Raw genomic sequence first — 57,671 nt, forward strand, 5'->3', positions numbered from 1 at the left:
CAACTGGCGGATACATTCAACCAGCTGGCTGAAAGAATCGAAGAAGCTCAAGACACGATGGAAGCGGAAAGGAATCGGTTAGATAGCGTCCTGTCACATATGACAGATGGTGTCATTGCGACCGATCGAAGAGGTAAAGTCATTACGATCAACGATATGGCTGTTTCTTTATTGGATGTCAAAAATGAAGATGCAATCGGTCAGTCGATTTTGACTTTGTTAGATATTGAAGAAGAATATACATTACGTAAACTGCTAGAAGATCCAAATGAAATGGTACTTGATCGTTCAACTGGATTAATGGAAAGCGACCAAATGATTTTACGAGTAGATTTCTCCATGATCCGCAGAGAATCAGGTTTTATTAGTGGATTGGTAGCCGTATTGCATGATGTAACAGAACAAGAAAAAACAGAAAGAGAACGTCGTGAATTTGTCTCGAACGTGTCTCATGAACTTCGCACACCGTTGACAAGTATGCGTAGTTATATTGAAGCTTTAAGTGAGGGAGCTTGGAAAGATGAAGAAGTTGCTCCTAATTTCCTAAAAGTAACGTTAGATGAAACAGATCGAATGATCCGCATGATCAATGACCTGTTGAATCTTTCGCGAATGGATACAGGAAATACACAATTACAGTTAGAGTACGTCAATTTTAATGAATTAGTCAATTTTGTTCTTGACCGCTTTGATATGATGGTGGGTAACCAAGAAAAGAACTATACGATTAAACGGGAATTTACTCAAAGAGATCTTTGGGTAGAGATTGATACCGATAAAGTAATCCAAGTGATTGATAATATTATGAATAATGCGATCAAATATTCTCCAGACGGTGGAATGATCACATGTCGTTTGTTGGAAACACACAATAATGTGATTTTAAGTATTACTGACCAAGGACTTGGGATTCCTAAAAAAGATTTGAATCGGGTATTTGAACGATTTTACCGCGTGGATAAAGCGCGTGCGAGAGCCCAAGGTGGAACAGGGTTAGGATTGGCTATCTCTAGAGAAGTAGTCAAAGCCCACCGTGGCGCAATCTGGGCAGAGAGTAAAGAAGGAAAAGGATCAACCTTCTATATCTCGTTGCCATATGAACCATATGAGGAGGAATGGTGGGAATGAAAATTTCTGAAAAAGTTATTCGAATAGGATTACTCCTAATGATTGCTTTAAGTATCTACCTCTCATATGCCATTTGGCTAAGTCCAGCAGGTAAAACCTCGGTTAATTTTGACGAATCCAATTCACAGATGATCGATTCACAAAACTACCGAAAAGCATCTGAAGTTTTTCTTCCATTACATGTGACTTGGTTGCATTCAGGACAAATAAAGGAAACAAATAGTGAAAATCTTGTTTCTCGCCTCCAAACAGTCATCGAGGGCGCTCGATTTGGCAGAGTAACAGAAATCGTCAATGGCGATAAAGAGAAATTTGACAAGCTAAAAACTATTCAAGAAGGCATTGAGCTTACTTATAATGCGCCGCTGCTACTTAGTGAGTATAAAGAAGCCTTTCATCTAAGTTTGGATTTTTCAGCGCTTCCTAATCGGACAGATTCTATTTACTTTATGCGTATCCAGTTTGATAAAAATGAGAACAAAGTGCGATTCCTTGATTTTGAGACGGATTCCATTTACGAATCGAATCTTTCAGTTGATTGGAAAGAGTTGGAAAAAGAATTAAAGGCAACCGATAGTACGTGGACAGAGATGGAAAAAACGCCTTCGATTGTTGAGACACAATATGAAACGAAAGATAAAATCAAATTAAAAAAATATAGTTATATCCTGTCACAACAACCATATACTTTGTTTAGAAATGCCTTTTTCCAAAAACCAGATGAGGTCAAAACAAATAATGAGAGCAATGAACTGCTTTTTTATGATGGAAATGAGACGATGAGGATCCATTCAGAAACACAAATCGTTGATTTTCGGGGAGAAATCGGACAAGACAACGTCACAGCGAATATTTTCTCACAAAGTTTTCCATATATTAGTAAATTAGGCAATTCATTAGGAAATATGCGTTATTTTGATCGAGAGAACAATCAGATCGATTATCGAATATTTGTAGAAGGATTTCCTGTATTTGGTTCAGACAGTAAAGGGAAAGTTGAGATTGAAATTGGAGCGGATCAAGTAGATTCACAAGTGAAGATCCAAACCAGCTTGAATACGATCCAAGTACCGATTCCATCTGATGAAGAAGTTGAATTGCCACAAACAGAAAAAGTCATCCAGAGTCTTTTGGATAAAGGGGCAGACAAAGAAAAAATCGAGTCGTTGATTGTTGGCTACACGTGGCAAAATATCAAGGAAACGAATCGAGTCGTCGATTTATTACCTGAGTGGTATGTAAAATACCAAGGTCAATGGTACGCTGTCAATGATTTGCTTGGACGATTACCTGAAACGGAGGCGAATTAAATGGATTTCAAAAAAATTGAATGGATTTTTTTCGTTGCTTTTTTAGGGTTAAATGTTTTTTTATTTAGAAGTTATCAAGAAACGATCAGCCAAGAAAATAATGTGATCCGATCAGGACAAACCGAATCCATTCAACAACGACTTTCTAGTGATGACATTTCTTATACTGGTAAAATCTCTTCAGAAAGTAGACAAGGGTATTATTTAAGTGCGGAGGAAACGGACCTTAGTAAGGAACTGGACAGTCAACGTCATGGGACAAGTAAAAAAGGACTGTTGAGTAGTGGGATTGTTTTCAATGACAATGTTTTAACAAAAACTTTATCTGAGACAGAATCAGAAAATAGTATTTTTGATCCTGATAAAATGGGAAGTTCAGTGAATAGCTTTTTAAACAAAAAAAACAATGTACTCTTTGGTAGCGATTATGTTTATATGAAGAATTTTTCTGATCTAGACAGCGCAACGCCGGAAGTACAAGCGAGTCAGAAATATGATGGTCTACCTTTTTATGATGATACAGCAAAAATTGTGTTTTCACTGAATAAGCAAGATAAAAGTTATGCTGTCACGAAGTACACGCAGACACATTTATCCGATATTGAACAATTACGGGAAAAAACAGAATTACACACAGAAGAAGATGCAATCAAAACATTGTATGTAAATAATAAGATTTCTCGAGGTTCAAAAATCCTTTGGAGGCAGCTTGCTTACTCTTGTATTTTGAAAGTGCGAGAAAAGAATGTGTATGTTCCAGTCTGGTATGTGGCGATAGAAACGCCTGATAAATCGATCCAAGTAGAGTCGGTCAATGCATTTAGTAATACGATTGTAACAAATAATACGATTCCAAAGGTGGAAGATCATTAAAAAAGTAGTATAATGAAAAAAGTTTACAAAGTAAGAAGGGAAGTAGTCAAATGGCTGAAGAAAAACCAGCTTTTAAAATCAGTATCCTAGCCAGTGGAAGCTCTGGAAATTCACTTTATATCGAAAGTGATAAAAAAAGGCTCTTGGTAGATGCTGGTCTCAGCGGGAAAAAAATTACTTCTTTGTTGGCACAAATTGATCGGACACCTGACCAATTAGACGGGATTTTAGTCACTCACGAACATCGTGATCATATTCATGGAGTAGGGGTACTTGCAAGGAAATATCATTTAGATGTGTTTGCCAATGAAAAAACATGGGAAGCAATGTCTCCATTAATTGGGAATGTTCCTATTGAACAAAAGCATTTGTTTGAAATGGGGAAGGTGCAAACATTTGGGGATCTAGATATTGAAAGCTTTGGCGTTTCTCACGATGCTGCAGCTCCGCAATTTTATCGTTTCCATAAAGAAAACCGTTCATTTGTGATGTTAACTGATACAGGTTATTGCAGTGATCATATGCGAGGAATCATCAAAAATGCAGATGGCTATTTGATGGAAAGTAACCATGATTTAGAGATGTTGCGGATGGGCCCTTATCCTTGGAATTTAAAGCAACGGATCTTAGGTGATCGGGGGCACTTATCCAATGAAGATGGCGCCTTAGTCATGACAGATGTTATTGGTGATCGTACCAAACGTATCTACCTTGGTCACTTGAGTAAAGAAAACAATCTAAAAGAACTAGCTCACTTGACGATGGAGAATGTCCTAAAAGAAAAAGATCTAGGTGTCGGTTATGAATTTGATATTTATGATACCGATCCCTCAGAAGCAACGGAGTTATTTTCGATTTAGCCGTAGTCAACTATATAACCCCAAAAACGCTCAAACAACTTGTTTTGAGTGTTTTTTTTTGTTCATTTAAAGCAGAGAGGATTTTTGTCTCATTCAGTTACGTTTTATTAACAACGGGGTGTACTTTCAATAAGGCTATAATAGTTTAAATTTTAGATAAGATATATTGTTCATTGGTTATTGATAGTGATTTTTTATTATATTTAATTAAATATAAATGTTTGTTTAATAGAGGTGTGTTTATGAAAAATAGTTATTTTATTATTTTAGGGTTGTTATTGTTGGCGGGGTGTTCAAACTCAGGAGTTGATCGTACCTCTTCCAGCACGGATCAGACTTCCACGCAGATCACCAAGACTTCTACAGAAAATTCACAAAATAGTACCACCAAGGAAAAAGAGAATCAACCTATTAGTAATGTAGAATCGACGGGAAATAATCCTGCAGAGGATTCAAATGTGCAAGAAATAAAGGATTCTTCAACTACTACTGAAACGATTGCTAATGAAAGCGAGAAAACAGATGAATACTATCGTTTAATCAAGCAGGCGTGGCAAGAACAATCTGAATATATCAACTCGTTAACAGATCCCAAGGTGAAACAATCTGTTCAAACACCGTCTGCTGCCGCAAACACCAAAGCTAGCCAATTGGAATTGGACAATCCAGCAGATACTCAGTTGATCCAAACTAGTTTAAAACAAGTGCTGAATGGTCAATAATAAATAAGGAAAAATAGTTGTGGTTAACAGGATCCTTTCCGAAAAAATTAGCCGAAGGAGATTGAGACAAGTTTTGTCCCAGTCCCTTCGGCATTTTTTGACAAATGCTAAAACAGCTATTCAAAGAACAAGTATAGTTAGACCGTAAATGAAAAATACAATAGAGAAGACTAGGCAAGAGGGACATTGCTCAAAACAGACAGATACAAAGTGAAACTAGCTTCCCATTATTATTGTATTAGTGAAAAGATTGAAAATTTTTATTACGCCTAATAGGTGTATCACTTACTTTTACATAATCAAAAAGTTGAAACCAGCTAAAAATTTTTAGAAAAATGATTAGAACATATCAAATGTTTCGCTGTTTTGCACTCTCCATTTGGGATAACGATAACACTCAAAGTAGGAAACATAGTCAGATGTGATCCACATTGACGATAGACATACCATTGAAATGCTTTGCTATTTTTCAAAGTAGATGAATAGGGAAAGAAAAACAAAGTGATTAGGCAATATATTTCAAGAATGATTCTTTGATTCGTTGACATTTTTTTCTGGTTTTTGCATCGTAAGTCTTACTGATTCCTAAAAGGAGACAAATTTCTTTACAAGAATAACCGTGATAAAGCAGTTCGATGAAGGTACCTCTAAAAAAGTCCTGTTTTTTAAAATTTTCTATTAGAAGTTTTTCCTCGATCGAACGTTCTGCACTTTTAACTGTGCAATTTTTAGAATGATGTAGCGATTCGATGTTTTCCCATCTTGTCACGTCATAAGTAATCCCATCTTTATTGAAGACCTTGCTTCCGGATTTTTTATATTGTTTCCAAGTCTTCTTTTCAGCAATATAAATCCTTCGCAACGTAACATTTTTAAACGTGGAGCCTGAGATACTCTTGAAATCTTCAATGCCTTCCCAAATTGCTAAACAAAGGTTACTGTAGAAGTCTTCAAAAGGAATAAATACTCCGTTAGATTGTGCTTTAAATACAAAATGATGCGCACAAGATTTTATATAAGGGTCTAAATCTAAAATGATTAAATCTAAGATATCTTTATCATTCGTCAGATAATATTTCTTCAATAAGTCATCAATCATTTGCCAGATATTCATTTCGCAACACACTACCTTTATTTTTTTGAAAGATACGTTCCTGAAAATGTTATTTTGTGACACATAAAATAACTTTTTTTGTAAAAGTTAAATAAATGATAGTCTGATAGATATATAATAAAAACTGCAGTTTTTTAATAAAAAATTTTATTTTTGTTTTATTCTTTATAAAATCGTGAATGACGGCAGTCAGTCTGATATAAAGGATATGTCTTTTTTTAAATGATTTTTCTAAGAGATGGTGCATTCGTAAGTAGTAATGATTGATAAAATTAATTAAAGTATGTAATGAATTAGCAAGTTCCTCATTTAATAACAAAAACAAAACAATATTAATTGTTTTAAAATCACTTTTGTATTTATCTTTTTATAAATAAAGTGTTTTTTTATCGCATTTTTGTAAAACGAAAGCAAAGACACTTTAGTTGGAGGAGAAGGGGAACGAGTTGGTTTAGTGCAAAGTTGATAACTCTTGTGGGCGCCCATAAGACGATGTCGATGTGTTTAAATTATTTCCATGAACCAATCTAACTCAATGTTTATAGTTAGATCTAGATGAACATGATTTTAATAGGATCTGAAAATAATCCAAATGGCAATGACTGCTGTTTTCTGTCGTATTTAAAATAAGAGTGCTATTAGAGAAGACCATCAAAGTGTTTTGAGAAGGTTAACAGAGGAAATGGCGAGTGTCACGATAAATGGAAAATGCTAGTAGCTAGCGGATAAAACATAATGAATAGCTCTAAATAAATCTATCTTTTTCATGACTATGAAGGGAAAATTTGTTAAGAGAATGAGCCGGGATTGGAAAGAACACAAAAAAAGACCAGCGACTAAGAGTTGCTGGTCAGTAGATAGTATAAGGCGAGTCTTTAGATTGGTGTTAGTTGGCAGCTCATGAAGCAGCGATCCAGCCCTTTTGAACGGCGATTTGTACAACTACCACTAATGTATTCATTCCTACATGTGTGATCATCGAGGTCCAGATTCTTCCTGTTACTTTGTATTGTAGGCTAAAGAAAAAACCTAAGAAAAAGTAGATCAGCAGGTGACCGTCATTATGGGCGAAAGCAAATAATAAAGAACTAACAATTGCCCCTACCCAAAAGTTTGTATATTTGCCAACGATACCTAAGATGCTGCGACGAAAGACGAATTCTTCCATGACTGGACCAGCAACTGTGGTAGCTATTAAAAAGGCTGGAGCTTCAAGAATCATTTGAATAATATTTTGCGTATTCTCAGAAGGAGCGCTATTTCCAAATAAAAGAGTTTCCAACGTCACTGCAAGCGCCTGTAAAATCAAAGCAATGAAAATCCCAACAAACCCATATAAGATGATTTTTGGTGTCGAAGCCTTAGGAATGGCTGCTTCTAGTGGTAATGGCTCGTTTTGTTTGAAATAAAAGAAAGCTAAAACAACTGCTCCTATGATATAGGCAATCGTCGTTGCTGTAATCACACCAGTAACAGTATGGATGATTCCGATAGATGAAAGGATCAATGGGGAAAGAAAAATTAGTCCATAGCAAAAGATACTAGCGAAACTATATTTTTTTAATGACATAAAATACCTCCTTAAAGATAGGCAGAAGTAGACTGCAAGAATAGAAATTAATTATAACATAGATCAATTTAGAGGCTATTACTAAGGGACTTCTAACGGTTACGGATAAAATTAGTGTACTTTCATTTAAAAAGCTTGCAAAAAAATCAAAGTATGAGTATTATTAAAAATGTAGGTTAGCACTCGATGTGTAAGAGTGCTAACGAATCCAAAAAAAGAGTTATCGGAGGGATTTATCGTGTTAAAACCATTAGGTGATCGCGTCATTATCGAAGTCGCAAAAGAAGAAGAAACAACTGTTGGAGGAATTGTTTTAGCTTCATCCGCTAAAGAAAAACCACAAACAGGAACAGTTGTTGCAGTCGGTGAAGGCCGTTTATTGGAAAACGGAGAAAAAGTTCCTGCTGCTGTAAAAGCGGGCGACCAAGTGATGTTTGAAAAATATGCCGGTACAGAAGTAAAATTTGAAGGAAAAGAATATTTGATCGTTGCAGGAAAAGATATCATGGCGATCGTTGAATAAATAAAAAAGTACGAAAAAAATTTGATGAGGTGAATAGACATGGCAAAAGAATTGAAATTTGCAGAAGATGCACGCGCAGCAATGCTACGTGGAGTTGATAAATTAGCTGATACAGTAAAAGTAACATTAGGTCCAAAAGGTCGTAATGTTGTATTAGAAAAATCATACGGTTCACCATTGATTACTAATGATGGCGTAACAATTGCAAAAGAAATCGAATTGGAAGATCACTTTGAAAACATGGGTGCAAAATTAGTTTCTGAAGTGGCTTCAAAAACCAATGATATCGCAGGTGACGGAACAACAACCGCTACTGTGTTAACCCAAGCAATTGTTCGTGAAGGATTAAAAAACGTAACAGCTGGGGCAAATCCTTTAGGTATTCGTCGTGGGATCGAATTGGCAACAAAAGCAGCAGTTGAAGAATTACACAACATTTCAACAGTCGTAGATTCTAAAGAAGCAATTGCTCAAGTTGCAGCTGTTTCTTCTGGTTCAGAAAAAGTGGGACATTTGATTGCTGATGCAATGGAAAAAGTCGGCAATGATGGTGTTATTACTATTGAAGAATCAAAAGGAATCGAAACCGAATTAGATGTTGTTGAAGGTATGCAATTTGATCGTGGTTACTTGTCACAATACATGGTGACTGACAATGACAAAATGGAAGCTGTTTTAGAAAATCCATACATTTTGATCACAGATAAGAAGATTTCTAATATCCAAGACATCTTGCCTTTATTAGAACAAATCTTACAACAATCTCGTCCGCTATTGATCATCGCTGACGATGTGGATGGAGAAGCTTTACCAACATTAGTCTTGAACAAAATCCGTGGGACATTTAACGTTGTTGCAGTGAAAGCACCTGGTTTCGGTGATCGTCGTAAAGCAATGCTTGAAGATATCGCTATCCTAACAGGCGGAACAGTGATTACGGACGACTTAGGATTAGAATTGAAAGATGCAACAATCGAAAACCTAGGAAATGCTTCAAAAGTTGTGGTAGACAAAGACAACACAACAATCGTTGAAGGCTCTGGCGATAAAACAGCCATTGAAGCACGTGTTCAATTGATCAAAAACCAAATTGCTGAAACAACATCAGATTTTGACCGTGAAAAATTACAAGAACGCTTAGCAAAACTTGCTGGTGGGGTTGCAGTGGTCAAAGTTGGTGCAGCAACTGAAACAGAATTAAAAGAATTGAAATTACGAATTGAAGATGCGTTGAATGCAACTCGTGCAGCCGTTGAAGAAGGTATGGTTTCAGGTGGTGGTACAGCATTAGTGAATGTCATCAACAAAGTTTCAGCAGTTGAAGCTCAAGGGGACGTTGCAACAGGTGTGAAAATCGTTGTTCGTGCCTTAGAAGAACCAATTCGTCAAATCGCAGAAAATGCGGGATATGAAGGTTCAGTCATCGTTGATAAATTGAAAAATGTTGAATTAGGAACAGGTTTCAATGCTGCAACAGGCGAATGGGTAAATATGGTTGAAGCAGGGATTGTTGATCCAACCAAAGTTACTCGTTCAGCATTACAAAATGCTGCATCTGTTTCAGCTCTATTATTAACAACTGAAGCAGTAGTTGCTGACAAACCAGAACCAGCAGCACCTGCAGCGCCAGCAATGGATCCATCAATGATGGGTGGAATGATGTAGTAATTAAGAAAGAACCCTGATATAAAAGGGTTCTTTCTTCTTTTTTTTGTTTTAAGTAAAAGGGGCAAAAAATTAAGGGATATTTAGTTAATCAATCATTCGATGCGGATAGTTGCTTATGTTCTAGAACGACCTATATACGTGAAGCTAGAGGATCTTGATGTGCTACTATTTTTGTCTTTCTTTTTCTTCTTTATATTCTTCATATTTTTCAGATTCTCATTCTTAGACAACAAGGAGTGATTATTTTCCTTTGTACTTTTTAATGGCATAGGTTTCTCTACTAGGCAGTATTCTTTAATGTTTACTAGGTTAGACATTCGTTCGTTTATTCGATGTTTTCTTCTCAATATTTTTAATAGTCTTATGCGTTGTAGTATGGCCTTTATTTTCTTCTTTATTAGTCTCAGTATTCTTTTCAGTATACCTGCTTTTTTTTGCTTTTTATACAATTGAAAAACTCCTCTCAATTAATGGTTTAAATGTATAGTAGCAGAGTTTGAATGAGGTACTCGAACTTATTTTTCTAGATAATTAAAATAAAGTTCTGCTTTTAAAAATTCAAAGACAAGTTTAAAGATTCGAAGACAAAAGTATGTATCGTATTGCTCGTTTTTTTAGAAGGTGAAGCAAAGATCTTGCTATGAGACGCGTTTCATAAGCTATACTCAATTCATCAAAAAGGAGGAATTACTGATGAATACTTATATCAAAACGACCAATGGCGCTACGAATGACTATTTTTATGCTTTTGTTGAATTTAAAGAAACAATGCTTGAATTATCTAGTCCTCAAGGGTTAAATAAAACGGTAATGAAAAAAATTCCTTTAGATGAAATTAGTGGATTGGCAAAAGATACGTATCTGGGTGGGCAACGTATTAGCTTTGAATATGATGGAACGTTCTATCAATTTTTTGAATGTGGGCATGCTGTGGTAGACTATTTACAAGAAAATCTTTTTGCATAGGTGGTTTTAGTAAAGCATGACAAACATTAGAGATATTGCAAAACTGACGGGTTATTCTGTCTCTACCGTTTCACGGGTGATCAATAATCATCCTTATGTTGACGAAACAAAACGTGCCAAGATTCTATCCGTCATTAATGAGTTATCGTATGTTCCTAATGCAAGTGCCAGACAGCTCAGTTATGGAAAAACAAAAAATATTGGTGTTATTCTGCCTTATACGGATCATCCTTATTTCGATCAATTGCTTAGTGGGATCATTGAAGTCGCCTTCAACGAAGATTATCAGGTGACCTTGTTACCAACAAATTATCAGGCAGAAAGAGAGAGAATGTATTTAGAAGAATTTGCAGGTAAACGATTTGATGGTTTGATCGTTACTTCTCGTGCCAACAATTTAGATGTATTGCTCTCTTATCAAAAGTATGGGCCAATCATTTTTTGTGAAGAAATAAAAGAAACAGAAGCTGGTTGCGTGTTTATCGATCGTGAACAATCTATTACTGAAGCATTATTGTATTTAAAAAAACAAGGCGTGGAAAAGCTTGGCGTTACTTTAGGAAGAAGTGGTCGTCTTAGTTTTAATACAAAAGTGACGTTGGAACTTTGTAAAAAAATATTTCCCGATTTCAAAGAGGAAAATGTTTTTTGGAACTGTATTGACTATGAACAAGGGGTGAATGCAGCGACGTATTTTAAAGAAAAAAAGGTAGATGGTGTCTTCACTAATTCAGATACAGTTGCTGCCGGTATATTGCAAAGCTCCATCTTAGAAAGTAAAAACCGTCTTGTTGGTCGTGATAATCTGTTGATCAGTGAGCTAATGTCTTTTTCTACGATTGACCATGGCTTAAGAGAGTGTGGAGAAACGGCCTTTCTACTTTTTATCGAAGAAAAAAAAGATCAAATCAAAATTCCTTATCGATTTATTGTGCGATAGTCGAAATGGTTTTAATGCGGAATCAAAAGTAGATCGAAGTAACGCAAAAACCTAAAAAAGAAACCGAATAGCCAAAAATAGTTTCTCCTATTTTTGTGATTGCTTCGGTTTCTTTTTGACGTCAATGGATTATGAAAGAATGTAGTGTCTGCATTCTGACAGGATGGATCATAAAGTGAGATCTTCGCTACTTATTTCCTAAAATGAACGTCCACTCAAAGACAACTTATTCAACCGCGTATGTTTGAATGATCGTATTCAATGCTTGGGCAGCTCCGCTCCCACAACGCTCATCATAGTAAGCAGTGAATCGTTCATCAGAGATATACAATAAGCCTAAGCCACGATGAGCTTCGGAACTATAAGAAGGCCAGCTAAAAGTAAGCCATTTTTTGTGTTCTTCAAATAGTTTCAATGCTAGTTTTTGATCAGAGTCTGATTGTAAATAAGCTGTCAAATCAGCTAAGAGTTGTTTTTCTAAAGACTGCATTTCTTTAAATTTTTCTTCAGACATATTTTGCCATTTTTTATTTGCTTTCTCAACGGTGTCATCTCCATATTTTTCTCGTATTTCTTGTCCATAGTTTGTTTCATTTTCCATTATTTTTTGTTTTTTAAATCCTTCAAATTTCTCATGATCTTTCATCGGTTTTCCTCCTTCGTAACTCTCCAATGTATGTTGAATAGTCATTAATAGTGTGTCGAGCTGTTTTCTTTTTTCTTGTAACATTTCTTGATGGTGGATCAACGCTTGTCGATGATCGAAAGCTGGATTATCTAAAATTTCTGCAATTTGTTCTAACTTAAAATCAAGGGAGCGATAAAACAAAATCTGTTGTAGTCGGTCAACTTCTTGGCTAGTGTAGATCCGATAGCCAGACTCAGTCACCCGTGATGGTTTCAGTAAGTGGATCTGATCGTAAAAACGCAGGGTACGAGGACTAACACCAGAAATTTCTGCCATTTTTTTTATAGTATATTCCATGCTTAACCTCCTTATAGAATGATCTTATTCCTTGACGTAACTAGAAGGTCAAGAAATTTTGAATATTTTTTTGTGTTTATTTTTATGTTATAATAAGTAAAGTAGAAAAACGAATTTTTCTGCTTTAAATATGTCATGTTGAAAGCGATTCCTTTGTTGGGCGCTTGTTATAAATAATAATAGAAAAGAGGAATAAGATGAAATTAATCGAAACGCCAGTTACAAGTAATTTAAATATTAAGACGTTTTATCCTAAAGTAGTAGATTTTTTCTTTAGTAGCAAAGCCATCAAATACTATAAACTTTATTCGCTTGATCGAACACAGATTTTATACATTGATACGTATGAAAAATCCCAATTATTGATGATTAATACGAAGAAAAAAATCACCAAGCAAGAAATTGATTTTGCAATCCGTCGCATTTTGAAAGCAGAACGTGAAGACGTCAAGGTCCATATTGGTGTAAAACAAGACTTAGAACGAGCAGGTGTCCAATTCAAACGACCAAATAAAGATATCGTGATTGTTGAACAGAAAGTAGGTCGTTCAGTGGAGGACAAATAAAACAGTCTTCTGCAAATGAGTAAGTTGTGTACCGGTCTCAAAATTGGAGCTGTTAAGAAAAACTAGATACTTGGTTCAGAGAATAAGAGAAAAAATTTTTTCCAGGTCTCTAGGGATGGATGGCCAAGGGCAAAATGCATCCATTTAGTATTGTAGTAAGTTTTAATACATTTAAATATTTCCATCTGAGTTTGAGGTGATGTCTCTGAATTGAGTCTCTTTGTCCCACGATGTTGGTAACGAGAAATCTTAGGATAAATTCAACAGAAAGAAGAAAACTTCTTTCTGTTTTTTTGAACTGGAATCGGACGCTTGTTTGACTTCAAAAAAACTAGGAACTTTTTTATAAGCTTCGTTCCTCTTTTAAGTAATGCTTTTCTTGTTATAACTTCTTCATGTCGTCATGAGCATCAAAAAGTGCGTTCCCTTTTCCAAGAAACGCACTTGCTTTATATTTTTTAACTTCTTGAATCCAACGATACAAGCGGTGAGCCTGTTTTTTTAGCTACAGGCTAACTTCTTTCGCAAAAAATTATTCTTCGATCATTAGGTTGACGGCAACAATTTTACTTACTTTATCAACTGAATCTCTTGGCATAATAGAAATCCTCGATTTTCCTTCATTTTTTATCTAGTTTATTACAACAATTCCAACATTAAACTATAAATCTTTCCTAATACTTATTAAAATATAAAAAAAATTTATGATGGTACCTCTTTATCAGTATATAATGCTAAGTGTCGGGAGATACGTTACATAAATCTTATTACTATAGATAAAGGGAGGTCGTTAAATATATAAGAAAGTGCAAAGTGTAATATTTTTATTTAGGAAAAAAAATTAAGTTTATGTAACTATGTATTATTAGATCTCTATTGAATCCAAGGATGATTTATTTAGATGATAATTAAATTTAAACCCATTCAGACATCTATTATTGAATAAACATAATTATCCGATTACTTGGAGAAAAATCAATACCGACATTTATTAATGGTTAGAGAATATGAACTTTAGGATGTCATGATAAAAAATAAAACATAAAAGGATTGATTTGATGAAACATAGTAAACTATTATTATTAACCTCGTTTTTGTGCATTAGCGCTGGGACAATAAATACCATGACAGTTAATGCAGCTCAACAAGTAACTGTCTCAGATTCAACTGTCCGAAACGCTGTAGAGGCTGTAAACCATTTATTTACCGACAATACATACACCACATTATCTCCAAACACAACAACTGAAACGATCAAAGAAGCTAGAACGTTGATTCTTAAGGCCGTAGGAAAATGTGACATCGTTCATTTAAGTAATTTATGCAAGAAGGCGGAAAGCTTGTTATTAGAAAGTACCAATTCAGTAGATTCAGCTGTCCAAAATGCTGTAGAGGCTGTAAACAATTTATTTACCGACAATACATATACCACATTATCTCCAAACACAACAACTGAAACGATCAAAGAAGCTAGAACGTTGATTCTTAAGGCCGTAGGAAAATGTGACATCGTTCATTTAAGTAATTTATGCAAGAAGGCGGAAAGCTTGTTATTAGAAAGTACCAATTCAGTAGATTCAGCTGTCCAAAATGCTGTAGAGGCTGTAAACAATTTATTTACCGACAATACATATACCACATTATCTCCAAACACAACAACTGAAACGATCAAAGAAGCTAGAACGCTGATTCTTAAGGCTGTAGGAAAATGCGACATCGTTCATTTAAGTAATTTATGCAAGAAGGCGGAAAGTTTATTAGCACTATCTGTTCATTTATAAAAAATAGAAAGTTTATAACCTTTCACTTCTTTAAATATTCCTATAGGCACGACACCTAAAAGTGGGAAGTAAAAAAATTGACATAGGCTGTTTGTTCTCTGCACTGTACGGAGGGCGAACAGCCTAATGTCTGTAGTCTTTTATGAGAGAAGCGGTGATTAAATTTAGTTTTTTCGGAAAACTCATGGAAGATTGGACAACTTTTAATTTCACTTCAAAATTGTCTGTAACCATAAAAAAGTCGACCCCCAAAAAGGTCACTTTTTAGTCTAAATTTTTTGAGGTTGGTTCATTATTGTTCTGGGTGATAAATTTATTTTCATTTGTCCTTTTTCAGAAAATAATCAAGATTTCTTCTACTCTAGCGTTTTTTTGTTATAATGGATAAGAAATGAAAACTTGCCAAGAGGAGTAATATAAAGATGAATAAAATTTACCCAGATGACAGTTTGACGTTGCATACTGATTTATACCAAATCAACATGATGCAAACGTACTGGGAATTAGGTCGTGCGGATCTCCACGCTGTTTTTGAATGCTATTTCCGTGATATGCCATTTAACCATGGGTATGCCGTGTTTGCAGGATTAGAACGTCTTGTGGAATACTTAGAAAATTTGACGTTTAGTGAGTCAGACATTGAATACTTACGCAAAATGGACATCTACCCAGAAGGTTTTTTAACATATTTAAAAGAATTTAAATTTAAAGCTACTGTCCGCTCGGCGCGTGAAGGTGAATTAGTGTTTGCCAATGAACCGTTGATCCAAGTGGAAGGTCCGTTAGCACATTGTCAATTGATTGAAACAGCCCTACTGAATATGGTGAACTTTCAAACGTTGATCGCTACGAAGGCAGCAAGAATCAAATCAGTGATCGGCGATGATCCATTGTTAGAATTTGGTACTAGAAGAGCGCAAGAATTGGATGCTGCTGTTTGGGGAACTCGAGCTGCTTACATCGGTGGAGCAGATGCTACTAGTAATGTCAGAGCTGGGAAAATCTTTGGGATTCCTGCAAGTGGAACGCATGCGCATGCACTTGTTCAATCTTATGGAAATGATTATGAAGCGTTTATGGCTTATGCGAAAACTCATAAAGACTGCGTGTTCTTAGTTGATACTTACGACACCTTGAAATCTGGTGTGCCTAGTGCGATCCGTGTAGCAAAAGAATTAGGCAATAAAATCAATTTCCTTGGGGTTCGTATCGATAGTGGCGACATGGCGTATATTTCGAAACGTGTTCGTGAACAATTAGATGCTGCTGGTTTCACTGAGGCTAAAATTTATGCTTCAAATGATTTAGATGAAGCAACGATTTTAAATTTAAAAATGCAAAAAGCTAAAATCGACGTTTGGGGTGTAGGAACGAAATTGATTACAGCCTATGACCAACCTGCGCTTGGTGCAGTCTTCAAATTGGTTTCAATTGAAGATAAAGAGGGCAAAATGATCGATACCATCAAGCTTTCCAGCAATGCAGAAAAAGTAACAACTCCTGGCAAGAAGCAAGTGTGGCGAATCACTCGCAATTTTGATGGCAAATCAGAAGGAGACTACGTTACGCTTTGGGATGAAGATCCTAGAGAGGAAGCAGAGATTTTTATGTTTCATCCTGTGCATACCTTTATCAATAAAACGGTGCGTGACTTTACAGCTCGACCTATCTTACAAGATATTTTCGTGAAGGGCGAACGGGTCTATGAATTACCAACTTTAGATGAAATCAAAGCATATACACGTGATAACCTTGATTCACTGTGGGAAGAGTACAAACGTGACCTTAATCCACAAAAATACCCAGTTGATTTATCAACAGATTGTTGGAATCATAAAATGGCTACGATGGAACGGATGAAGAAAAACGTAGCTACTTTATACAATGAATATTAAGGAGGAAAAAGAATGAGCTTACAAGAAGAGATTATCCAAGAATTAGGTGTCAAACCAACCATTGATCCACAAGGTGAGATTCGAACTAGTATTGATTTCATGAAAGCTTATTTAAAGAAATATCCTTTCTTAAAAACCTTTGTTTTAGGAATCAGTGGGGGACAAGATTCTACGTTAGCGGGACGTTTGGCTCAATTAGCAATGGAAGAAATGCGTGAAGAAACACAAGACGATCGTTATCAATTTATCGCTGTACGCTTACCTTATGGCGAACAAGTAGACGAAGAGGATGCGAAAGCTGCAGTTGAATTTATCCAGCCTGACGTTCGCCTACGAGTGAATATCAAACCTGCTGTCGATGCGCAAGTTGCTGAATTAGTCGCTGCAGGGATCGAAGTCAGTGACTTCAATAAAGGAAATATCAAAGCTCGTCAACGGATGATTACACAGTATGCAATTGCAGGTGGGCATGCAGGAGCAGTCCTGGGAACGGATCATGCAGCTGAAAACATTACTGGTTTCTTTACAAAGTATGGCGACGGTGGCGCCGATTTGTTACCATTATTCCGCTTGGACAAACGTCAAGGAAAACAATTATTACAAGAACTAGGGGCACCTGAGAAACTTTATACCAAAATCCCAACAGCTGATTTGGAAGATGGCAAGCCGTTGATCGCCGATGAGGTTGCTTTAGGTGTTACTTACACTGAGATTGATGATTATTTAGAAGGTAAAGAAGTTCCAACAGATGCCAAACAAAAAATTGAAGCTTGGTGGAACAAAACGCAGCATAAACGACACTTACCTATCTCGGTGTTAGATGATTTTTGGAAATAAGCCTAAAAACTTTATTGAAGATCACACCAATGAATGAAGTAACATTGCTTATCTTTAATGAACTCGTCATTTAATAAAAAATAAGGTTGTCATAGTAAAGTTCAGATGGAAAAATAACCTGCTATATCCGAAAACAGCTTCTCGCATTTTCTGGATATAGCGGGTTATTTCTATTATCAAGAGAATATGAACCGCATGTTCTTTTTCAAGATTTAAGACAAAAGATTAAAAATAGCTATTCATTGGGTTTCAGTTCTATTCTGTAGTAGTACGTCAATGAAGTACTATTAATTAAGATTATAAACGCATGGAGGATTTTTTAACGCCTTTTTTATAAGTCGCTACTTGCATACTATTGTTATGCTTTTACAATACGATATTGAGCAGTCGACAATTTGTGAACAATCAAATCGGACAACGAATAAAAAAAGATAAGGGTTTGCAGACAGTTCTTTACTTGTTATCTGGAAATCATTAAAATAAGGAAAGCGGTATCGAATAATAAATGAATTAAAGGAGTATCCATTTGAAAAGACATATAAAAGATAGTCTCAATCAATTGTCTGTCAAACAGAAAAATTGGTTAAAATATACATTAGTGGCGATAAGTATCGTTTTTGTCGTTGGACTAAGCAATTTGTATTTACAATGGTGTCAAAACGATCTTTCTTTTGATCTAGCTGTAAAATTTGCTTTTTCGTGGCATACGGAAAAATTTTTATTAGCTTGTTTAGTGTTATTAATGATCTTCCTTTTTTTAGTGGCAGTATTAGGTTCTTTTCTCTTTGGAACATTCTTTTATCTTGTTGGCATTGGAATATTAGGTTACGCAAACTATTTAAAAATGACCTATCGACAAGAACCGATTTATCCCGACGACCTAAAGATGATCAAAGAGTTTGGTTTATTAAAAGATATGACAGGCACAACCTCGTTTTATCTATTAGCAGGAATGATCCTATTGGTGGTAGCAGGTGGTTGCTGGGCTATCTATCAGAGTTTTAAGAAAGACAAGAAATTTCAAGCCATCCGAGTGATCACATTATTTACTACGATCTTTGCGCTTATTTATATTAGTCATTTCAATAACCCAAATAATTTATTACGTAAAGCATATAACAAAACGGCTTTGTGGATTCCTTATAGTCAAAAGATGAATTATTATAATACAGGTTTTATTGGTGGTTTCTTATACAATTTAAAAATCGATCCAATGGAAAAACCAAAAGGGTACTCTGAAGAAAAAATCAAGGAAATTACATCACACTATCAAAAGCTGGCAGATGAAAAAAATAAAACTGCCTCAGAAGAACAACCGAATATCGTTTATGTGATGAGCGAAAGTTTTTCAGATCCTAGTCGTTTGAATGGGGTGGAAATTACCGGTGATCCTTTAGCAGATTATTATGCGGTTGCTGATCAGACTTATAGTGGTCAGATGCTTTCTCAAAATTATGGTGGTGGAACAGCCAATATCGAATTTGAAGCATTAACAGGTTTTTCAATGGGACTATTCAATGCCCAATTAACAACACCCTACACAATGTTAGTACCCAAAATGAATCAATTACCTTCGATCGTTTCAACATTGAAAGATCAAAATTATCATACGACTGCGATCCATCCTTATAACACCTCGATGTACAAAAGAAAAGATGTTTACGAGGTTTTAGGTTTTGATGAATTTATTAGTGAAAATACGATGACGTATACAGACACCATTGAAGATAATCCCTACATTTCTGATGCTTCTGCTTATCAAGAAGTGATGGATCTTTTAAAAGAGGACGATACACCCCAATTTATTCATCTTGTGACGATGCAAACCCATATGCCTTATGATGGAAAATATCAGCAGCTCGAATATACAGCCAAAACAGAGGATAATAGTGGGATAAGTAGTTTAGAAAATTATCTTCAAGATATTTCGTATAGTAGCCAATCCTTAAAAGCGTTCACGGAAGAACTGAAGAAGTTATCAAGAAGAACACTAGTTGTTTTCTGGGGAGATCATTTACCAGGGATCTATTCTGACACCATTCAAAATAGTAATGAGAAACACACCTTACACGAAACACAGTTTTTGATGTTTGATAGTCAAGGAGAATTAGAAAAAAACGAAGCTCCTGTTACAAGTCCCTTTTATTTTGCTGCTGACTTGATGAATCAGACTAATCAACAGACAACTGGTTTTTATCAATTATTGTTGGCACTTCAAAATGAATTACCAGCATTTGAGCGAGAACTATACTACCAAGAGGGGCAATGGCATCGGGAAGCACAATTAAACAAAAAACAAGCAGAACTTTATCAAGCTTATGAGATGATTCAATATGATATTGTTTCTGGAGAAAAATACAGTTTGCAAACAAATTTTTTTGAAAAATAACATATGACTTTATTACTCTGGGTAGAAAGCCTATTCAATTGTGCTAAAAAAGGTAAAATAAAAGAGAAATAAAATCGAAAGTAGGAGAAAGAATGTTACCAAATATTGGTTATTATGTACAATCAGTCGATCGAATGGTCAAAGAGACGGAAGAGATCGGTGAACAGATGCATCCAAAATATCAAGTGATCAGAGAAGCGATTGATCAGAAAAAAACAGAAGACTTGTCTCCAGAAGAGTTAGCTGAAATCGTTCATTTGTTTGAAGAAGGAACAAAAAAATATCGTGTGATATTGAAAAAAATCAGTCAGTTGCGACCACCAGCAAAAGTAATGGGTATTCATAAAAGTTTTGAAAAAGCCTATACTTCCTACGTGGCTGGTTGTGAAGAAATGACTCAAAGTATCCAACCAGAGTCTGGAGTTGACCATGATTTATTTGATGCTTCTGAAGAAAAACAGGATCAAGCGACAGAAAATATTTCTTCAGCCATCCAAAAAATGACAAATTTATTGTTGAAAAAATAAAACAGTATAAAGTTTCATTAAAAAATAGAGTGTTTTAATTTAATTATCATATGTTTTTTATGATAAAAATCAGTCAATCACTTATTATATGAAAGTAACCTATACCAACAACAATTTTGAATTACTCGATCGAATAATTCACTTTTACCGTCAAGCCTAACCAACTTGACGGTTTTTGCTATTTACCGATCGTTTGTCTCAGTTCAACTCAATCCCTCCATATTCAAATTCAACTTATAGAGGCTGCTCTCAACAAATCGTTCACCGAAAACAATGTAGTTCAGATGAACAAATAATATACCCAGCGGAGTTTCAGCACTAAGCCAAAAAACTCGAAACGTGAAAAAGTTGTTTCGAGTTTTTTCTTCATGATCAAATCAAGTAGTACTTTTCCGATCATTTATTTAATTTTCAACATTTCTGACATAATCATCAAAATATTGAAGTAAATCTTGTTTTAATTTTTGATAATCTGCTTCACTATATTCTTTTTCTTCTAACTTTCCTTGGAAAAAAGGAATTTCTAACTCTTCCCGTAATCGATCCAATACTTCATCTTTGTTCATGTTACTGCTCCTTTTCAAAATAAACACAGACACATTCTGGTGCATAGATGTCTTTTTGGCGTAATTCTAGTAAACCAGTCTCTTTATTTCGCGCGAAAAGCGTAAGATTATCGGTATTTTGATTGGCACATAAGACATAGTCGTTCGTAGGATCTAAAGCGAAATCTCTAGGGAAATCGCCTTCAGTAGAAATAATTTGGATACATTCCAACAGTTGCTCCTTTTCAGAAACTGCAAAGACTGCAATTGAGTTATGGCCACGATTGGAAGCATATACAAATCGACCATCATCTGAAATACGAATTGCAGCACCACCATTTTCTCCTTGAAAATCATCTGGTAGTGTACTAATTTTTTGTTTTTCTTCAAAGCTGCCTTGGGCTTTATTATACGAAAGCACACGAACAGTACTATCAAGTTCACCAAATAGGTAAGCAATTGTTTCATTTGCAGGATGGAAGACAAGGTGGCGGGGACCAGTTCCAGGTTCTGCCACAAATTCAGAAACTATAGTTAATTTTCCTTGATCAGATACATCGTACGTATAGACCCGATCCGTTCCTAGGTCACAAACCACTAAGCGGTTGTCTGGAGTTAAATCAGTATAATGGACATGTGCATGGTCTTGATTTTTATGAGGACCAGTTGCTTCTTGATGAAAAACGGCATCAGTTGCTTCGAGACCTCCATCGTCTAGAATACGATAAACATTGACTTCACCTTTATGATAATTAGCACCATATACTAATTGACGAGATTCATCAACTGCAACGTAACATAAAGGAGCGCCTGATTCTGTTACCGCATTCAAAAAATGGAATTCTTGATCGTAAGCCCCGATCCCACCTAAACCGTCCAGACTTGTGACGTTATAAAGATTACCAGCTTCACTTTTTGCTAAGTAAGTTGGACTATTTTCTTTTACAGCTAGCTTCAATCCTGAGACTTCTTCTTTTTCTGTATCTAATTCAATGGTATAAATTCCTTCACTCACACGTCTTGTGTACGTCCCTAAAATGATTTTTTCTTTCATTTTATCCCTCCTAGAATGTATGAAATAGGTTCCTTGTTTATTTTAGCACATTTCAAACAGGAGAGTTAAACAATGAGAATATGTTATACTGAATATAGAGTGAGCGACAGAATTTGTAACAAAGGAGAGAATAAAATGATTCATGCAACCATCAAAGAAATCGGAGAAAATGCAGTAAGTGAACAAGAACCGATCTTGATTTTATTTGATCGAACAGCAACAACTACACTACGTAACTATTCAGTGATCCAAAAGATTACTTCTACCGAAAAATTTTCATTAAAAAAAGGGGATTCACTTTTTTTTGATCAACAAGAATATCAGATTGAACATGTGGGAAGATTGGCAAATGAAAATTTAAACACAGTAGGGCATGTTACGCTGATTTTTGATCATTATTCTGAGGAAAATAGTATTGTGAACGGTCTTTACTTAACACCGCATCAGTTACCTGAGATTCATGTCGGTACACAAATCAAATACAAGTAGGTGAGATTATGGAAGGAAAAAACAAGCGATCAAAACCAGTCTCTTGGTTTTGGCGATGGTTTTTAAATAATCAAGTCGTTACTGCGTTATTAGTAGTACTTTTGATCTTATTGATCGTTTTTTTATTTACTAAGGTGTCCTATCTATTTGCCCCGATCTGGCAATTCCTGGCGATCGTTGGCTTACCCATTATTTTAGCGGCAATTTTGTATTATTTGATGAATCCAGTTGTTGACTATTTGGAAAAGCGCCAAGTTCCAAGGCTCTATAGCATCATCGGGTTATTTGTATTAGTCGTGGCACTGATTGCTTGGGGAACAGTGGTAATCATTCCTAAAATCCAAGAGCAAACCGTGAGTTTTATCAATCATTTTCCTCAATATGTGGATACGATCGATAATAAATTGACAGAAATACTAAGAGATCCTCTATTCAACCAATTTAGGGAACAATTGGAAGCTACTGGCGATAAGTTCATGAGTTCAGCAGGTGATATGCTCCAAGATATTTCAAAAAGTACGGTTCAAAGTTTAGGAAGTTTTGTGGGAGCAGTTGCTACGATTATTGTTGCTTTGCTAACTATGCCGTTTATCCTTTTCTATTTATTGAAAGATGGCAAGCAACTTGCCCCTTATTTTGTGAATTTCCTACCAACACGTATGCGAAAACCAACTTTGAAAGTATTAAGTGAAATGAACGATCAAGTTTCTTCTTATATCCGTGGACAATTGACGGTGGCTTTTGCAGTAGCGATCATGTTTATGATTGGATTTGCGATCATTGGACTTGATTATGCAGTCACCTTAGGGATCATTGCCGGCTTTTTAAATTTGATTCCCTATCTAGGCTCATTTTTAGCAATGATTCCGGCCGTATTCTTAGGAATCGTGGCGGGACCGATCATGTTGATCAAAGTATTGATCGTATTTGCTTTAGAACAAACGATTGAAGGACGATTGATTTCTCCATTAGTCTTAGGGAATCAATTGGCGATCCATCCGGTCACGATCTTATTAGTTTTATTAACTTCTGGGAAGCTGTTTGGAATCGTCGGTGTGATTTTAGGTATTCCAGTATATGCTGCAGCAAAAGTGGTTATCTCACATGTTTTTGAATGGTATACAACTATCTCTAGTTTATATGAAGAAAAACAAAGTGACTAGCCAACTGTGCACTAAAAACACATGACTAAAAAAACGAAGAAAGCGAAAATAGTTTAACTATTTTCGCTTTCTTCATTTTTTTAAATTTTTAGGTGCCCACTATGCAACAATCAAAGTTAGTAAGGGACTAACTTTATGGTAAACGTGCAAGTAGCTTTTATTAGAAAGTTTGACCAAATGCTGCAGCTTTATCTAAAGCTGATTGCATCAATTCTTCTGCACGGTCAGGGGTATAGTCGATACCTTCAATAAATAATTGATCCACTTGATCGATACCGACAAAGTTTAAGATGCCTTTGACATATTGAGAAGCGAAGTCTTGACCGTTATAAATGCCTCCGTTGGATTGGATGTGCAAAGCTTTTTTACCAGAAACTAATCCTTCTGGTCCGTTTTCAGTATAACGGAATGTCTTGCCAGCGACATTGACGGTGTCAAACCAAGCTTTTAATTTTGTTGGGATATTCAAGTTCCATAAAGCATTCGCAATAACGATCTTGTCTGCAGCAAGAAATTGGTCGGTCAATTCATTGAAACGAGCAATTTTTTGTTGTTGACTTTCAGACAAAGTAGAGAACTCAGCACCTGCCCGAAGTGCTTCCCATCCTGAAAGTAATTCTTCATCGATTTCTGGGATATCATCACGATAAAGCTCTAAAACAGTCACTTCATCTTCCGGATGATTTTCTTTGTAACTAGTTAAAAAAGTTGTTAATGCTTTAACTGAACGTGATTCCTGTGCAGTTAATGGGTGCCCTTTTACTACTAAAACTGATGCCATAATATTCTCTCCTTTAAGCTGACTTGTTATCTGACTAACATAGCTAGTTTACTTGAAAGCGAAAAGGCTATCAAGTTTTTTTAAGGTTCGATTTTTAATTATGAATTTTTTTAGTCTTTTCATGAAAAAAATATGGAAAAGCATTGCAAAACATCTTCTTGGTGTTATAATGACATAGTGTCATGTGACAGTGTGTCATTTTAGGAAGGAGGAAAAAGATGCCTACGAAAACTTTTTTTCATCTACCAGAGGAAAAGCAGAAACGTTTATTAGAAGCAGCTAGGATTGAATTTTCCAGAGTACCATTAAAAGATGCTTCCATCGCAAATATCGTGAAGATCGCAGAAATCCCTAGAGGTAGTTTTTATCAGTATTTTGAAGACAAAGAGGATCTTTACTATTATTATTTTGAAACTGTTCGACGTGATAGTTCAAAAGATATGTTCCAACTGATAAAAGATGTCGATGGGGATTTATTCGAAGGATTCGAGCTTTATTTTACTAAAATCATTCGGGAGATTTTAGTCGGGGAAAATGCTTCTTTTTATCGTAATCTTTTCATGAACTTGGACTATCGTGCTTCTCGTAAAGTCGTGCCACATACAAAAGATGATCAGCGTCATTCACATGCAAAACATCAAAAAGAGGCAAAAGAATTAATTGGATTGATTGATCGAACGACACTGAAAGTAAACGATGATCATGAACTGGAACTACTGATCCAATTGATCATGAATATCGTCTTTACTACGATTGCTCATGCCTATAAATCATTTTCAAAAAACGAAAATTACTCCGTGGATCATGCCATTAAAGAATTTAAATTAAAACTATCATGGTTGAAAGACGGCGTATATCAATAGAAAGAGGGGAATTACATGCTAAAAATCGTCAAACGGATTTCACTGACTTCAGCTATTGCAGCCACGTTGTTCATGGTTATCCAAGTTTTATCAGATCTTTATTTGCCGACGCTCACATCAAATATCATTGATAAAGGTGTAGCACGAGGTGATGTTGATTATATTTGGCAAACAGGTTTTGTTATGATCGGTTTTTCTTTGATTAGTATCATCGCAGCGATCGCAAATACCTTTTTTGCTACACGTGAGTCACAAAAATTAGGAAAGCAATTACGTACCGATGTTTATAAAAAATCTGAAAGTTTAACAAAAGATGCATTTGACAAATATGGTACAGCATCCTTGATTACCCGTACAACTAATGACGTGACACAAATCCAGATGGTTACGCAAATGTTTTTAAGAATGATGATCAATGCACCGATCACGTTGGTTGGCGCAAGCTTTCTTGCTTATCAAAAAGATCATCAATTAACCAAAATTTTCTTAGTAGTTATTCCAATCATGCTAGTGGTGATCGGCGGAATCATGTTTTTTGCGGTACCACTATTCAAGAGCATGCAAAAGAAGACAGACCGTTTGAACCTAGTGTTTCGTGAAGGATTAACAGGGGTAAGGGTAATCCGAGCGTTTGATAAGACACGTTTTGAAGAAAATCGTTTTGATTTAGCGAACAAAGATTATACAAATACAGCAATTAAAGTCAACACGATCGTTGCATTGATGATGCCGATGATGACTTTGATTATGAGTGGAACAAACGTAGCAATTACTTGGTTTGGTGGACACTACATAGCAGATATGACGTTAGAAGTCGGAAACCTAATTGCATTTATGACGTATGCTATGCAAATTTTAATTAGCTTTATGATGCTTTCAGCTATTTTTATCATGGTCCCTCGAGCGCAAGCTTCTGCTGATCGGATCAATGAAGTATTAGATGAAAAAGTAGGTATCTCAGATCCTGAGAACCCAACTGAGGTGACTCCTGCAGGTAAAGCTGCCACAATCTCATTTGAACATGTCAACTACCGGTACCATGGAGCTGAGAAACTAGCGTTAGAAGATATTGATTTTTCAGCACAATCAGGCGAAACTGTTGCGATTATTGGTGGAACTGGTTCGGGTAAATCTACTTTAGTCAACCTTATCCCACGACTATACGATGTCGAATCAGGAACAATCAAGATTGATGGTGTAAGTATTACCGATATGACTCAGTATAATTTGCGTGAATTGATGGGCTTTGTTCCACAAAAAGCCATGTTGTTCTCTGGCACGATCAGAGAAAACATGCAGTACGGTAAAGCAGATGCTACTGATGAAATGATTTGGAAAGCGTTAGAAATCGCCCAAGCCAAAGACTTCGTTTCAGAAATGGAAGAGGGCTTAGACAGCCATGTTGAACAAGGCGGAGGAAATTTTTCTGGTGGGCAAAGACAACGTTTGGCGATTGCTCGAGCGTTAGTCAAACCAGCTGACATTTATGTATTTGATGATTCTTTCTCGGCTTTGGACTTTAAAACAGATGCAAAATTACGTCAAGCTTTAAAACAAAATATGAAAGAAAGTATTACGGTTTTAGTTGCACAACGAGTAAGTACAGTAATGGATGCGGATATGATCTTAGTGCTTGATGAAGGAAAACTAGTTGGCAAAGGCACACACGATGAACTTCTTAAAACGAATGAAACCTATCAGGAAATCGTTCATTCACAATTAAGAGAGGAGGATCTAGCATGAGTAAAGGAACGACCAAACCTTCTCAACGACCAATGCCTGGCGGCGGTCACGGACCCGGTCGAAACATTGGGGCAAAAGGAGAAAAACCAAAGAATTTTTGGGGCACAGTGAAACGTTTATTTGGCTATATGTCAAAACGCTCGGTTGCGATCATTGCTGTATTTGTATTAGCGATCGCAGCAGTCATTTTCCAGATCCAAACACCAAAAGTATTAGGGAGAGCAACTACTGAGATTTTTAATGGGGTGATGGCTGGAGCAAAACAAATGCAAGCGGGGCAACAAATTTCTAAATTCCCAATTGATTTTGATAAAATTGCTCAAATCATCGCCACGGTTATTGTGATGTATTTGATTTCTGCAGTATTCAATTTCTTACAACAATTTATTATGACACGAGTATCGCAACGAACAGTTTATGAGTTACGTCATGATCTAGAAGCAAAAATGAATCGTGTACCGATTTCTTATTATGATACACATACAAATGGAGACATCATGTCTCGTGCAATCAATGATATGGATAATATTGCCAGTACCCTTCAACAAAACTTAACACAGTTTGTAACAAGTGCAGTTACTTTGATCGGTGTCATCGTTATGATGCTTTCTATTAGTTGGCAATTGACGTTAGTGGCTTTACTGATGATTCCATTGAGTTTGATCGTCGTGATGATCATTGCACCCAAATCCCAAGTCTTTTTTGCAGAGCAACAAAAAAGTTTAGGTCTCTTAAACAACCAAGTAGAAGAAACTTATGGTGGTCATACGATCGTCAAAACTTTCAATCATACAGCCAAAGACCAAGAAGTTTTTGAAGAAGAAAACGATAAGTTATATGCTGCAGGGTGGAAAGCCCAGTTTATCTCTGCGATCATTATGCCTTTGATGAACTTCGTTAAAAATCTTGGCTATGTATTTGTTGCTGTATTAGGTGGGATCAAAGTTGCAAATGGGAATATGACACTTGGGGACGTTCAAGCGTTCTTACAATATACGACACAATTCTCACAGCCGATTACTCAACTTGCAAGTTTAATGAACACGATCCAGTCAACTGTTGCATCTGCGGAACGGGTTTTTGAAGTGCTGGATGAAGAGGAAATGTCTGATAAAAAATCTGGGTTACCTGTTGAAGAGAACACACCATATAAAGTTCGTTTTGAAAATGTTCAATTCGGTTATACCAAAGATCAACTATTGATGACAGATTTTAATCTGGATGTGAAACCTGGAGAAATGGTGGCAATTGTTGGTCCAACTGGTGCTGGTAAAACGACCTTGATCAACTTGTTAGAACGTTTCTATGATGTTTCTGGCGGAAGTATCCGTTATGACGGGGTAGATACGAGAGATTTATCTCGAGATAACTTACGTGCTCAATTTTCAATGGTTTTGCAAGATACATGGCTATTTACAGGTAGCATCTACGACAATATCAAATACGGAAACGATGATGCAACTGACGAACAAGTGATTGAAGCAGCCAAAGCTGCCCATGTTGATGACTTTGTTCGCAAACTTCCTGAAGGTTATCAAACGGTATTAAATGAAGATGCCAGCAACATCTCCCAAGGGCAACGACAGTTAATCACGATTGCTCGGGCATTTTTAGCTAATCCGGATGTATTGATACTTGATGAAGCAACTTCTAGTGTGGATACTCGGACAGAGATTTTGATCCAAAAAGCGATGAATCGTTTATTAGAAAATCGAACAAGCTTTGTAGTAGCTCACCGTCTGTCAACCATTCGAGATGCCGATAACATTATTGTCATGAACCATGGTTCAATTGTTGAAACAGGAAATCATGATCAATTGATGGAAAAAGATGGATTTTATGCTGATTTATATAACAGCCAGTTTTCCGAAGAAGCTGTTTCTTAACAATTCATTAATAGTAAAACGCATGGAAAGAGCATCTGAAGCGTTCCATGCGTTTTATTTATTATAATGAATGTTATTTAAAAATAATTGCAGTATTGCGTGGAAAATGCGAAAATTCTCACATTTTTTTTAATAAAAACCCATTTATTGCTTGAAAGAAATGTGAAGCATCGTTAAAATAAAGCTGGACGTAGAGGGGAGCAAGAAAAATGAAAGAATTTAAATTGGGGTCTACTACTTACCTAAAAAGTGTAGCAATCCGGGTTAAAGATAGAGATAAAATGATTGATTTTTACAAAAATACGATCGGTTTTGATTTGAAACGGGAAGAAAATGAATTAGCTATTTTAGGGACACAAGAGCAAAATAGTGAGATGCTATTGCTAGAAGAAAGTCCTAGAGCGCATGATTACATTGGGGAAATCAAAAAACTGAAACGTTTTTCATTGATTATTCCAACGGTAGCAGAAATGGCTGATATCCTTTCCCGTATCCGTAAAACAAACTATCCAATTGAAGATGCGTTAGAAGATCAAGGGCGCATGGGGATCTTACTTAAGGATCCAGAAGGTAACGAATTAGAAATTTATCACGAAGAGGACAATGTTCAAGAACGAAATCAACCAGAAGCAATGGATCAAGAGTCATTATTACGTAAGTCAGAAGAGCGTTACAAAAAATTATCCGCTAATTCTTACTTTGAAAAAATCCATTTAAACGTTTTTGATAGCGAAGAAGAACGCCGTTTTTTAAGTGATTTACTGGGACTAAAAGTTCGGGAAGAAAAGAACGGATTACATGTTTTAAATGAAGGAAACTTCCATGTAGGAATCTCAGAAGCAAATAGTGAGGCATTAGCATTGCCGACTCATGAAGTATTAGGTTTAGATTTCTTGAAATTCGTGATTGATCAAGAAAGCATGGAACAGTTGATTCAGCATTTAAATGAAGCTGCAGTTGACTTCTTTATCGATCAAAGACATACTGTGTTAACAATTTATGATGCGATTGGTATCGAATGGTGGTTTGTGATCGATACAAAAAAAGCCAAAAAATAAAGCGAAGACAAATAATTGAATAGGTAGAAATAGCTCCTAACGATTTGATGTTTAGGGGCTTTTGCTTTTGTTCATTGTTGGCAAAGCACATCACAAGCAACAACGGAAATCGAAAGCTGATTTTTTGTTCAATATATAAAGAGATACCAGAAACAACTCTTCAACTAAAGAAGTTTCTCTAAGATACAAGAGGATAGAAGAAAAGTTGATTTAAAAAATTTTCTTATTGTCATTGGAGCTGAACGCTTCTTTCACGACCTAATCCACGGCGTTCAAAGAGCTGCCCTTCGGTAATAAGTCAAAAAATCTCAAAACATGAGGAGCTGTTTCGAGATTTTCCTCCTTATTACTCAGGGCAAAACGCTCTTTTCACAACCTTTATCTACTTGCATCCTCTTGGATAAAGCTATATGATTTGACTTAGCATGATGAACAAAAATTGATTTCTTCGACAGAGAAGGAGAATAAAATGTACCCAGAAACGAAACAGTTGATTTTAAATAAACTTGAAGAAGGTTATTATCCTGGTGTTGTTGGTGCGTTTATTAAGCATAAGCATGTTGAAACTTTTTCAGCAGGTCATGCACAGATCGTACCTGAAACCCAACCAATGACAGCAGATCTATTATTTGATGTGGCTTCTTTAACAAAAGTGATCGCTACTACCAGTCTAGTGTTACGCTTGTGGGAAGATGGTAAAATCGACTTAGACAAACCGTTACACCATTATTTACCGGCTTTTGAAAATGAAACAATCACGATACGACATTTACTGACTCATACATCAAATATTGAAACTTGGATTCCTAATCGAGATCAACTCTCTCAAGAACAGCTGATCGAAGCCTATTTAAAGCTTCAACCTGGTGATCAGTTAGGGCAATTAGTGAAATATACAGATGCAGGCACGATTTTATTAGGATTGATGCTTGAAGAGATTTTCCAAGAGCCAGCCACAGAATTATTTGAAGAACAAGTATTAGCACCTTTAGGGATGATGCACAGTACGTTTTTACCGTATCCTTCCAAAAGAATTGTTCCCACACAACAACTTGCTTCAGGTGAGGTTTTGCGGGGCGTTACACATGATCCTAAAGCGAGAGTACTCGCTGAGCATGCAGGAAATGCTGGGTTGTTTCTTGATTTAGAGGACAGTATTACCTTTGTAAAAATGTATTTGAATTTAGGGAAAGCTGAAAATGGGCGTTTTTTAGAAGAACAAACGATTCGCTCACTTTTACAAGATCATACGCCAACGAAAAAAGGCAATCGTTCCTTAGGATGGGATTTAAAAAAAGGATTAGAACAACAGCAACCAATTCTTTTTCATACTGGTTATACGGGCACGTTCTTACTAATTGACATTATTGAACAAGAAGCATTTATTTTCTTATCAAACCGTATCCATCCAACGGATCATCGTGAAGCTTATATTCGTTGTCGTGATGAAATTGTTGAAAAATTTTTGAAAGAGAAAGCGTTATTAAAAAAATGATGCTATAATAACTATGAACATTGAGAGGAGTTTGAACTATGCAAGAACCTATGTTTTTAAAACCAGTTTTTCAAGAAAAGATTTGGGGAGGCAGCCGTTTAAGATCAGTATTTGGATTTGATATACCTAATGATAAAATCGGTGAAGATTGGGCGATCAGCGCACATCCACATGGTGTAAGTGTCGTTGAAAACGGTGAATACCAAGGACAAAAATTAGACGAGTTATGGCAAAACCACAAGGAATTGTTTGGCAACCCAACTGAGCCTGTCTTTCCATTATTAATTAAAATCTTAGATGCAGAAGATGAATTATCAGTACAAGTCCATCCAGATGATGCTTATGGAATGAAGCACGAAGGTGAGTTAGGAAAAACAGAATGTTGGTATATCATTGATGCTGAACCTGGAGCAGAAATCATTTATGGCCATCATGCAAAAACAAGAGAAGAACTTGCGGAGATGATCCAAGAGGGTCGTTGGGATGACTTATTGAAAAAAGTCCCAGTTAAAAAAGGCGACTTTTTCTATGTCCCTAGTGGAACGATCCATGCAATTGGTAAAGGGATCATGATTTTAGAAACGCAACAAAGCTCGGACACGACTTATCGTGTATATGATTATGACCGTAAAGATGCCAATGGCAATACGCGTGAATTGCATATCCAACAATCAATTGATGTGACAACTGTTCCAGCTATTACGCCACAGATTCAAATGAAAGAAGTACGTAAAGGGAATTCTTCGATCGTTACGTATTTAGAGACCGAGTTTTTTAATGTTTATGAATGGGATATCAAAGGAATTACATCATTTAAAAAACAAGCACCTTATACATTAGCGACAGTAATCGATGGAGCAGGAGAGTTAGTTGTTAATGAAAAAATTTACCCATTAACTAAAGGGGCAAGTTTTATTTTACCAAATGATGTGACAGAATGGACGGTTCAAGGAGAGTTATCAATCATTGCCTCTGAACCAGGTAAAGCATCGAAATAAAGAATCAGTGATTTATTAGTTAACTTTGCAGATGGTCATTTTTTCTGATTGGTGTTGTGAAATAAAAAAAACTGAGCCTTGTGTTGTGAATGTCTTAAGTTAGACCAAGATCTAACTGAAGCAAGTCAGCACAAGTGTTCAGTTTTTTTGTTTTGGAATGCTGGTAAAAATGAAGCTGCTGATTGCTAATAAAAAATTAGGAAAAATAGGTTCTTGAAATAGCTTTCAATCTGTGGTATATTTTCGGTGTAGAGTTAAAACGTTTTAATTATTGATGAATGGCGTTTGATTCAATTAATACGTAATATGGAGTGATGAAGGAATGAACACTGTAACAGTTATCGGTAGCATTAATTTAGATCGGACCATCCGAGTTAAACACATGCCTAAACCAGGAGAAACGATCCACACGAAAGAAACATTTTCAGCTGGCGGAGGAAAAGGAGCAAACCAAGCAGTTGCTGCAAGACGTTCAGAAGCTACTACTCATTTTATTGGAGCGATTGGTACCGATGAAGCTGGCAAAACAATGGCTGAGCTTTTAGAACAAGAAGAAATCAATTTACAAGGTGTAGCAACTCTTGAAAACCAAGCGACTGGTCAAGCTTACATCATTGTTGATGATGCTGGGGAAAATAGTATTATGATCCATGCCGGAGCGAACAATGCGTTTACACCAGAACAAGTTAGACAAAACAAAGCGATCATCGAAAAAAGTGATTTTATCATTGCACAGTTTGAAAGCGCTGTAGAAAGTACGATTGAAGCTTTTAACCTAGCAAAAGAGGTTGGAGTAAAAACAATTTTGAATCCTGCCCCAGCATTAGAAAATGTGCCTGAAGAGTTATTGAAAGTAACAGATATGATTATTCCTAATGAAACAGAAACAGAAATTTTAACAGGGATTTCGATTACGGACGAAGAAAGCTTAAAACAGGCTGCAGCTCACTTACATCAATTAGGAATCGAAGTTGTAATTATCACGATCGGAAGTAAAGGCGCATTTTACTCGATTAAAAACAGCAAAAATGGGATCGTGCCAGCGTTTAAAGTGAATGCAGTCGATACGACAGCTGCAGGTGATACATTCATTGGTGCGATGAGTAGCATGTTAGCAACTGATTTTAGTAATTTAGAGGAAGCAATTACCTATGGAAATAAAGCTTCTTCTTTGACTGTTCAACGTTTTGGCGCACAACCTTCTATTCCATATAAACAAGAATTGAATTAAGAAAGGACGTTTTTATTATGAAAAAATCAAAAGTAATCAATTCAGATATCTCTCGTGTAATCGCACAAATGGGACATTTTGACACATTAAGTATCGGTGATGCAGGTATGCCCGTGCCGATGACAACTGAAAAAATCGATTTGGCTGTAGATAATGGTATTCCAAGCTTTATGGAAGTCTTGAACAATGTGCTTGAAGAGTTAGAAGTTCAACGTATTTATTTAGCTGAAGAAATCAAGTCAGAAAACCCTAAAGTATTATCGGAAATTCAACAACGGCTACCTGAAACACCTATTACTTTTATCCCTCATAGTAAAATGAAAGCTGATTTGAATCAGTGTCATGCGTTTATTCGCACAGGGGAAATGACACCTTATGCTAATATTATTTTAGAAAGCGGCGTCGTTTTTTAAAAAAGAAGGAGGAATAGTCTACCATGAATACTACCGCGCTTTTAATTGGCTTAGGCCCACTACTTGGTTGGGGGTTATATCCTACGATCGCATCTAAGATCGGGGGACGTCCGGTCAATCAAATTTTAGGTTCAACATTAGGAACATTGATTTTTGCAATTGTTTTTGCTTTATATAAAGGAATGGAGTTACCAACAGGATCTGACCTGACTTTTTCAATCTTATCTGGTGTTGGTTGGGCAATCGCCCAAATCATTACATTCCAATCCTTTACCTTGATTGGTTCTTCTCGTGCAATGCCTATTACTACTGCTTTTCAATTATTAGGGGCTTCATTGTGGGGCGTGTTTGCTTTAGGAAATTGGCCAGGCGCTACTGCGAAAGTCTTGGGTGCCTTTGCTTTAGTTTTGATTATTTTAGGTGCTTGGATGACTGTTTGGACTGAAAAGAAAAATACAGAAGGCAGTAACTTATTGAAAAAAGCGGTCCTTTTGTTAGCAGTAGGTGAAATCGGCTACTGGGCTTATTCCGCAGCTCCTCAAGCAACTTCAATTGATGGAATGCATGCCTTTTTACCTCAAGCAATTGGTATGGTAATCGTTGCTGTTGTTTATTCAGCTGTTTTAAGTTTTAAAGAAAAATCAGCGTTTATCGAAGTTGTCTCTTATAAACATATTTTTTCAGGATTTTTCTTTGCCTTCGCTGCTTTAACTTATTTAATTTCAGCTCAACCAGATATGAATGGGTTAGCAACAGGGTTTATTCTTTCTCAAACATCCGTAGTATTAGCGACACTGACTGGTATTTGGTTCCTAGGACAAAAGAAAACCAAGAAAGAAATGACTGTTACAGTTATTGGACTAGTCTTGATTTTAGCTGCTGCTACGATCACTGTAATGATCTAACTCTTCCCCAAAACAAAATAAGCTGAACTGAAAGACATTGATTGACTTAAGTTGATCAATGTCTTTTATTTTTTTTGGAAGAATCGCAAATAAATCGTAATTATAGAGTGAGGAGGGATTTACGTGTTACGAATCTGTTCAAAAAAAGCAATTCGAAGTAAAGCACTAACGATTCGATTATTTGATGGTTCTACGTGGGCTAATTTAGGGAATGGACAGTTTATCAATCAAGAGACAAAAAAAGAATTACCTGACTACAAGATTTATCCACAAATAAAAACAGCCGTTTCTTCTGGCGGTCTTATCTTTGCTAAACGAAGGAACACAAAACAAAACTTACAGTACGTGGAACGACCAATGAAAGTAAAAGCTTGGCAAGTTTAGTCGTTGCAAAAAAACATATTTGTTCGTTGAAAACGTTATATGTGAGCATCATTACTGGTTAGCGATCTAACTGATAACGATGATTTGCTGTCAATCTTTATCGATGCTCAACTAAATGACAGTCCTGTTAGTGTTGGCATGCTAACAGCAAAAGTATGACTAGAATCTCTTACGGAGGACGGAACCGATAACTGTGATTAACGGTTTGAAGAAAAATTTCTTACGTAATGTTTTTTCCGAGGACCGTGAGGATATGGGTTGGCTTTTTCCTAAAAAAGTCAGGTTTCCATTTATCCTAAAAATGGTATGGCCTTAAAATTTTTAAGGAGTGACAACTTGATGACAGAACTCCAGCGATTATTAACTTTTATGCGTAGTAGTAAAAGAAAACAGATTACTTTGCGTGAATATGAACAGCTTGTTCATCAAGATGGATGGACAAATGGAGACAAAGCAAAATTGATCAATCAGATACAAAAAAGTGGCGTTTTAAGGTATGACCGCACTAAAAATGAATATGTGATTCGCTTGATTCAGTAGCGAATATTTTGATTTTTAGTGTCAGTAGTAATTCTATGTTTATGAGAGAACTTTTGTAGATAAGCAGGTTTATTATCAAAAAACAGGAGAATTTCGATGAAAAAATACCAGTTAGTTGTACGCATATTTTTGATCATTCATTTATTATCCGTTTCGTTTTGCCGACCACTTGTTGTTTTAGCAGGAAATTTAGAAAATACAGATCAAGACGATCGTAAAATAAGTTTTCTTCAAGAGAATCAGTTGATTCAAACTGAAGACGGCAAATTATATACGACAACTCCTTCGAATTACATCACTCACTCGATTCATGCTGCTTTAGGAGAAACTCAAACCCACCAACGAAACAATCAAACGATTTATGTTGACCCCAATGCTCATATCTCCAATATTGATATTCGCTTATCGAACGGTGTACGTGAATATGGCTGGTACGGTAAACGGATCAACAATGAAATTGCCTTGTGCATAGAACCAGGTGCTGCACTTAATCTTGGAAATAACTCTGGCTATACAGTCGCTGAGCGAAATACTGAACAGATGAAAAAAATTTCTTTGATTAAGTATTACGGGCTGATGGTTTCGGGCCACACGTTGAAAAAAGAATTGATGACTCAAATTTTGGCATGGGAACAACAAGGGATTACACCGTTGAGTATTTCAGGGGTATTTTCGATGACGGACTATCAAACCTTTAAATCTGCTGTCATGAAAAATGTCAATTATTTCTATACATCACCTTCTTTTGACAAACAAACGATAAACTTAAAAGTTGGAGAAAGTATCACCTTAACTGACACGACCCATGCCTTTAGTAATTATCAGTCATTACCATCTTTCGTGTCACAAGGACTAAGTATTTCTAAAAAAGGAAATCAATTAACGATTCTTGCCAACAAAAATGCAGAAGCGACTAGTCGAGTTGAATTTGACTATGATATTGCCTCTACTTTTCAAGGTGTTCCGCTAATTTATCAACACCCATATACCCAAAATATGATGGTTGGCAGATTAAATGAACATAGAAAAATTTCTTTAACCATAACTGTTTTAAAAAACGGCAATGCCCGTGTACGCAAAGTAGATGAAACGACCAAGCAACCATTGGCAGGTGCCGTTTTTCGTTTTACTACGTCTGATGGAAAAACCAAAGAAATCACTACAGGTTCTGATGGCTATGCTGCCTGGAATGATTTGTTAGTCGACACAAAAGTAACGATCCAGGAAATCAAAGCACCGAATGGCTATGTCCTCAATGCCACACCTCAGACAGTGACCATCAAAGCCAATGAGACCACCACGATCAGTTTAGATAATAAAGAGCAACTAGCAAATCTCAAAGTGATCAAAGAAGATGAAGAAACAGGCAGTAAACCACAAGGGGCTTCTCAATTGATAGGAGCTGTTTACGAGCTAACCGATAAGAATGGGACTTCTATTAGTAAACTAACGATGCAAGATGTCAATGGCGTAGCACAAGCAGAGGTGAAAGGATTAAAGCTGGGAACCTATTATCTCCAAGAAATCGAACCACCAGAAGGCTACACTTTAGATACTACAAAACATACCGTTAACCTCACGTATGCTGGACAAAATGAAACCGTAGCGCTTCACAGTAAAACGGTGACTGATCGAGTCATCAAAGGGAATATAGAAGGCTATAAGTTTGGTTCACGCCCCTTGATTCCTCAAACCGTTTTTGAAGTAATTACCAGACTGGCGAAAGAGCAACAGGGGGTAAAGCCACCTTTAGAAGGCGTTGAACTGACAGCTACTTCTCACACCACTGGACAAGAATATATCCAAGTCACTGGTAAGAACGGGTATTTCAAGTTTGAGAATCTACCTTATGACACTTATACCATTGAAGAAACCCAAGGTGTGGATGGCTATTTATTGATCGAACCATTTGAAGTGACGATCACGGAAGACGGCTATACCCATTTCTTTTTATTGGAAGATGAAGTGATTGAATCTCGATTGCATATTGTCAAAGTGGATGAAGAGACAGGCGAGAACATACCTTACGCAGGCGCTCAGTTCAAAATTTTTGATACATGGGCAAATGAAGGAGAAGGCGAATTTGTTTCGATGGTGCGACCAAATGACACGGAACAGACCGAGATTTTTGAAACCAATGACAAAGGCGAAATCATTACCACAGAAAGCTTGCCTTGGGGTGTGGATCGCTATGAACTCCATGAGATCAAAGCACCAGAAGGATATGTACCACTAGAAGAACCACTCATTTTTAGTGTCACAGAAGAGAATGCGGATGCCTTGATTCGTTTAGAAATTCCGAATCGCTTAGCTCGACAAGATATCCAATTGATCAAACGAGATCGGTTGAATGAACAACCATTAGAAAATGTCCCATTTCATTTATACAACATAGCAACGGATGAAAATGGAGAATTGACTGAAATCTTAGTTGAAAAATATTTGACTGATAAAGAAGGGAAAATCAATGTAGAGGCACTACCTTATGGCAACTATAAATTTGTTGAAGTGGAACCTTTGGCAGGCTATTTACCATTAGAAGAACCAATGGATTTTTCTGTCACGGTTGAAAAGGATGGCGAACTACTTGTTCTTGAAGCCTACAATGAACGGGAACCATTAGAGTTGACCTCTTTATTTACCGATATTGCTGGCGAAAAAACACTTGATCCAACAGTAGATAATCAGTTGAAAGATGTGGTGTGGGTCAAAGGCGAGGCAATCGAAATCGGACACACTTACACCGTTTTTACGCAATATAAGAATACGAAAACAGGAGAAGTGGTCAGTGAATCAACGTCTACCTATACTGCGAAAAGCAAAGAAGATACATTTGAAGTATTTCTTGAGTTGAAGGCAAATATCCTCAAAGATGGCGATCAATTAACAGCGACCCACGTCTTATATTACGAAGAAGAGCAAAAAAATGAAGTAGGACGTGAGGATGATTTAAGGAACAAAGATCAGACAATTACATTAAAAAAAGAAAAATTATTATTAAAGCAAAGCATATTGCCAAAAACGAATGAAAGACATTCGCTAGAGATGGTTCTTCTTGGATTGAGCTTGATTATTATCGTTAGCAGTTATCTTTATCTTCAAAAAAAGCAGAAACATGTAAAGTTGTGAAAAAATTGATTTTGCTTATTTTTACTAAAAGTATGATCAAAGTGTTTAGAAGATAAAAGAAAGGATGGTCTAAAGAATGGTGAAACGTTCAATCGTTGTAGATCAGTTATCGAAAAAGAATCTAGGCAGGATAAAATATGGACTTTTGTTCCTTTTTATCAGTGGAAGTATCACAGGAATTACTAGCATCTACCTAAGTCACAATCAGGAAAAAACAGTAGCAAGTAAACAAAAACAAGTAGCAAATATCATTGATACAAAAAACATAGAAAAAGAAGAAATACCCACTCATTATTTTCTTGAAGAGGATCATGATCCGGCAATCGCAGTCATGGAACAATTTGACTATTTTAGTTCTAAAACTGAGGGAACAGAATTGCCACTTCAACAACTAGAGCATGAGGTAGCGCAATTAGTCGTTGCCTTTGCTAAAGAAAAAAAGAAAACAGAAGTCACAACTTTAGAAACTTCAAAAGAAAGAGCGGATAGTAAACAAGCCCCAGTCTATGAGGCCCCTCCAGTTTCTACTGAAAAAGAAAAGAATCGTGAGAGTGACCAAACGACTTGGCAGAAACCACAAATTTCACTAGCATCCACTTACATGGTCATTGAGCAATACAGTAAATTTGAACCAACAGACTATTTTGAGATTCTCACGGGTAACGACGCTTTTCCCACAGTCAAACATAATTTTATTGACACGTCGAAGCTAGGCGAGCAAAAATTTACGATCCGTGTCACCGACTCGGCAGGAATGTTTACAGATGCCACCATCTACTTTTTTGTTAATAGCTTACCGAAAATCAACTTGAAGCAGACGACAATGTACCAGCAGATCGGTGTACCAGTTGATTTGTTAGCAGGAGTATCCGCAATGGACCAAGAAGATGGGGATTTAACTGCAAAGATTGAAGTCGAAACAAATCTAGATATCAACAAAGAAGGAAGCTATGAGGTGCTTTATTCTGTCAATGATCGACATGGGGCTCAAGCGAAAACGAAAGCGTTTGTCAAAATTGAAAATGAGGCACCGGTAATCCATATACCCGAATGGATTGACCATCAGATAAATCAAGAGTTGAATATTTTCGACTATGTGAAAGCTTGGGATAGGGAAGACGGAGATATCTCATTAACTAAAACCAATATCTTAGAAACTAATTTTGATTCCAATAAAGAAGGAAAATATTTCTTTAGGATTGGCAATGTGCAAGATCGATATGGAAAATATGCAGAGGAGAGACGACTTCTCGTACAAGTAACGAATGAAGCCCCTAAAATCATCCAGGCGGATCTTCAAGTCAATGTTTTCTCTGCTTTGAAGAAAGAAGATTATTTTGCACAACTGGTTGTTTCAGATCGAGAAGATCCATTAGAACGATTAAATATTGAAATAGATGAAGCAGCATGGAATCGGATCGATACATCTAAATTAAGAAAATATTTGCTTCCTCTTAAAGTTACTGATACAAATGGCAAAACAACCAGTGGTTATGGGAAAATAACGGTCATCAATGAACCACCACGATTTATAGGCATAGCCGATAAGGTACTAACTATTGGAGAGGCGTTTGATCCGCTAGCCGGAATTGAGGTTTACGACAAAGAAGAAACATTATCTTTAACAGATGTCGAAGTGACTGAAAACGTCGATGTCAACAAACCAGGAACTTACACTGTCAGTTTGAGTATCAGTGATTCTTTTGAGCGGGTACATGCTAGTTACCAAGTAACAGTTATGAATCAACAAGCGATAGAAAAGGAGAAAGAATAATATGGACTATTTTGAGCAAGCGATGTCGTTGTTTTCAAAAGGAGTACTTGCTTCTGGCAGTCTGCTCACTGTATGGGGAATTATTCAACTCGGTGCGGCTATCAAAGAACATAATGGTCCCGGAATGCAAAATGCTCTTTTTCAGATCGTTGGTGGGGCTGTTATCGTTGCAGCTGGCGCTTGGGTAGCAACTATTTCAATCTAAGGAAGTGGCTAAGCTGGACGGTGCAATCAAATTTTTACTACAAACAATTGCTGATCAATTAAATTTTTCAAACGACCCTAAAAATATGCTACTACAAAATCTAGAAACCTATCTACCTGATATCTATCAATACAGTGAGTTAATTATGAATGGAGTGATCAAACCAATTGCTTATTCTGTACTAGGCTTTTTACTATTGCTGGAGTTTCAACAAATGGCACAAAAGATTTATGGAAATTATTCCGGTTTTGGTGGCATGGAGTTGTTCCTCCCGCTCTTTCTTAAATTAGGAGTAAGCCTGTTGATCATGCGCCATTTAACAATATTTATCCATATGATCGTTGAAATTAGTACAACAATCAGTAATGGTATCAGTCAAATTGGGATTCGAGAAGGTGGAAGTAAGGCTGTTGATGTTCTTTCATTGATTGAGGGAATCTACCATTGGGGCTTTTTTGAAAAACTTACGTTGTTAATTATTTTGTTGATCCCGTTGATTTTATCCGTACTAACAAGTGTGCTAACAAAACTGGTTATTTTCATGCGTTTTTTTGAAATTTATTTGTATTTTAGCATTTCTCCATTACCTCTTGTGACGTTTCTTAATGAAGAAGTTAGTTCGATTGGTAAAAATTTTTTGAAATTAGTTTGTGCTTCCTCCCTGCAAGGGATCCTCTTATTTATTATATTAAGTTTTTATCCACTGCTCGTACATTCTGTGTTTTCAATTGATGAAAAACAGGGAATGATTGCAGTGATCAGTGGGATATCAGGGAATTGTCTAACATTATGTGCTAGTTTATTTTATACCAATAAATGGGCAAAAATCATTCTTGCAACTGCCTAGAGAATCATTTTTAACTGGAGGGAAATAAAATCGATGATTGAAGTACCAATTCGAAAAGAAATTTTAACCTACCAAGAAAAATTGTTTTTTGGCGTTTCGTTAAGACAATTTATCTCTGCTGTTGTAACGTTGCTTTTGATCGTTCCTCTGGGCATTTTAAATTATGTCAGTTGGAAGTATCCGATTGATGATATCGGGATCGTTTTTATGGTACTCAGTGCCCCTATCTTGTCAGTGGGCTGGCTGACACCTAATCACTTACCTTTAGAAAAGTATGTGCAGATTCGATGGAATTATTTTCAATTGGCGAATTATTATACTTATCCTATTGTAGAGGAGTTGTATTCAAATGCCATGGTGGGTCAAAGGAGTAAGCGTGCCGAAAGAAAACAAGTTGAGTACGGAAACTAATAATAAAAAATTTATTCGTTTGATGCAAAAACAAAAGAAAAAAAGAGGGCAATATCAAAAAAAGTTAGCGCCAAAGCGTAATGTCCAAGATTTGTTGCGTTATGAAAAAATGTTTGAAAGTGGCATTTGTGAAATTGTGCCTAATTATTATTCCAAAAGTGTTCGATTTTCAGATGTGAATTATCAAATTGCTCAACAAGACGAATAATTGTTGATTTTCCAAAAATATGGCGAACTATTGAACAGTCTTGATGATACGATCCATCTAACAATCACGATCTTAAAAAAAAGAGTTGAGCTTGATGAGATGACGGATAAGCTTTTTTATGAGAGTAAAGGCGATCAACATGATAGCTATCGTGAAGAAGTCAATCAGATGCTTCTTCAAAAAATCAATGAAGGGGAGAATCGTTTTACAAAAGAAAACTATTTGACTTTCAGTACTCCAGCCAATCACTTAGAGCAGGCAAAACAATTATTGGGACGAATCGAAAAGAATTTAATCGGAAATTTGGAAGAAATTGGCTCAACGGTTGACCCATTAGACGGTTTAAAGCGTCTAAAATTGGTCAATCAGTTGTTGAAATCATCGGAACACTTTCAATTTAACTATTCCGATTTAGTCTTTAATCATCTTTCAACAAAAGCTGTGATTGCTCCTTCCAGTTTTAATTTTAAAAAGAAAAACTATTTTGAAATCAATGAGGAATATGCCCAGATTCTTTACCTAAAAGACTATCCAGCTAGATTGTCAGATAAACTCATGGCAGAATTGATGGAAATACCCGAAGAAATCACGTTATCGATCCACATTGATCCAGTCGGGGCTGAGCAAGCCAATCATCTAGTTCAAATAAAAAAAGCCTATATGGAAGGAGACAAAGTTGCTGCTCAAAGAAAAGCAACTCAAAAAGGCTACGATCCTTATACAAGTATTCCATATGAATTAACCAATAGTATCAATGAAGCTAATTTATTATTAGATGATTTGTTAAAAGAAGGACAGAACTTATTTTTCGTTTCGGTTTTTGTCTATTTCAGAACAAATACAAAAGAAAAATTGACTGATATAGCCGAACGAGTTTTGAGTATTGCCAGAAAAAATGGTTGTGGCTTTCATTATTTGGATTATCTACAACTAGAAGGGATGAACTCCGTCCTTCCATTTGGAAAAAATTGGATAACAACCCGCCGAACATTGACTACAGCAAGTGCAGCTATATTTATTCCATTTACTGCGCAAGAACTTGACCACGAGGAGGGTAAATACTATGGAATGAATGAGCTAACGAAAAATGTAGTTCGGATCAATCGGAAACGGTTGAATACCCCAAGTGGAATGATTTTAGGTAGTTCAGGCTCAGGAAAAGGGGTAGCCAAAAAATATGAAGAAATTACTACACTACTAAAAAATCCAACAGACGAAATCATCTCGATTGATCCTGAAGATGAAGATACATTAATTGGGCAAACTTTTGATGCGCAAATTGTTAAAATTGCACCAAACACCGATACATTTATCAATCTATTGGATATCACAGATGATTTAAGTGGGGAAGTTGATCCAGTAAAATTAAAATCCGACTTTTTGTTAACAGCATTTGAAGCTTTGATCGGTGGACAATCGGGTTTGAATTCCGCACAACGTTCCATCATTGATCGTGTGACTCGCTTGACTTATTTTAACTATTTTCATTCTCAGGACAAGCAAATGCCAACATTAGCGAAGGAATGGTTTACGTTGCTCAAAGAACAGCCGGAAAAAGAAGCGCAGGCACTAGTATTAGACTTAGAATTATATATTGAAGGTTCTTTAGCGGTTTTTTCCCATACGACAAATATTGAGTTAAATAAGCGTTTTATCATCTACAACACCAAAGAGTTAGGAAGTCAGTTAAAAACATTTGGGATGATGGTGGTCTTAGAGCAAGTATGGAATCGGGTGGTACGTAATCGGGATCGAGGGATCACTACGTGGATTTACATTGATGAAATGCAGTTGATGCTAAATGATCCTTACTGTGAAAATTATTTTTTTGAATTATGGAGTCGTATCCGAAAGTGGGGAGCAATTCCTACAGGGATCACGCAAAATGTGGAGACGTTACTGCTTTCAGATAAAGCACGGAGGATGCTAAGCAACACTGAATTTATCATTATGCTAAAACAGGCTAAAAGTGATCTGGACGAACTTTCTACTCTTTTTCGTCTTTCTACTCAACAACAAAAACACTTGATCCATCCGCCAAAAGGTGCAGGGTTGATACGTGCAGGTCATGCAATCGTGCCTTTTTCTAATACCGTTGATTCAACCACAAGATTATATGAATTAATCACGACTGATCCCGAGGAACGGATAAAAAGAAAACAGGAACAATCCAATGAATAAATCTAATTGGAACAAACGAGACAACGAGTATCGGAAAATTTTTCTATCAAGTAGCTTGAATCAATCGATAAAACGGAGCGTTACAAATAAAATGTTAGTTCCCTTCAGAAAAAAGCGTCGTAAGTTCTTAGCTGTTCAGCCCAATAAATGGCATTTTTTTAGATCACTCATGGTTCTTAGTTGTGTATTACTATTCTTACTGACGATAGGGATAACCAGTGTCATTTATTCGAGTGTACCCAATATCAATGAATTTGAATTAACAAATATTTGGACGTACATGACTCATTTGGATGTTGAAAAAAATCGAGTGCTTCGTCAGCAGCATAACATTATTAAAATCAACGGACAGATAGGGATGACACAAGACATGAATTTGGTTTCTAATATTGATGAAGTATTGTCTTATTTGGGTATTTTTTATGAGAATGTGGAACTCGAAAATCCAGTAATCAAAGCGAAAATCCATGAGATCCATGATAACTTATGGTCCCTTCATGCAAAAGGGAACGAAGCAACATTAACAACAAAATATTTTACTCAGATCATTGAATGGACAGAAGAATTGAAAGAACGATTGAATGTTGGTTCAACGATTGGTCGTTATCGTCAATTGATGGAACTACAATCGCCATTTAAGGAAGATCATCGATTAATGGTTAATCAAAGATATGGTTACTTTCTCGATGGCCAAGAAAAAAAGCAATTTCAGGGAATCCAATTACAAGCTGAGAAAAATATAGAATTATATGCTCCGATGGCTGGGAAAACGACTGTGACTGATCAGTCAATCGTGATCCAATTCAATAATCGACAGCTTGTCTTAAAGAATGTTTCACCATTAGTCAATCATGACCAAGAAGTCGTTTCGGGAGAATTGATTGGAACTGTAGCGAAAGAAAATGAAGTAACCATTGAATATTCCAAAAATGGACAATCAGTAAATCCAAGTTTTTATTTTGAAGAAGTAGCATATTCGGAAACATTCCAATTAGACTCTGGTAATCAAAACACGTCATTTGATGAATGGACATTTCGGCAATTAATTCTGCTTAAGTGTCATGCGTTTAGCGATCGAGCAGATAAAATTTTACAAGAAGCAAAAAGAAACGGCATCTCACCGGTGATCTTAGCGGCGATCATGATTCATGAAAGTGCTTGGGGGACTAGTAAAGGAATCCTAGAAAAAAATAACCCAGCTGGTCTAATGAATAATCAAGGTTTAATTTCATATCGTACGTTAGACGAAGGAATCGAAGCAACTGGTCGAACACTTAAAAAGCTGATTATTGACCAGCAACGAGTTACTGTCGAACAATTAGGAGCGGTCTATTGCCCGATTGATGCGACAAATGATCCCATGGGGCTCAATCGTTATTGGGTGCCTGCGATCAAACAATTAATGGTGCAATTGGGTGGAAAGCAAGAGATGGGATTGCTGTGGGAGCGATTCTCTGACTTTCATGAGGCTCTTTTAGCTAAAGCACAAAGTCTTCATCAAAAAGGTGTGTATTATTCTCAGGGAAACCAAAGAGGCGTATTTCCTTATCACGATTGCTCGTCTTACGTAATTTGGGTGTTGAATGAAATGGGACTAAATGTACCGTTGGGAAATACAGAAACACTTTATGGTTTGGAAGGACAACTTCTCTATCCGATCAACTATTCCGAAGTACAAGCAGGTGACTTATTTATTTGGGGAGAAAAAGGTAATTCGTCGGGCGATTTTGGGCATACAGGATTCTTTTTAGATGCTGGTGGAAAAACGATTATTCACTGTACACCCGCTACGAAAAAAGGATTTAGTCAAAATGGTGATGTCGTCATTACTCCATTTGCAGGGTATTATGGTGATCCACAACTGGCACCAGTTTACTTTTATCGAATCGTAGGGAGCGGGTAAAAATCAGAAATAAACATCAATTATTTACAACGATTGCTTGTTTGGTTATCAGTAGCAGTATAGCCGTAAGTATTGGATATACTTTTGGTAAAAAGAACACACAACAAGAAGCAAATAACCGTATACCTGTTGCTCATTTCTCGGAACAACAGGTCAATGATTTTTTACGCTCGTATTTTACTTTCACAGAGTACGGGGATAATTATTTGAATTATGAGAAATTTTTAGCAAAACAAGCGAAAATTGCTGAAGAAGAAAGCAGAAAGCAAAGCGATTTTTTTCCACAATTTTTTGGTCATTCTCGTTTTATAAAAAGTAAGAATTTTATACGTCACGTGAATGACCAACAAATTGAAGTGATTACCAACGTCACAAGGACGATTGATAGTTTGAATCAAGAAGGTAAGTCTACTAAAACACTTGAGAATGAAGGGCTGTTTCAAATTTGGTATGTGTTTGATTCAGCTACAAAACACTTTTTGGTGGAAAGGTATCAACCAATAGAGATAGCTGAAAAGGAATCGAAAGAATACGCAGAATGAAAATACCGGTTTTGTCCATCACTTTTGGTAAATGAAAAGGATGTCTATCTATGGCAAGAGAAACTGTACTGATTGATCATGTCAAAAGGCTAGAAATCGAAGAAGAGCGTCTACCGATTTTCGAGGCCCTCATTTTATTAGAAGAGATCAATAAACAAACGATCCTTAATAAAAGCATAGGTAGTTGTCGTATTCGGATTTACAATCATAAAAATCACCTTCTTCATTCAATGGAATTACAATTTCCGTTAAAGGATGCCATAGAAGAAATAATCAGTGGGCAATATCAGATAGTCCGAAGTAAAAAGAAGACGACAAAAAGTAAAGCAGCGATACGCACGAAAAAAGCAATTAAGTATGGTGAACCTAGCAGATCAACCAAAGGAAAATTACTATCTTTGATTCCCACGATCAAAAGGATCTGGTTTATTGTGGTGATTGTTTTCAGTCTTTTCATAGGCATTAGCGTAATGTGGCCACATTTTATTACGAAAGTAGATCAAAAAGAAATTACCACGACAGAGGAGCAGGAATGGGCAAAATTAATCGAAGCGCAAGCCTATCTTCAAGCAGCAACGGAATATCCAGAAAAGCGTCATGAATTGATCGACTATTTGACAGAGCAACAAGAATTTACATGGTTGAAAGAGATCAATGAATATTACCCCACCGCAGATGCACAATTTGATTTAGCTTTTTTTGAAAAAAATTGGGAAGTAGTTATTGAAACGTCCCCAGAAAATTTATCTGACAAAAGAAAAGTGATGCTTGCATTTGCTTACATTGAATTAGAACAATTGGCCGAAGCAGAGATATTAAAGAAATATTTAGAAAGTGAAGAACTATCAAAAAAGTTAGACCAAAATTATTTACAGAAAGGGCTGTTTTTTTTAAAACAGAAGAAGATTGCAGAAACAACGAAACATTTAGAATTGATCCAAGAGGAAGAAGTGAAAAAAATATTACAAACTTATATCGAACAAGCTTCCATCATTATTGATTTTATTGAGTTATACCAGCAAAATGAAGATCCGGAAAATCAATTATTGTGGGAACAACGATTAGAAATGATTGGTCAATCAGATATCAATGATAGGGAATGAGTGGTCTTGGATTCAGTTGTTATTTGTCGAAGGGTAACTAATTAAGGGGAATAAAATAATAAAAAAGAAAAACTGATTGGCAAATTAGCTAAAATTATTAGTTAAAAGATAGTGTTGAAGTATTAATGAAAAGAGGGAACGGCAGAAAAGTTAGTTCGCTTTTTCAAACGATTCTTTCTTATCGTCAGTGAAGTCATTTGCTTTTCCAATCGTATCCCAAGGTAATAATCATTACTTGATCAAAAATAGGCCAAAGAATATCAGAAATCAGAGCAGTGATTTTCGTATTCTTTGGCTCAATTATTAAAGTTTGCTATTTCTGTTGTGGTGTTGCGCTTGTTACTATTGATTTATTTACAATCACAATCCAGCAAATATTTATGGTAACAAAAGTTATGTTTTATGCTAAAGATTCGACTGGTAAATTAAGTTCTGTTCCATAACGTTGTTTAAGTGCTAAACGAATCAATCGTTCCGCAAGATTCTCATTTCGGGCAAGAATCGGTCCGTGGAAATAAGAGCCAAAAACATTTTTATAAATGACGCCTTCGGATTGGTCTTCACCATTATTTCCGTGACCTTGAACGACTTTTCCTAAAGGTCGTTCGCCTTCCCCTAAGAATGTCCGCCCATTGTGGTTTTCAAAGCCATAATAGGTTTCATTAAACTCTTCATTATAGATAACGATATCGCCGATAAAACGATTATTTTCTTGACTTAAGGTGTAATGGTCTAAGGCACTGATTCCTTGGATTTTTTCTCCATTGGCACCCACATAATAGTGTCCAAGGAATTGGTACCCGCCACAGATAGCTAACATCACACCATCATTTTCAATGTAGTTTGTTAGTGCTGCTTTTTTTTCTTGGATATCTTTTGAAATGATCAGTTGCTCATAATCTTGTCCTCCACCAAAAAAGACTAGATCAAATTTATCTGCTTCAAATGGTTCATGCAGACTGACAATTTCGGTATGACAGGTCACACCTAATTTTTTAGCGACATATTTAAGCATCAATAGATTGCCGTTGTCTCCGTAAGTATTCATCAAATTACCGTAGAGATGGGCGATATTCAGTTCATAATTAGGCATGATTCATCCCTCCTTTGATAAATCCTTGATTCGCTAATTCTTTTCGTAATTGAAGAACTGCTGTATAGGTAGCTAGGATGTAGACGTGTTCGGTCGGTAATTGTTTGATATTTTTAATGACTTCATTCAGTTCCTTTGTTTCGATGATCTTATCTTCAGGGATTCCTGCAACTTTTAGACGTAACGACATATCGGTATGACGATCCCCACCAGCGATCACTGCAGGAATATCCATATCAGCAAAATGTTCAAAATTCCCGTCCCAGATCCAACTAACGTCAATTCCATCTGCATAGTTTGCATTTAATAAAGCAACTAGTGAGAATGGATAAGGGGCTAAGCCGATCATATCGATGACCTGATTGATCCCAACAGGATTTTTAACAAGTACGAGTGTACATTTTTTACCATTGATATCAATGATTTCTTGACGACCAAATATTTTTTCGTCGTATCCTAGGCCTTGCTTGATTTTTTCAGGGGTTACCCCAAAATATTCAGCTACCGCTGTGGCAGCTAACGCGTTGTAGACATTGTACATCCCGCCAACTTCAATTCCATAGTTATGACCATCAATCGTAAAATCAGCTGAGACATTGTCCATGCGCAACATATCCGTTAGACGATAATCAAGTTCAGGACGTTTAAAGTCACAGTTTGGACAATAGTATTTCCCTAAATTTGCATACGTGATCATCTTGTAATGTAAAATATGATGACATTTAGGACAGAGTACACCATCCGTATTATAATGAGCCATTTGTTCATGGTCTTCTTCATGATCAAACCCATAATATTGGCGAGGATTGATTGTTTCCACAGAGTTGAAGATTGGCGAATCTCCATTACTGATAATTGTGGCATCAGGTGATTTCGCCGCTCCGTCTACAATCATTTTGTAAGTGGTATAGATTTCTCCATAACGATCCATTTGATCACGGAAAATGTTTGTAAATAAAAATAGTTCAGGCTTCATGTATTCAGTTACTTTACTCAAACTTGCTTCATCGATTTCTAAAACAGCGAATTTTTTTTGCCCTTTTTTAGGTTTGGCTTGCAAAAAAGTAGAAACGATTCCTTGAACCATATTTGCCCCAGTTGGGTTGGTTAATACTTCATCAAATTGTTGCCGTAATATATTAACTGTCAAAGCAGTTGTCAATGTCTTTCCGTTTGTTCCAGTAACGACAACCACTTGATAATCTTTTGCAAGACTGTCTAAAATGTGTGGGTCGATTTTAAGTGCAAGTTTACCCGGTAAACTTGATCCTCCTTTAAAGAAGGTTTTTAATGCCCATTGTGATGTTTTACCAACAGCAATCGCAAATTGACTGCGTACTCCCATTATGTAACCTCCATAAAACGTCTTAACGACGAGTAAATTCAATTAATCATACCATATGTTCAAAAAAAGGTTAAATTGCTTTTCTTTTTTTTAAGAAATGGTTGCGATTCTCTTGTCTAACAACGATTGGTACTAGGCTTGATTGTTTATTTGAAGTTTCGTTTAGTCTAAGAATAGCCCCAACGGATAACAGTTGATTTTTTAGGAATAACTATAGTGGATTAATAGTTGTTTTTGATCGTCTGAAAAAAGAGTGTACATTGTTCGCTTAAAAAAGAATAATCCAGTTTGTCTAAGGTTTCGATAATAAAGTGGATCATTGTTTCACTTTTGCTTTTTTCTTCTGTACAGTAAATCAGAATGTTCTCAAAATAAATACGATATAATTTAAAGATTGCATCTTCAGTTCCGGTGGTTAATTCCTTTAAATGACTAAGCGCATCTTTTGCTAAAAAGAAATTCCCATAGGAAATAAAATGACCGCAACTATTAAGAAGCAACGTCAAATAAATTTTTTTGCCAGCGGGATATTCTTGATAGATCTGAATTTTTTTTAATGAATTTTTATAGAAAATTTGTTGCTGTTCTTCTGAAAAGTAATTCAAGGTGTTGGTATAAATTTTGATTTCTTGTAGTGTCCATGTTTCGATGGATTTTAAATAATCAACAAGGAACTCCAAGGTCTCATTGTCTATTTGATGGTCGCTCAATTGATCATGGCCAATTTTAGTTAAAGCGTTTAGAAGCTGACTTTTTTTATCTTTTGAAGCGGTTGTCGTTTGATAGATCTCAAAGAGCTTTTCTAAGTCCTTTGTATTAGAAGCCAATTCATATTGTTTCCATAAATTTTGTGAAGAAGAGTGATAATAGTCATATAAAAAGATAAATTCTTCCACATCTACCAGCAATCGCTCCAACACTTGAGCTAGAAGTCGGAAAGACAAGTCATGGTTTCCTTTTTCAAATTCAATGCAATAAGATTTTGTTACGATTCCTGAATAGATTTCCTTTTGAGAAAAACCTTTATCTAATCGGATTTTTCGTATTAACTGACCATACTCCATAGTATCTCTCCATCAAAATTATTTTATGTGTTTATGTAATGAAGTAATAGTAGCAAAAAATTTGTCAAAATTCTAAGAAAGATACTTTTGGAAAAGTGACCAGAAAAGCGACTGAAAGAAAGAGAAATTAGTAAAATTAGACGAGGGGTGTTATCCGCACGTTTCTTATAACAAATAAGTACGAATGAAGGTTAAGTGGAGTTCAAAAAAACTAATTATTCGCATATTTATTGTGTTTATGGTCAGGTTATTTTTAGATACAAAGTACCAAAAGTCTTAAATATAGGACTATAAAAGAATTTTCATTCGTAGATGATTATACTATGGAAAATTAAAGGAAAACATTCATGATAAATCATTGGAAATCTGTCAGTGATGAAGGCTTGTTTGAGGAGATGGGGCAGTATAAAAGACACGTAAACAATACTCATGTGAAGGGTCGTCAGCGACTAATCAATGAACAAATGATAATTATTTAAGGGAAGAGGAACAAGAAATATGACAAAAAGAATTACAGAACCAAATAATCAAGTCCTTAGAATAATGATTGCTTTTGGAGTGTTAGGGGCAGGGTTCTATGGGTTGACTCAGGTTGACTTTTATTATATTCAGTTTAGTTTTCTTGTTATTAGTGGTTTAGTAAGCTATTTACTGGTATTTGGTTTTGTTGGTGTGAGGCAATTATTTAGTACACCTAAACGATTTATAAAAACATTCTTGCTGATTTTAGTTGGTTCACAAATTTATGGTATGTTGGCTTCGATGATAATGGGAATACTGGCACAGTTGTTAGATATTCAGACGAAAGCAAATAGTGCGCAAGATAATCCTTGGTGGTTTTTTGTATTTATTTTACCAATTGCTTTACTGGGAGAAGAACTATTTTCGATCACTATCTTTGATACTTTACGTAAAAAAATGGGGATCAATACTAAGGTGGCATCATTGCTCACAGCAATTATTTTTGGACTAATTCATTTTGAAACTTATCTAGGAAGTTCAGCGTTGTTCACGATTGTGCAAGTCATCTTAGTTCAAGGAGGAATTAGACTTTGGTTTAACCAAGCCTATTTAAAAACAAAGTCATTGAATACTAGTTGGGCAGTGCATTATGCTTTTGATTTAATTGCTTTTGTTTTAGGAAGTTTATTATCCTCTTAGACAAATAAGAACAAAGCTTTCAGTACAAATAAATAACCCGAAGTGGCCGAAAATAGCTTCTCTATTTTTTGACTACTTTGGGTTATTTTTATTAGAGCGACACAGGATGCATTTTTGTATAGTAAATATAGATTCAGGCTTTCAAGGTTTGTCGATTGTCTGAAATTTTACCCAATGATGATTTTTTCAGTAGGGTATTCGTAGCCTAAATCTCGTGTTTCTTTTGGAACAAATAACATCAAAGTATACAACATACCGATACGACCGATAAACATTAAAGCTGCGATCGTGATTTTCCCAATTACTGACAAGTTCCCAGTAATTCCCAGGGATAAGCCAGTGGTTCCGAAGGCTGAAGTCACTTCAACGATAATTGCAATTAAAGGCTGATTTTCTGTAGCTGATAAAAAGACGATACAGAAAAAACACATACCAAGAGATAACATAAATACAACGACTGACTTACGCACATCATCATTATCGATTCGACGACCAAAAATATTGATGTTGTCTTCGCTTTTAAGGAAAGAGTAGAGATAAAGACCAATAATTGCTACGGTCGTTGTACGAATCCCTCCCCCCACCGAACTTGGGCTACATCCAATGAACATCAATAAAGAAAAAACGATCAATGTAGTGATTTGGAAATTACCCAAATCATGGATTTGTAAGCCAGCATTTCTAGTGGTCATAGAGTAAAACATAGAATTGATCCACTTGACACTTAAACTAGAATCTTGAAAAAGATGGTCTTTTTCAAGTAAAAAGATTAACAGCGTCCCACCAACAAATAAGATGATAAAGGCTAAAACCGCTAATTTTGTAAATAAGGAAAAGCGAAACGGTAATTTTGCTTTTGAGCGTTTATACAAAATCCATTCACGAAATTCCATCAAAACAGGAAATCCTATCCCACCAATAAAAATCAAAAACATGATAACAAATAGGAACAGATAGTCATGTGCAAACGGCTCGATTGAGTTTCCTGTGACATCGAAACCCGAATTGGTCACAGCAGAAATCGATTGGTAAAATCCATAGAAAATAGCATCCCGCCAATGATCAAAGTAGCCTCGATAATAGAAATAAATGGAAAAGAAAGCGCCAAAAAGGACTTGGAACCACAACAAAATTACAAAGGTGATACGAATCAAACGAACAATACCAGATAATCGTGGCTGATTCATATCCGTCATGATCAGTTGTCGCTGTCGTAACGTGATTCTTCGTTTAGAAAAGATAATAAAAGCAGTAGAGATCATCATAATCCCTAATCCACCTACTTGGAATAGTATTTCAAGTAAGATTACCCCGTTATCATTAAAAGCCGAATTAATATCAAATGTGGACAATCCCGTTACACTGATTGTACTGATCGCCATGAAAAGCATATCGATAAAAGGTACGTGACTATCTGGTTCACGAAAAAAAGGAATGTAAAACAATCCTAAAGAGACAATGGTCATAATAAGATAGTAAAAAACAATGACTTGGATTGAAGAAAAATGACTAGAAGCGTAACGTTCGCTTCGACGTCTTAATTTCCGCATGAAAAGGGTTAATTTCAAGAAACTATCCTCCTTTTTAAAAGTTGTTTCTTTCAGTATACCGAGGTTATAAATAATACTCAAAGAAATCTTAAACAAAATGTACGTTTTCTTTTGATTTGCTATCAAATAGCATATAATTATGGAAGAATTGAAGAATAGCGAGGTCTCCCAATGATTGATGCAAAGGTAATTGTTGAAAAAATGAAAAACCAGAAAATAAATTATGATCGAGTACTACAAAAAATGATCCAACAATGGCAACAAGAAGAAACTCGACCAAAAATATTAATCCATACTTGTTGTGCTCCTTGCAGCACACATACGTTAGAATTCATGTGCCAATTTGCAGAGGTTACTTTATTTTTTTCAAATTCTAATATCCATCCTAAAAATGAATATTTAAGAAGACTCCATGAACAAAAGCGATTTGTTGATCAGTTTAACGAGCAAACCAATCATCATGTTCAGCTGATCGTTGATGAGTACCGCCCCAGCGAGTTTAATAAAATGGTCATTACGCAAGGCCTTACGGAAGAAAAAGAAGGTGGCGCAAGATGTAGTGCCTGTTTTAATATGCGTTTAGACCTGGTAGCACAAAAAGCCCAAGAACTTGGTTATGATTATTTTGGGAGTGCATTAACGATCTCACCCAAGAAAAATGCTGCTCTGATCAACCAAATCGGGATGGATATCCAAAAAATTTATGGAACTCATTACTTACCAAGTGATTTTAAGAAAAATAAAGGATATGAGCGATCGATCCAGATGTGTAAAGAGTATGACATTTTTCGTCAGTGTTACTGTGGCTGTGTCTTTGCAGCTAAACAGCAAGGTTGTGATTTAAAGAAAATAAACCAAGAAGCAAAGGATTATTTAGCAAGTTCAAAAATTTCAATTAATTAGCTCTATTATAAAATTTTCAAGAAAACGTAAGAAAAAAATAAGAAATTTATGTTAAGTATAATTAAGTGTCAAAATAAAAGCGATTGATTCGATTGAAAATGAATATTCAGTTTGGTGGAAAAATGAATTTTAGACCAAGCATAAAAAATAATAGTGATGAAAAATAAAACATAAAGGAAGAGATATGATGCGAAAAGTAGCACCTATTTTGAAACCAATAGCAGTCTTAACTATTTCAACAATCGTTGCTACTGCGACCGGTGTTGTCAACAGTTCAAGTTATCGTACCCCTAGTTCAAGTTCGGTGGAAGAAACAACACCAACATCAACACCAGAGACCACATCTAATGAAACGTCGACAACACTGGATCAGACGAATGATTCATCGAGCACATGGGAAGAAAATACGAGTTCAACCAATGAAAATACGTATTCTACAGAGCAACCAAGTAGTTCGAAAGAAAAGTCTGACAAGCAAGGAAGCAGTTCATCCGAAACCAGTGATACGAATGCGATCAATGGAGGAAATCATACAGAACCAAGCTCAAGTTCGTCAACAGTACCAAGTAATACGACACCAAGTACTGAAGGACAAGATAGTGGAGAGGCTACCGTGAAAAATGTAACGCCAACCCAAAATACAGATGGGAAGCAAGTGTATAATCAGCAAGCAGGTGATTCACAATGACAATTTTATTAGATATTATCAATAGCGTGCATAAGTTTTTAGGTTATTTAGATATTAGTCCTAAATATTTAAATCGAGGCTATACGATTTTAAGTGTGATCCCAACGATGTATCTTTTACGGATTATTTATGGACTTTGGCAAAACCAAAATTACTTACAATTTTTCTTGTATGGAATCGGCTTTTTAGTGTTAGTGTATTTTATCATTTTGAATGTGTTTTATTACTTTCTGGATAAGAATACCAAAGCGGATGTGACACAATTGTTTGTCAAATATTTACCGGAAGAAGCATTCAATATTCAAACAGAAGAAGCGATGCTGAATAGCGGTGCAATCGACAAAGTGAACACGAAAGAAGTCAGTGTTTCTTATGATGAAGATTATCAATTGCGATTAGCTGAAAACATGCGTTATTTAATCGGGAATGGTGAGATTAAAACAAATGATCTAGGAAGAATGGATGGCTATCTTGTGGATCGTAACACACTTTATCCTTATTATTACGTTAAAAAAGTAGCAGAAAAAGAATATCAGTTGAGTATTGGGCGCAGCTACTCGGATTTAGCCCCTGTTGGAACGATTCTTATGGATTCGGCGGATGAAAAGCTCGAACCAGTTGGGTTGTTTATTGTAGGTGGTGACTTCGTCAAAGAAGGCTTAAGGTATCATGAGCCTTATCGTTTAAAACTTATCGTGAAAAAAGAACAACCAGAAAATGAAGCAATGGTTTACAGTAGAAGTCAACGAAGAAAGCATTCACGAAGTTAATGGATCACGTTGATCAAGACAGGTTGGAAAATTGTGGATGAAAAATGACAGAATCTCCCTTTGAATAATAAAAGAAAAAAATAGAGTTATACGTGATGTATTCTTATTCTTTCCTTTACTTTCTAAAAAAGGTAAAATAAAAAAGAACAATAAAAAAATCAATTGAATAATACGAAGAGAAAACAAAAGTAAAGCGGGAGGTATGTTGTGAAAGAATTTTTTAAAAATTGGGGTATTTTGATCGTAGTACTAGCAGCTATTTTATTAGCTCGGGTCTATGTATTTACGCCAGTTACCGTTAATGGACATTCAATGGATCCGACGTTGAGTGATGGTCAACGATTGATCTCGTCGAAAATCTCAAAATATGAACGCTTTGATATTATCACGACGAAAGAACCTGGAGATGAAGAACGAATGATCGTTAAACGAATCATTGGCATGCCGGGCGATACCGTGAAAATGGAAAATGATCAATTGACGATTAATGGTAAAAAATATAATGAGTCTTATTTAAATGAGTTTAAAAAAGATTTTGCGAAAGATAAATTGCAGAATGAATATTCTTACAGTGAAGCTTTCCAAGCACAGG

53 protein-coding genes (2 of these 53 cut by a window edge) are annotated in these 57,671 nt (G+C 36.0%); 43 read left to right on the top strand and 10 right to left on the bottom strand.

Annotation, left to right across the window (positions count from 1 at the left end; translation table 11 throughout):
* From walK to IGJ32_RS02175, 5 genes are all read left to right on the top strand, one after another.
* On the top strand, nucleotides 1–1,128 hold the 3' portion of the coding sequence (walK, locus tag IGJ32_RS02155; RefSeq protein WP_010738440.1) for a cell wall metabolism sensor histidine kinase WalK. 708 nt of this gene lie to the left of the window's left edge; the window shows 1,128 of its 1,836 coding nt (coding positions 709–1,836); the start codon falls outside the window, past its left edge; it ends in the stop codon at nucleotides 1,126–1,128.
* Nucleotides 1,125–2,438 carry a YycH family regulatory protein gene (locus IGJ32_RS02160; RefSeq protein ID WP_010720051.1) on the top strand — a complete coding sequence of 438 codons (1,314 nt, stop codon included), beginning with the start codon at nucleotides 1,125–1,127 and terminating at the stop codon, nucleotides 2,436–2,438. Before walK ends, IGJ32_RS02160 begins: the two co-directional genes overlap by 4 nt.
* A complete protein-coding gene (locus IGJ32_RS02165; RefSeq protein WP_010720050.1) occupies nucleotides 2,439–3,311 on the top strand; it encodes a two-component system regulatory protein YycI in 873 nt (290 codons plus the stop codon). It abuts the gene before it with no gap.
* 50 nt (nucleotides 3,312–3,361) lie between these two features.
* Nucleotides 3,362–4,171 (top strand): MBL fold metallo-hydrolase, encoded by an 810-nt coding sequence (locus IGJ32_RS02170; RefSeq protein ID WP_010720049.1) that lies wholly within the window; start codon nucleotides 3,362–3,364, stop codon nucleotides 4,169–4,171.
* A gap of 242 nt (nucleotides 4,172–4,413) precedes the next feature.
* Nucleotides 4,414–4,893 carry a hypothetical protein gene (locus IGJ32_RS02175; RefSeq protein WP_178306178.1) on the top strand — a complete coding sequence of 160 codons (480 nt, stop codon included), beginning with the start codon at nucleotides 4,414–4,416 and terminating at the stop codon, nucleotides 4,891–4,893.
* A gap of 505 nt (nucleotides 4,894–5,398) precedes the next feature.
* Here IGJ32_RS02175 and bacL2 read toward each other — a convergent pair.
* On the bottom strand, nucleotides 5,399–6,007 hold the full coding sequence (gene bacL2, locus IGJ32_RS02180) for a BacL2 family protein (protein WP_178286821.1): 609 nt from the start codon (nucleotides 6,005–6,007) through the stop codon (nucleotides 5,399–5,401).
* An 898-nt stretch (nucleotides 6,008–6,905) separates the two neighbouring features.
* Nucleotides 6,906–7,577, bottom strand: coding sequence for a CPBP family intramembrane glutamic endopeptidase (locus IGJ32_RS02185; RefSeq protein ID WP_126344652.1), 672 nt, complete (start codon nucleotides 7,575–7,577; stop codon nucleotides 6,906–6,908).
* Nucleotides 7,578–7,815: 238 nt separating this feature from the next.
* Here IGJ32_RS02185 and groES point away from each other — a divergent pair, with 238 nt between their 5' ends.
* The 4 genes from groES to IGJ32_RS02205 all read left to right on the top strand — a co-directional run bounded on the left by groES (nucleotide 7,816) and on the right by IGJ32_RS02205 (nucleotide 11,674).
* The gene (gene groES, locus IGJ32_RS02190; protein WP_010738436.1) at nucleotides 7,816–8,100 is read left to right on the top strand and encodes a co-chaperone GroES; all 285 of its coding nucleotides are present in this window, start codon (nucleotides 7,816–7,818) and stop codon (nucleotides 8,098–8,100) included.
* Between the two features lie 39 nt (nucleotides 8,101–8,139).
* Complete coding sequence (gene groL / locus IGJ32_RS02195; RefSeq protein ID WP_010738435.1) at nucleotides 8,140–9,765, top strand: chaperonin GroEL; 1,626 nt, start codon at nucleotides 8,140–8,142, stop codon at nucleotides 9,763–9,765.
* Between the two features lie 696 nt (nucleotides 9,766–10,461).
* Nucleotides 10,462–10,734 (top strand): hypothetical protein, encoded by a 273-nt coding sequence (locus tag IGJ32_RS02200; RefSeq protein WP_088745028.1) that lies wholly within the window; start codon nucleotides 10,462–10,464, stop codon nucleotides 10,732–10,734.
* 16 nt (nucleotides 10,735–10,750) lie between these two features.
* Complete coding sequence (locus IGJ32_RS02205) at nucleotides 10,751–11,674, top strand: LacI family DNA-binding transcriptional regulator (protein ID WP_010738433.1); 924 nt, start codon at nucleotides 10,751–10,753, stop codon at nucleotides 11,672–11,674.
* 226 nt (nucleotides 11,675–11,900) lie between these two features.
* Here the strand turns inward: IGJ32_RS02205 and IGJ32_RS02210 are convergent, their stop codons facing one another.
* Nucleotides 11,901–12,659, bottom strand: coding sequence for a MerR family transcriptional regulator (locus IGJ32_RS02210; RefSeq protein WP_096708440.1), 759 nt, complete (start codon nucleotides 12,657–12,659; stop codon nucleotides 11,901–11,903).
* 197 nt (nucleotides 12,660–12,856) lie between these two features.
* Here IGJ32_RS02210 and IGJ32_RS02215 point away from each other — a divergent pair, with 197 nt between their 5' ends.
* The 6 genes from IGJ32_RS02215 (at nucleotide 12,857) to IGJ32_RS02240 (ending at nucleotide 20,654) form a co-directional block, all read left to right on the top strand.
* The gene (locus IGJ32_RS02215; protein ID WP_063626561.1) at nucleotides 12,857–13,225 is read left to right on the top strand and encodes a DUF1827 family protein; all 369 of its coding nucleotides are present in this window, start codon (nucleotides 12,857–12,859) and stop codon (nucleotides 13,223–13,225) included.
* 1,058 nt (nucleotides 13,226–14,283) lie between these two features.
* Nucleotides 14,284–15,006, top strand: a complete 723-nt coding sequence (locus IGJ32_RS02220; RefSeq protein ID WP_373177633.1) for a hypothetical protein — start codon at nucleotides 14,284–14,286, stop codon at nucleotides 15,004–15,006.
* 422 nt (nucleotides 15,007–15,428) lie between these two features.
* Nucleotides 15,429–16,901 (top strand): nicotinate phosphoribosyltransferase, encoded by a 1,473-nt coding sequence (locus IGJ32_RS02225; RefSeq protein WP_010738428.1) that lies wholly within the window; start codon nucleotides 15,429–15,431, stop codon nucleotides 16,899–16,901.
* Between the two features lie 12 nt (nucleotides 16,902–16,913).
* On the top strand, nucleotides 16,914–17,738 hold the full coding sequence (nadE, locus tag IGJ32_RS02230; protein ID WP_010720037.1) for an ammonia-dependent NAD(+) synthetase: 825 nt from the start codon (nucleotides 16,914–16,916) through the stop codon (nucleotides 17,736–17,738).
* A gap of 538 nt (nucleotides 17,739–18,276) precedes the next feature.
* Nucleotides 18,277–20,127 carry an LTA synthase family protein gene (locus IGJ32_RS02235; RefSeq protein ID WP_342081680.1) on the top strand — a complete coding sequence of 617 codons (1,851 nt, stop codon included), beginning with the start codon at nucleotides 18,277–18,279 and terminating at the stop codon, nucleotides 20,125–20,127.
* Between the two features lie 92 nt (nucleotides 20,128–20,219).
* Complete coding sequence (locus IGJ32_RS02240) at nucleotides 20,220–20,654, top strand: hypothetical protein (RefSeq protein ID WP_010738426.1); 435 nt, start codon at nucleotides 20,220–20,222, stop codon at nucleotides 20,652–20,654.
* A gap of 404 nt (nucleotides 20,655–21,058) precedes the next feature.
* Here the strand turns inward: IGJ32_RS02240 and IGJ32_RS02245 are convergent, their stop codons facing one another.
* Both IGJ32_RS02245 and IGJ32_RS02250 read right to left on the bottom strand, forming a co-directional pair.
* A complete protein-coding gene (locus IGJ32_RS02245; RefSeq protein ID WP_010720034.1) occupies nucleotides 21,059–21,220 on the bottom strand; it encodes a hypothetical protein in 162 nt (53 codons plus the stop codon).
* Nucleotide 21,221: 1 nt separating this feature from the next.
* Nucleotides 21,222–22,253, bottom strand: coding sequence for a lactonase family protein (locus IGJ32_RS02250; RefSeq protein ID WP_342081644.1), 1,032 nt, complete (start codon nucleotides 22,251–22,253; stop codon nucleotides 21,222–21,224).
* A gap of 135 nt (nucleotides 22,254–22,388) precedes the next feature.
* Between IGJ32_RS02250 and IGJ32_RS02255 the strand changes: the two genes are divergently transcribed.
* Both IGJ32_RS02255 and IGJ32_RS02260 read left to right on the top strand, forming a co-directional pair.
* Entirely contained in the window at nucleotides 22,389–22,742 is a 354-nt protein-coding gene (locus IGJ32_RS02255) for a PTS glucitol/sorbitol transporter subunit IIA (protein WP_034699568.1), read from the top strand.
* An 8-nt stretch (nucleotides 22,743–22,750) separates the two neighbouring features.
* Nucleotides 22,751–23,905 (top strand): AI-2E family transporter, encoded by a 1,155-nt coding sequence (locus tag IGJ32_RS02260; protein WP_010720031.1) that lies wholly within the window; start codon nucleotides 22,751–22,753, stop codon nucleotides 23,903–23,905.
* 160 nt (nucleotides 23,906–24,065) lie between these two features.
* Here IGJ32_RS02260 and IGJ32_RS02265 read toward each other — a convergent pair whose 3' ends face one another.
* Nucleotides 24,066–24,686, bottom strand: a complete 621-nt coding sequence (locus IGJ32_RS02265; RefSeq protein WP_010720030.1) for an NAD(P)H-dependent oxidoreductase — start codon at nucleotides 24,684–24,686, stop codon at nucleotides 24,066–24,068.
* A 218-nt stretch (nucleotides 24,687–24,904) separates the two neighbouring features.
* Between IGJ32_RS02265 and IGJ32_RS02270 the strand changes: the two genes are divergently transcribed.
* The 21 genes from IGJ32_RS02270 (at nucleotide 24,905) to IGJ32_RS02370 (ending at nucleotide 48,505) form a co-directional block, all read left to right on the top strand.
* On the top strand, nucleotides 24,905–25,549 hold the full coding sequence (locus IGJ32_RS02270) for a TetR/AcrR family transcriptional regulator (protein WP_010720029.1): 645 nt from the start codon (nucleotides 24,905–24,907) through the stop codon (nucleotides 25,547–25,549).
* 15 nt (nucleotides 25,550–25,564) lie between these two features.
* Complete coding sequence (locus IGJ32_RS02275) at nucleotides 25,565–27,292, top strand: ABC transporter ATP-binding protein (RefSeq protein ID WP_010720028.1); 1,728 nt, start codon at nucleotides 25,565–25,567, stop codon at nucleotides 27,290–27,292.
* The gene (locus IGJ32_RS02280) at nucleotides 27,289–29,178 is read left to right on the top strand and encodes an ABC transporter ATP-binding protein (protein ID WP_126344638.1); all 1,890 of its coding nucleotides are present in this window, start codon (nucleotides 27,289–27,291) and stop codon (nucleotides 29,176–29,178) included. Before IGJ32_RS02275 ends, IGJ32_RS02280 begins: the two co-directional genes overlap by 4 nt.
* A gap of 209 nt (nucleotides 29,179–29,387) precedes the next feature.
* A complete protein-coding gene (locus tag IGJ32_RS02285) occupies nucleotides 29,388–30,236 on the top strand; it encodes a VOC family protein (RefSeq protein WP_161652253.1) in 849 nt (282 codons plus the stop codon).
* A 469-nt stretch (nucleotides 30,237–30,705) separates the two neighbouring features.
* A complete protein-coding gene (locus IGJ32_RS02290) occupies nucleotides 30,706–31,731 on the top strand; it encodes a serine hydrolase domain-containing protein (RefSeq protein ID WP_096708434.1) in 1,026 nt (341 codons plus the stop codon).
* A 38-nt stretch (nucleotides 31,732–31,769) separates the two neighbouring features.
* Entirely contained in the window at nucleotides 31,770–32,729 is a 960-nt protein-coding gene (gene manA / locus IGJ32_RS02295) for a mannose-6-phosphate isomerase, class I (protein ID WP_010720024.1), read from the top strand.
* Between the two features lie 322 nt (nucleotides 32,730–33,051).
* Nucleotides 33,052–33,960 (top strand): ribokinase, encoded by a 909-nt coding sequence (rbsK, locus tag IGJ32_RS02300; RefSeq protein ID WP_010738416.1) that lies wholly within the window; start codon nucleotides 33,052–33,054, stop codon nucleotides 33,958–33,960.
* A 17-nt stretch (nucleotides 33,961–33,977) separates the two neighbouring features.
* Entirely contained in the window at nucleotides 33,978–34,373 is a 396-nt protein-coding gene (rbsD, locus tag IGJ32_RS02305; RefSeq protein WP_010720022.1) for a D-ribose pyranase, read from the top strand.
* Nucleotides 34,374–34,396: 23 nt separating this feature from the next.
* Entirely contained in the window at nucleotides 34,397–35,278 is an 882-nt protein-coding gene (rbsU, locus tag IGJ32_RS02310) for a ribose/proton symporter RbsU (protein ID WP_161652255.1), read from the top strand.
* A 123-nt stretch (nucleotides 35,279–35,401) separates the two neighbouring features.
* Nucleotides 35,402–35,662 carry a hypothetical protein gene (locus IGJ32_RS02315; protein ID WP_010738415.1) on the top strand — a complete coding sequence of 87 codons (261 nt, stop codon included), beginning with the start codon at nucleotides 35,402–35,404 and terminating at the stop codon, nucleotides 35,660–35,662.
* A gap of 339 nt (nucleotides 35,663–36,001) precedes the next feature.
* Entirely contained in the window at nucleotides 36,002–36,202 is a 201-nt protein-coding gene (locus IGJ32_RS02320) for a hypothetical protein (RefSeq protein WP_010720019.1), read from the top strand.
* A gap of 96 nt (nucleotides 36,203–36,298) precedes the next feature.
* Nucleotides 36,299–39,331, top strand: a complete 3,033-nt coding sequence (locus IGJ32_RS02325) for an MSCRAMM family protein (protein WP_430610713.1) — start codon at nucleotides 36,299–36,301, stop codon at nucleotides 39,329–39,331.
* A 76-nt stretch (nucleotides 39,332–39,407) separates the two neighbouring features.
* Complete coding sequence (locus IGJ32_RS02330; RefSeq protein WP_373169192.1) at nucleotides 39,408–41,105, top strand: immunoglobulin-like domain-containing protein; 1,698 nt, start codon at nucleotides 39,408–39,410, stop codon at nucleotides 41,103–41,105.
* 1 nt (nucleotide 41,106) lies between these two features.
* Nucleotides 41,107–41,310 carry a hypothetical protein gene (locus IGJ32_RS02335; RefSeq protein ID WP_010720016.1) on the top strand — a complete coding sequence of 68 codons (204 nt, stop codon included), beginning with the start codon at nucleotides 41,107–41,109 and terminating at the stop codon, nucleotides 41,308–41,310.
* A 4-nt stretch (nucleotides 41,311–41,314) separates the two neighbouring features.
* Nucleotides 41,315–42,157 (top strand): hypothetical protein, encoded by an 843-nt coding sequence (locus IGJ32_RS02340; RefSeq protein ID WP_010720015.1) that lies wholly within the window; start codon nucleotides 41,315–41,317, stop codon nucleotides 42,155–42,157.
* 33 nt (nucleotides 42,158–42,190) lie between these two features.
* A complete protein-coding gene (locus IGJ32_RS02345) occupies nucleotides 42,191–42,568 on the top strand; it encodes a PrgI family protein (protein WP_010720014.1) in 378 nt (125 codons plus the stop codon).
* The gene (locus IGJ32_RS02350) at nucleotides 42,534–42,776 is read left to right on the top strand and encodes a hypothetical protein (protein ID WP_342081642.1); all 243 of its coding nucleotides are present in this window, start codon (nucleotides 42,534–42,536) and stop codon (nucleotides 42,774–42,776) included. The genes IGJ32_RS02345 and IGJ32_RS02350 overlap by 35 nt, the downstream gene beginning before the upstream one ends.
* Before the next feature lie 3 nt (nucleotides 42,777–42,779).
* A complete protein-coding gene (locus IGJ32_RS02355; RefSeq protein ID WP_342081641.1) occupies nucleotides 42,780–44,957 on the top strand; it encodes a VirB4-like conjugal transfer ATPase, CD1110 family in 2,178 nt (725 codons plus the stop codon).
* On the top strand, nucleotides 44,950–46,860 hold the full coding sequence (locus IGJ32_RS02360) for a peptidoglycan amidohydrolase family protein (protein ID WP_342081640.1): 1,911 nt from the start codon (nucleotides 44,950–44,952) through the stop codon (nucleotides 46,858–46,860). Before IGJ32_RS02355 ends, IGJ32_RS02360 begins: the two co-directional genes overlap by 8 nt.
* A 41-nt stretch (nucleotides 46,861–46,901) precedes the next feature.
* Nucleotides 46,902–47,402, top strand: a complete 501-nt coding sequence (locus IGJ32_RS02365; RefSeq protein ID WP_342081639.1) for a hypothetical protein — start codon at nucleotides 46,902–46,904, stop codon at nucleotides 47,400–47,402.
* Between the two features lie 50 nt (nucleotides 47,403–47,452).
* A complete protein-coding gene (locus IGJ32_RS02370; protein WP_342081638.1) occupies nucleotides 47,453–48,505 on the top strand; it encodes a hypothetical protein in 1,053 nt (350 codons plus the stop codon).
* Nucleotides 48,506–48,905: 400 nt separating this feature from the next.
* On the opposite strand, the gene IGJ32_RS02375 is transcribed toward IGJ32_RS02370, so the two are convergent.
* The 3 genes from IGJ32_RS02375 to IGJ32_RS02385 all read right to left on the bottom strand — a co-directional run bounded on the left by IGJ32_RS02375 (nucleotide 48,906) and on the right by IGJ32_RS02385 (nucleotide 52,007).
* Nucleotides 48,906–49,598 (bottom strand): type 1 glutamine amidotransferase, encoded by a 693-nt coding sequence (locus IGJ32_RS02375; RefSeq protein WP_342081637.1) that lies wholly within the window; start codon nucleotides 49,596–49,598, stop codon nucleotides 48,906–48,908.
* Nucleotides 49,591–50,943, bottom strand: a complete 1,353-nt coding sequence (locus IGJ32_RS02380) for a Mur ligase family protein (protein WP_010738405.1) — start codon at nucleotides 50,941–50,943, stop codon at nucleotides 49,591–49,593. Before IGJ32_RS02380 ends, IGJ32_RS02375 begins: the two co-directional genes overlap by 8 nt.
* A 221-nt stretch (nucleotides 50,944–51,164) precedes the next feature.
* The gene (locus tag IGJ32_RS02385; protein WP_342081636.1) at nucleotides 51,165–52,007 is read right to left on the bottom strand and encodes a helix-turn-helix domain-containing protein; all 843 of its coding nucleotides are present in this window, start codon (nucleotides 52,005–52,007) and stop codon (nucleotides 51,165–51,167) included.
* A 498-nt stretch (nucleotides 52,008–52,505) separates the two neighbouring features.
* Here IGJ32_RS02385 and IGJ32_RS02390 point away from each other — a divergent pair, with 498 nt between their 5' ends.
* Entirely contained in the window at nucleotides 52,506–53,168 is a 663-nt protein-coding gene (locus IGJ32_RS02390; protein WP_010720006.1) for a CPBP family intramembrane glutamic endopeptidase, read from the top strand.
* A gap of 167 nt (nucleotides 53,169–53,335) precedes the next feature.
* Here IGJ32_RS02390 and IGJ32_RS02395 read toward each other — a convergent pair whose 3' ends face one another.
* Nucleotides 53,336–54,718 carry a TrkH family potassium uptake protein gene (locus tag IGJ32_RS02395; protein WP_373169199.1) on the bottom strand — a complete coding sequence of 461 codons (1,383 nt, stop codon included), beginning with the start codon at nucleotides 54,716–54,718 and terminating at the stop codon, nucleotides 53,336–53,338.
* A gap of 171 nt (nucleotides 54,719–54,889) precedes the next feature.
* On the opposite strand from IGJ32_RS02395, the gene IGJ32_RS02400 reads away from it, so the two are divergent.
* The 4 genes from IGJ32_RS02400 to lepB all read left to right on the top strand — a co-directional run.
* Nucleotides 54,890–55,621, top strand: coding sequence for an epoxyqueuosine reductase QueH (locus tag IGJ32_RS02400; protein WP_034699597.1), 732 nt, complete (start codon nucleotides 54,890–54,892; stop codon nucleotides 55,619–55,621).
* 187 nt (nucleotides 55,622–55,808) lie between these two features.
* Complete coding sequence (locus IGJ32_RS02405; protein WP_025480242.1) at nucleotides 55,809–56,309, top strand: hypothetical protein; 501 nt, start codon at nucleotides 55,809–55,811, stop codon at nucleotides 56,307–56,309.
* Nucleotides 56,306–57,079: a DUF6681 family protein gene (locus IGJ32_RS02410; protein ID WP_010720002.1), complete on the top strand. Its 774-nt coding sequence runs from the start codon at nucleotides 56,306–56,308 to the stop codon at nucleotides 57,077–57,079. Before IGJ32_RS02405 ends, IGJ32_RS02410 begins: the two co-directional genes overlap by 4 nt.
* 207 nt (nucleotides 57,080–57,286) lie before the next feature.
* Nucleotides 57,287–57,671 carry the 5' portion of a signal peptidase I gene (gene lepB / locus IGJ32_RS02415; RefSeq protein WP_010720001.1) on the top strand. Its footprint extends 185 nt past the window's final position, so 385 of the gene's 570 nt are visible here — the first part of the coding sequence; it begins with the start codon at nucleotides 57,287–57,289; the stop codon falls past the right edge of the window.

It is taken from the genome of Enterococcus sp. DIV1639a, from assembly GCF_050530445.1.
Taxonomy (GTDB): domain Bacteria; phylum Bacillota; class Bacilli; order Lactobacillales; family Enterococcaceae; genus Enterococcus_B; species Enterococcus_B hirae.

Bases quoted from the DNA above. Each gene is read 5' to 3' on its own strand.
- IGJ32_RS02250 (WP_342081644.1), bottom strand. From the start codon at position 22,253: ATGAAAGAAAAAATCATTTTAGGGACGTACACAAGACGTGTGAGTGAA.
- IGJ32_RS02380 (WP_010738405.1), bottom strand. From the start codon at position 50,943: ATGGGAGTACGCAGTCAATTTGCGATTGCTGTTGGTAAAACATCACAA.
- IGJ32_RS02220 (WP_373177633.1), top strand. From the start codon at position 14,284: ATGAAACATAGTAAACTATTATTATTAACCTCGTTTTTGTGCATTAGC.
- IGJ32_RS02260 (WP_010720031.1), top strand. From the start codon at position 22,751: ATGGAAGGAAAAAACAAGCGATCAAAACCAGTCTCTTGGTTTTGGCGA.
- IGJ32_RS02330 (WP_373169192.1), top strand. From the start codon at position 39,408: ATGGTGAAACGTTCAATCGTTGTAGATCAGTTATCGAAAAAGAATCTA.
- IGJ32_RS02385 (WP_342081636.1), bottom strand. From the start codon at position 52,007: ATGGAGTATGGTCAGTTAATACGAAAAATCCGATTAGATAAAGGTTTT.
- manA (WP_010720024.1), top strand. From the start codon at position 31,770: ATGCAAGAACCTATGTTTTTAAAACCAGTTTTTCAAGAAAAGATTTGG.
- groL (WP_010738435.1), top strand. From the start codon at position 8,140: ATGGCAAAAGAATTGAAATTTGCAGAAGATGCACGCGCAGCAATGCTA.
- IGJ32_RS02265 (WP_010720030.1), bottom strand. From the start codon at position 24,686: ATGGCATCAGTTTTAGTAGTAAAAGGGCACCCATTAACTGCACAGGAA.
- IGJ32_RS02200 (WP_088745028.1), top strand. From the start codon at position 10,462: ATGAATACTTATATCAAAACGACCAATGGCGCTACGAATGACTATTTT.
- IGJ32_RS02325 (WP_430610713.1), top strand. From the start codon at position 36,299: ATGAAAAAATACCAGTTAGTTGTACGCATATTTTTGATCATTCATTTA.
- nadE (WP_010720037.1), top strand. From the start codon at position 16,914: ATGAGCTTACAAGAAGAGATTATCCAAGAATTAGGTGTCAAACCAACC.
- IGJ32_RS02160 (WP_010720051.1), top strand. From the start codon at position 1,125: ATGAAAATTTCTGAAAAAGTTATTCGAATAGGATTACTCCTAATGATT.
- rbsK (WP_010738416.1), top strand. From the start codon at position 33,052: ATGAACACTGTAACAGTTATCGGTAGCATTAATTTAGATCGGACCATC.
- IGJ32_RS02280 (WP_126344638.1), top strand. From the start codon at position 27,289: ATGAGTAAAGGAACGACCAAACCTTCTCAACGACCAATGCCTGGCGGC.
- IGJ32_RS02405 (WP_025480242.1), top strand. From the start codon at position 55,809: ATGCGAAAAGTAGCACCTATTTTGAAACCAATAGCAGTCTTAACTATT.
- IGJ32_RS02360 (WP_342081640.1), top strand. From the start codon at position 44,950: ATGAATAAATCTAATTGGAACAAACGAGACAACGAGTATCGGAAAATT.
- IGJ32_RS02215 (WP_063626561.1), top strand. From the start codon at position 12,857: ATGAAATTAATCGAAACGCCAGTTACAAGTAATTTAAATATTAAGACG.
- IGJ32_RS02255 (WP_034699568.1), top strand. From the start codon at position 22,389: ATGATTCATGCAACCATCAAAGAAATCGGAGAAAATGCAGTAAGTGAA.
- IGJ32_RS02170 (WP_010720049.1), top strand. From the start codon at position 3,362: ATGGCTGAAGAAAAACCAGCTTTTAAAATCAGTATCCTAGCCAGTGGA.
- IGJ32_RS02225 (WP_010738428.1), top strand. From the start codon at position 15,429: ATGAATAAAATTTACCCAGATGACAGTTTGACGTTGCATACTGATTTA.
- IGJ32_RS02370 (WP_342081638.1), top strand. From the start codon at position 47,453: ATGGCAAGAGAAACTGTACTGATTGATCATGTCAAAAGGCTAGAAATC.
- IGJ32_RS02240 (WP_010738426.1), top strand. From the start codon at position 20,220: ATGTTACCAAATATTGGTTATTATGTACAATCAGTCGATCGAATGGTC.
- IGJ32_RS02335 (WP_010720016.1), top strand. From the start codon at position 41,107: ATGGACTATTTTGAGCAAGCGATGTCGTTGTTTTCAAAAGGAGTACTT.
- IGJ32_RS02290 (WP_096708434.1), top strand. From the start codon at position 30,706: ATGTACCCAGAAACGAAACAGTTGATTTTAAATAAACTTGAAGAAGGT.
- bacL2 (WP_178286821.1), bottom strand. From the start codon at position 6,007: ATGAATATCTGGCAAATGATTGATGACTTATTGAAGAAATATTATCTG.
- IGJ32_RS02175 (WP_178306178.1), top strand. From the start codon at position 4,414: ATGAAAAATAGTTATTTTATTATTTTAGGGTTGTTATTGTTGGCGGGG.
- IGJ32_RS02345 (WP_010720014.1), top strand. From the start codon at position 42,191: ATGATTGAAGTACCAATTCGAAAAGAAATTTTAACCTACCAAGAAAAA.
- IGJ32_RS02185 (WP_126344652.1), bottom strand. From the start codon at position 7,577: ATGTCATTAAAAAAATATAGTTTCGCTAGTATCTTTTGCTATGGACTA.
- IGJ32_RS02210 (WP_096708440.1), bottom strand. From the start codon at position 12,659: ATGGAATATACTATAAAAAAAATGGCAGAAATTTCTGGTGTTAGTCCT.
- rbsD (WP_010720022.1), top strand. From the start codon at position 33,978: ATGAAAAAATCAAAAGTAATCAATTCAGATATCTCTCGTGTAATCGCA.
- IGJ32_RS02400 (WP_034699597.1), top strand. From the start codon at position 54,890: ATGATTGATGCAAAGGTAATTGTTGAAAAAATGAAAAACCAGAAAATA.
- IGJ32_RS02390 (WP_010720006.1), top strand. From the start codon at position 52,506: ATGACAAAAAGAATTACAGAACCAAATAATCAAGTCCTTAGAATAATG.
- IGJ32_RS02165 (WP_010720050.1), top strand. From the start codon at position 2,439: ATGGATTTCAAAAAAATTGAATGGATTTTTTTCGTTGCTTTTTTAGGG.
- IGJ32_RS02395 (WP_373169199.1), bottom strand. From the start codon at position 54,718: ATGCGGAAATTAAGACGTCGAAGCGAACGTTACGCTTCTAGTCATTTT.
- IGJ32_RS02275 (WP_010720028.1), top strand. From the start codon at position 25,565: ATGCTAAAAATCGTCAAACGGATTTCACTGACTTCAGCTATTGCAGCC.
- IGJ32_RS02410 (WP_010720002.1), top strand. From the start codon at position 56,306: ATGACAATTTTATTAGATATTATCAATAGCGTGCATAAGTTTTTAGGT.
- IGJ32_RS02205 (WP_010738433.1), top strand. From the start codon at position 10,751: ATGACAAACATTAGAGATATTGCAAAACTGACGGGTTATTCTGTCTCT.
- rbsU (WP_161652255.1), top strand. From the start codon at position 34,397: ATGAATACTACCGCGCTTTTAATTGGCTTAGGCCCACTACTTGGTTGG.
- IGJ32_RS02270 (WP_010720029.1), top strand. From the start codon at position 24,905: ATGCCTACGAAAACTTTTTTTCATCTACCAGAGGAAAAGCAGAAACGT.
- IGJ32_RS02285 (WP_161652253.1), top strand. From the start codon at position 29,388: ATGAAAGAATTTAAATTGGGGTCTACTACTTACCTAAAAAGTGTAGCA.
- IGJ32_RS02375 (WP_342081637.1), bottom strand. From the start codon at position 49,598: ATGCCTAATTATGAACTGAATATCGCCCATCTCTACGGTAATTTGATG.
- IGJ32_RS02245 (WP_010720034.1), bottom strand. From the start codon at position 21,220: ATGAACAAAGATGAAGTATTGGATCGATTACGGGAAGAGTTAGAAATT.
- IGJ32_RS02320 (WP_010720019.1), top strand. From the start codon at position 36,002: ATGACAGAACTCCAGCGATTATTAACTTTTATGCGTAGTAGTAAAAGA.